The sequence below is a fragment of the Rufibacter sp. DG15C genome, assembly GCF_001577755.1.
In the GTDB taxonomy this organism is placed as follows: Bacteria; Bacteroidota; Bacteroidia; order Cytophagales; family Hymenobacteraceae; genus Nibribacter.
In genome coordinates this window covers 1,326,444-1,382,451 of sequence record NZ_CP010776.1, presented here as the reverse complement: position 1 = coordinate 1,382,451, position 56,008 = coordinate 1,326,444, and the positions used below count along the sequence as shown (strand labels likewise).

Annotated in this window: 57 protein-coding genes and 1 tRNA gene (2 of these 58 only partly in view); 27 read left to right on the top strand and 31 right to left on the bottom strand. The window is 50.1% G+C overall.

What is annotated here, in order from left to right; genetic code table 11:
• Positions 1–358, top strand: partial view of a BlaI/MecI/CopY family transcriptional regulator gene (locus TH61_RS05795; RefSeq protein WP_066507114.1) — the 3' portion only. Its footprint begins 47 nt before the window's first position; the window shows 358 of its 405 coding nt (coding positions 48–405); its start codon lies beyond the left edge, outside the window; its stop codon occupies positions 356–358.
• Positions 333–2,426, top strand: coding sequence for a M56 family metallopeptidase (locus tag TH61_RS05790; protein WP_066507111.1), 2,094 nt, complete (start codon positions 333–335; stop codon positions 2,424–2,426). The genes TH61_RS05795 and TH61_RS05790 overlap by 26 nt, the downstream gene beginning before the upstream one ends.
• Positions 2,427–2,664: 238 nt before the next feature.
• On the opposite strand, the gene TH61_RS05785 is transcribed toward TH61_RS05790, so the two are convergent.
• The 3 genes from TH61_RS05785 to TH61_RS05775 form a co-directional block, all read right to left on the bottom strand.
• On the bottom strand, positions 2,665–3,042 hold the full coding sequence (locus tag TH61_RS05785) for an iron chaperone (protein WP_066507108.1): 378 nt from the start codon (positions 3,040–3,042) through the stop codon (positions 2,665–2,667).
• 43 nt (positions 3,043–3,085) lie between these two features.
• Complete coding sequence (locus TH61_RS05780) at positions 3,086–3,721, bottom strand: trans-aconitate 2-methyltransferase (protein WP_066507102.1); 636 nt, start codon at positions 3,719–3,721, stop codon at positions 3,086–3,088.
• A gap of 84 nt (positions 3,722–3,805) precedes the next feature.
• Positions 3,806–4,681: an alpha/beta hydrolase gene (locus TH61_RS05775; protein WP_066507100.1), complete on the bottom strand. Its 876-nt coding sequence runs from the start codon at positions 4,679–4,681 to the stop codon at positions 3,806–3,808.
• A 171-nt stretch (positions 4,682–4,852) separates the two neighbouring features.
• On the opposite strand from TH61_RS05775, the gene TH61_RS05770 reads away from it, so the two are divergent.
• Positions 4,853–5,095, top strand: a complete 243-nt coding sequence (locus tag TH61_RS05770; RefSeq protein WP_066507097.1) for a hypothetical protein — start codon at positions 4,853–4,855, stop codon at positions 5,093–5,095.
• A gap of 27 nt (positions 5,096–5,122) precedes the next feature.
• On the opposite strand, the gene TH61_RS05765 is transcribed toward TH61_RS05770, so the two are convergent.
• From TH61_RS05765 to TH61_RS05755, 3 genes are all read right to left on the bottom strand, one after another.
• Entirely contained in the window at positions 5,123–5,740 is a 618-nt protein-coding gene (locus TH61_RS05765; RefSeq protein ID WP_066507095.1) for a hypothetical protein, read from the bottom strand.
• A 120-nt stretch (positions 5,741–5,860) separates the two neighbouring features.
• Entirely contained in the window at positions 5,861–6,853 is a 993-nt protein-coding gene (locus tag TH61_RS05760; RefSeq protein WP_066507091.1) for a glycosyltransferase family 2 protein, read from the bottom strand.
• A complete protein-coding gene (locus TH61_RS05755; protein WP_157600583.1) occupies positions 6,840–8,336 on the bottom strand; it encodes a glycosyltransferase family 39 protein in 1,497 nt (498 codons plus the stop codon). Before TH61_RS05755 ends, TH61_RS05760 begins: the two co-directional genes overlap by 14 nt.
• A 187-nt stretch (positions 8,337–8,523) precedes the next feature.
• Here TH61_RS05755 and TH61_RS05750 point away from each other — a divergent pair, with 187 nt between their 5' ends.
• The 3 genes from TH61_RS05750 to TH61_RS05740 all read left to right on the top strand — a co-directional run bounded on the left by TH61_RS05750 (position 8,524) and on the right by TH61_RS05740 (position 11,041).
• Positions 8,524–9,039, top strand: a complete 516-nt coding sequence (locus TH61_RS05750) for a hypothetical protein (RefSeq protein ID WP_066507087.1) — start codon at positions 8,524–8,526, stop codon at positions 9,037–9,039.
• Between the two features lie 146 nt (positions 9,040–9,185).
• Entirely contained in the window at positions 9,186–10,229 is a 1,044-nt protein-coding gene (locus TH61_RS05745; protein ID WP_066507085.1) for a DUF3667 domain-containing protein, read from the top strand.
• 92 nt (positions 10,230–10,321) lie between these two features.
• Positions 10,322–11,041: a head GIN domain-containing protein gene (locus TH61_RS05740; RefSeq protein ID WP_082780307.1), complete on the top strand. Its 720-nt coding sequence runs from the start codon at positions 10,322–10,324 to the stop codon at positions 11,039–11,041.
• Between the two features lie 718 nt (positions 11,042–11,759).
• Here the strand turns inward: TH61_RS05740 and TH61_RS05735 are convergent.
• The 4 genes from TH61_RS05735 to TH61_RS05720 form a co-directional block, all read right to left on the bottom strand.
• A complete protein-coding gene (locus TH61_RS05735) occupies positions 11,760–12,179 on the bottom strand; it encodes a septal ring lytic transglycosylase RlpA family protein (protein WP_066507074.1) in 420 nt (139 codons plus the stop codon).
• A complete protein-coding gene (locus TH61_RS05730; RefSeq protein ID WP_066507072.1) occupies positions 12,172–12,864 on the bottom strand; it encodes an alpha/beta fold hydrolase in 693 nt (230 codons plus the stop codon). Before TH61_RS05730 ends, TH61_RS05735 begins: the two co-directional genes overlap by 8 nt.
• 88 nt (positions 12,865–12,952) lie before the next feature.
• Positions 12,953–13,384, bottom strand: a complete 432-nt coding sequence (locus tag TH61_RS05725) for a GNAT family N-acetyltransferase (protein ID WP_082780306.1) — start codon at positions 13,382–13,384, stop codon at positions 12,953–12,955.
• Positions 13,385–13,570: 186 nt separating this feature from the next.
• Complete coding sequence (locus tag TH61_RS05720; protein WP_066507069.1) at positions 13,571–14,326, bottom strand: hypothetical protein; 756 nt, start codon at positions 14,324–14,326, stop codon at positions 13,571–13,573.
• A 161-nt stretch (positions 14,327–14,487) separates the two neighbouring features.
• Here TH61_RS05720 and TH61_RS18105 point away from each other — a divergent pair, with 161 nt between their 5' ends.
• Positions 14,488–14,688: a hypothetical protein gene (locus TH61_RS18105; RefSeq protein ID WP_157600580.1), complete on the top strand. Its 201-nt coding sequence runs from the start codon at positions 14,488–14,490 to the stop codon at positions 14,686–14,688.
• Between the two features lie 115 nt (positions 14,689–14,803).
• On the opposite strand, the gene TH61_RS05715 is transcribed toward TH61_RS18105, so the two are convergent.
• The 3 genes from TH61_RS05715 to TH61_RS05705 all read right to left on the bottom strand — a co-directional run bounded on the left by TH61_RS05715 (position 14,804) and on the right by TH61_RS05705 (position 16,480).
• Positions 14,804–15,358: an Hsp20/alpha crystallin family protein gene (locus TH61_RS05715; RefSeq protein WP_071887793.1), complete on the bottom strand. Its 555-nt coding sequence runs from the start codon at positions 15,356–15,358 to the stop codon at positions 14,804–14,806.
• Between the two features lie 164 nt (positions 15,359–15,522).
• A complete protein-coding gene (locus TH61_RS05710) occupies positions 15,523–15,903 on the bottom strand; it encodes an Hsp20/alpha crystallin family protein (RefSeq protein WP_066507066.1) in 381 nt (126 codons plus the stop codon).
• A 163-nt stretch (positions 15,904–16,066) separates the two neighbouring features.
• Positions 16,067–16,480: a hypothetical protein gene (locus TH61_RS05705; protein ID WP_066507064.1), complete on the bottom strand. Its 414-nt coding sequence runs from the start codon at positions 16,478–16,480 to the stop codon at positions 16,067–16,069.
• 615 nt (positions 16,481–17,095) lie between these two features.
• Here TH61_RS05705 and TH61_RS05700 point away from each other — a divergent pair.
• From TH61_RS05700 to TH61_RS05690, 3 genes are all read left to right on the top strand, one after another.
• Positions 17,096–17,515, top strand: coding sequence for a hypothetical protein (locus tag TH61_RS05700; protein ID WP_157600578.1), 420 nt, complete (start codon positions 17,096–17,098; stop codon positions 17,513–17,515).
• 191 nt (positions 17,516–17,706) lie between these two features.
• Positions 17,707–18,513 carry a hypothetical protein gene (locus TH61_RS05695; RefSeq protein ID WP_157600576.1) on the top strand — a complete coding sequence of 269 codons (807 nt, stop codon included), beginning with the start codon at positions 17,707–17,709 and terminating at the stop codon, positions 18,511–18,513.
• 258 nt (positions 18,514–18,771) lie between these two features.
• The gene (locus TH61_RS05690) at positions 18,772–19,551 is read left to right on the top strand and encodes a hypothetical protein (RefSeq protein ID WP_066507061.1); all 780 of its coding nucleotides are present in this window, start codon (positions 18,772–18,774) and stop codon (positions 19,549–19,551) included.
• A gap of 171 nt (positions 19,552–19,722) precedes the next feature.
• On the opposite strand, the gene TH61_RS05685 is transcribed toward TH61_RS05690, so the two are convergent.
• The 3 genes from TH61_RS05685 to TH61_RS05675 form a co-directional block, all read right to left on the bottom strand.
• Positions 19,723–22,122, bottom strand: a complete 2,400-nt coding sequence (locus TH61_RS05685; RefSeq protein ID WP_066507051.1) for a T9SS type A sorting domain-containing protein — start codon at positions 22,120–22,122, stop codon at positions 19,723–19,725.
• Between the two features lie 291 nt (positions 22,123–22,413).
• Positions 22,414–22,872, bottom strand: a complete 459-nt coding sequence (locus TH61_RS05680; RefSeq protein ID WP_066507049.1) for a hypothetical protein — start codon at positions 22,870–22,872, stop codon at positions 22,414–22,416.
• 336 nt (positions 22,873–23,208) lie between these two features.
• Positions 23,209–24,051, bottom strand: coding sequence for a DUF3298 and DUF4163 domain-containing protein (locus tag TH61_RS05675; RefSeq protein WP_066507047.1), 843 nt, complete (start codon positions 24,049–24,051; stop codon positions 23,209–23,211).
• Positions 24,052–24,561: 510 nt separating this feature from the next.
• Here TH61_RS05675 and TH61_RS05670 point away from each other — a divergent pair.
• Positions 24,562–25,362 (top strand): hypothetical protein, encoded by an 801-nt coding sequence (locus TH61_RS05670; RefSeq protein ID WP_066507045.1) that lies wholly within the window; start codon positions 24,562–24,564, stop codon positions 25,360–25,362.
• 112 nt (positions 25,363–25,474) lie between these two features.
• On the opposite strand, the gene TH61_RS05665 is transcribed toward TH61_RS05670, so the two are convergent.
• Both TH61_RS05665 and TH61_RS05660 read right to left on the bottom strand, forming a co-directional pair.
• The gene (locus TH61_RS05665) at positions 25,475–27,856 is read right to left on the bottom strand and encodes a ribonucleoside-diphosphate reductase subunit alpha (protein WP_066507043.1); all 2,382 of its coding nucleotides are present in this window, start codon (positions 27,854–27,856) and stop codon (positions 25,475–25,477) included.
• Positions 27,857–28,340: 484 nt separating this feature from the next.
• Positions 28,341–29,300, bottom strand: a complete 960-nt coding sequence (locus TH61_RS05660; protein ID WP_066507041.1) for a ribonucleoside-diphosphate reductase small subunit — start codon at positions 29,298–29,300, stop codon at positions 28,341–28,343.
• A gap of 715 nt (positions 29,301–30,015) precedes the next feature.
• Between TH61_RS05660 and rplU the strand changes: the two genes are divergently transcribed.
• Both rplU and rpmA read left to right on the top strand, forming a co-directional pair.
• The gene (gene rplU / locus TH61_RS05655; protein ID WP_066507039.1) at positions 30,016–30,324 is read left to right on the top strand and encodes a 50S ribosomal protein L21; all 309 of its coding nucleotides are present in this window, start codon (positions 30,016–30,018) and stop codon (positions 30,322–30,324) included.
• A gap of 70 nt (positions 30,325–30,394) precedes the next feature.
• The gene (rpmA, locus tag TH61_RS05650; RefSeq protein WP_066507037.1) at positions 30,395–30,700 is read left to right on the top strand and encodes a 50S ribosomal protein L27; all 306 of its coding nucleotides are present in this window, start codon (positions 30,395–30,397) and stop codon (positions 30,698–30,700) included.
• Positions 30,701–31,353: 653 nt separating this feature from the next.
• Here the strand turns inward: rpmA and TH61_RS05645 are convergent.
• The 9 genes from TH61_RS05645 to hemW all read right to left on the bottom strand — a co-directional run bounded on the left by TH61_RS05645 (position 31,354) and on the right by hemW (position 40,163).
• Complete coding sequence (locus tag TH61_RS05645; RefSeq protein ID WP_066507034.1) at positions 31,354–32,157, bottom strand: cyclase family protein; 804 nt, start codon at positions 32,155–32,157, stop codon at positions 31,354–31,356.
• Positions 32,158–32,212: 55 nt separating this feature from the next.
• Positions 32,213–32,908, bottom strand: coding sequence for a 2'-5' RNA ligase family protein (locus TH61_RS05640; RefSeq protein WP_066507031.1), 696 nt, complete (start codon positions 32,906–32,908; stop codon positions 32,213–32,215).
• A 128-nt stretch (positions 32,909–33,036) separates the two neighbouring features.
• A complete protein-coding gene (locus TH61_RS05635; RefSeq protein ID WP_066507028.1) occupies positions 33,037–34,335 on the bottom strand; it encodes a hypothetical protein in 1,299 nt (432 codons plus the stop codon).
• Between the two features lie 131 nt (positions 34,336–34,466).
• The gene (locus TH61_RS05630; RefSeq protein ID WP_066507018.1) at positions 34,467–35,372 is read right to left on the bottom strand and encodes a LytTR family DNA-binding domain-containing protein; all 906 of its coding nucleotides are present in this window, start codon (positions 35,370–35,372) and stop codon (positions 34,467–34,469) included.
• 181 nt (positions 35,373–35,553) lie between these two features.
• Positions 35,554–36,129: a pentapeptide repeat-containing protein gene (locus TH61_RS05625; protein WP_066507016.1), complete on the bottom strand. Its 576-nt coding sequence runs from the start codon at positions 36,127–36,129 to the stop codon at positions 35,554–35,556.
• A 194-nt stretch (positions 36,130–36,323) separates the two neighbouring features.
• Complete coding sequence (locus tag TH61_RS05620) at positions 36,324–36,638, bottom strand: hypothetical protein (protein WP_157600574.1); 315 nt, start codon at positions 36,636–36,638, stop codon at positions 36,324–36,326.
• A gap of 61 nt (positions 36,639–36,699) precedes the next feature.
• On the bottom strand, positions 36,700–37,611 hold the full coding sequence (locus tag TH61_RS05615) for a bestrophin family protein (RefSeq protein ID WP_066507013.1): 912 nt from the start codon (positions 37,609–37,611) through the stop codon (positions 36,700–36,702).
• A 145-nt stretch (positions 37,612–37,756) separates the two neighbouring features.
• Positions 37,757–38,881, bottom strand: a complete 1,125-nt coding sequence (locus tag TH61_RS05610; RefSeq protein WP_066507010.1) for an MBL fold metallo-hydrolase — start codon at positions 38,879–38,881, stop codon at positions 37,757–37,759.
• Positions 38,882–39,020: 139 nt separating this feature from the next.
• Positions 39,021–40,163 (bottom strand): radical SAM family heme chaperone HemW, encoded by a 1,143-nt coding sequence (gene hemW, locus TH61_RS05605; protein WP_066507009.1) that lies wholly within the window; start codon positions 40,161–40,163, stop codon positions 39,021–39,023.
• Positions 40,164–40,250: 87 nt separating this feature from the next.
• Here hemW and TH61_RS05600 point away from each other — a divergent pair, with 87 nt between their 5' ends.
• Together TH61_RS05600 and TH61_RS05595 are read left to right on the top strand one after the other, a co-directional pair.
• On the top strand, positions 40,251–42,035 hold the full coding sequence (locus TH61_RS05600) for an outer membrane protein assembly factor (RefSeq protein WP_197464104.1): 1,785 nt from the start codon (positions 40,251–40,253) through the stop codon (positions 42,033–42,035).
• A 73-nt stretch (positions 42,036–42,108) separates the two neighbouring features.
• Positions 42,109–42,185 (top strand) — tRNA-Met (locus TH61_RS05595).
• Here the strand turns inward: TH61_RS05595 and TH61_RS18485 are convergent.
• From TH61_RS18485 to TH61_RS05565, 4 genes are all read right to left on the bottom strand, one after another.
• Positions 42,141–43,748, bottom strand: coding sequence for a recombinase family protein (locus tag TH61_RS18485; protein WP_071887914.1), 1,608 nt, complete (start codon positions 43,746–43,748; stop codon positions 42,141–42,143). The genes TH61_RS05595 and TH61_RS18485 overlap by 45 nt on opposite strands.
• 352 nt (positions 43,749–44,100) lie before the next feature.
• Complete coding sequence (locus tag TH61_RS05580; protein WP_157600570.1) at positions 44,101–44,928, bottom strand: hypothetical protein; 828 nt, start codon at positions 44,926–44,928, stop codon at positions 44,101–44,103.
• A gap of 138 nt (positions 44,929–45,066) precedes the next feature.
• The gene (locus tag TH61_RS05570) at positions 45,067–45,552 is read right to left on the bottom strand and encodes a hypothetical protein (RefSeq protein WP_066506975.1); all 486 of its coding nucleotides are present in this window, start codon (positions 45,550–45,552) and stop codon (positions 45,067–45,069) included.
• Positions 45,553–45,618: 66 nt separating this feature from the next.
• A complete protein-coding gene (locus tag TH61_RS05565) occupies positions 45,619–46,140 on the bottom strand; it encodes a helix-turn-helix transcriptional regulator (protein WP_066506968.1) in 522 nt (173 codons plus the stop codon).
• 359 nt (positions 46,141–46,499) lie between these two features.
• On the opposite strand from TH61_RS05565, the gene TH61_RS05560 reads away from it, so the two are divergent.
• The 12 genes from TH61_RS05560 to TH61_RS05505 all read left to right on the top strand — a co-directional run.
• Positions 46,500–47,414: an exonuclease domain-containing protein gene (locus TH61_RS05560; RefSeq protein ID WP_066506958.1), complete on the top strand. Its 915-nt coding sequence runs from the start codon at positions 46,500–46,502 to the stop codon at positions 47,412–47,414.
• A gap of 610 nt (positions 47,415–48,024) precedes the next feature.
• Complete coding sequence (locus TH61_RS05555; RefSeq protein WP_066506956.1) at positions 48,025–48,438, top strand: hypothetical protein; 414 nt, start codon at positions 48,025–48,027, stop codon at positions 48,436–48,438.
• Positions 48,439–49,544: 1,106 nt separating this feature from the next.
• Positions 49,545–49,919: a metalloregulator ArsR/SmtB family transcription factor gene (locus tag TH61_RS05545; protein ID WP_066506953.1), complete on the top strand. Its 375-nt coding sequence runs from the start codon at positions 49,545–49,547 to the stop codon at positions 49,917–49,919.
• Positions 49,916–50,527, top strand: a complete 612-nt coding sequence (gene merTP / locus TH61_RS05540) for a mercuric transport protein MerTP (RefSeq protein ID WP_066506946.1) — start codon at positions 49,916–49,918, stop codon at positions 50,525–50,527. The genes TH61_RS05545 and merTP overlap by 4 nt, the downstream gene beginning before the upstream one ends.
• Positions 50,528–50,547: 20 nt before the next feature.
• On the top strand, positions 50,548–50,745 hold the full coding sequence (locus tag TH61_RS18095; RefSeq protein ID WP_157600568.1) for a hypothetical protein: 198 nt from the start codon (positions 50,548–50,550) through the stop codon (positions 50,743–50,745).
• Positions 50,746–50,750: 5 nt separating this feature from the next.
• Positions 50,751–51,308: a hypothetical protein gene (locus TH61_RS05535; RefSeq protein ID WP_157600566.1), complete on the top strand. Its 558-nt coding sequence runs from the start codon at positions 50,751–50,753 to the stop codon at positions 51,306–51,308.
• Positions 51,309–51,315: 7 nt separating this feature from the next.
• Positions 51,316–51,531, top strand: coding sequence for a GDCCVxC domain-containing (seleno)protein (locus TH61_RS05530; protein WP_066506942.1), 216 nt, complete (start codon positions 51,316–51,318; stop codon positions 51,529–51,531).
• A gap of 12 nt (positions 51,532–51,543) precedes the next feature.
• A complete protein-coding gene (locus TH61_RS05525) occupies positions 51,544–51,957 on the top strand; it encodes a VOC family protein (RefSeq protein WP_066506939.1) in 414 nt (137 codons plus the stop codon).
• A 217-nt stretch (positions 51,958–52,174) separates the two neighbouring features.
• The gene (locus TH61_RS05520) at positions 52,175–52,972 is read left to right on the top strand and encodes a histidine phosphatase family protein (RefSeq protein WP_066512553.1); all 798 of its coding nucleotides are present in this window, start codon (positions 52,175–52,177) and stop codon (positions 52,970–52,972) included.
• Positions 52,973–53,260: 288 nt separating this feature from the next.
• Positions 53,261–54,133, top strand: a complete 873-nt coding sequence (locus TH61_RS05515; protein WP_066506930.1) for a phosphatase PAP2 family protein — start codon at positions 53,261–53,263, stop codon at positions 54,131–54,133.
• Positions 54,134–54,447: 314 nt separating this feature from the next.
• Positions 54,448–55,131 (top strand): DUF2911 domain-containing protein, encoded by a 684-nt coding sequence (locus TH61_RS05510; protein ID WP_066506927.1) that lies wholly within the window; start codon positions 54,448–54,450, stop codon positions 55,129–55,131.
• A 140-nt stretch (positions 55,132–55,271) separates the two neighbouring features.
• Positions 55,272–56,008: the beginning of a TonB-dependent receptor gene (locus TH61_RS05505; RefSeq protein WP_066506925.1), read on the top strand. It continues 1,675 nt past the right edge of the window; only the first 737 of its 2,412 coding nucleotides appear in the window; the start codon lies at positions 55,272–55,274; its stop codon lies beyond the right edge, outside the window.

Below are 56,008 nucleotides of genomic sequence, written 5' to 3'. Positions count from 1 at the left end.
GATTCTGCAGATTCTCTGGCAGAACGGTCCCAGCACGGTGCGTTTTGTCAATGAGGCCCAGAATAAAGTGAAAGAGACCGGCTACACCACCACGCTCAAGCTGCTCCAGATCATGCATGAGAAAAACCTGGTGTCACGGGATGAGGAAAGCCGTTCCCATTTGTACCAGGCCGCCGTCACCGAAGAAGACACCCAGAAGCATTTGCTGGACCGTTTTCTGGACACCGCCTTTAGGGGCTCAGCCATGAAGCTTGTGATGCAGGCTTTGGGCAACCGGTCCACTACCCCAGATGAGTTAAATCAAATCAAGAACCTCTTAAAACGCCTGGAAGATGACTCCCACAAACCTACTCCATGAGGTACTGCCACAGGCTAGCCTCAATGCCCTGGGCTGGACCCTGCTACATTCTGTCTGGCAGGGCGCGCTGCTGGCCATTATCCTAGCCGTGTTGTTGCGGTTAATGCACCGTCATTCGGCGGCCACCCGCTACCGCGTAGCCTGGGCCGGGTTAATGGCCTTGGTCCTGATGGCGGGCATCACTTACTACAAACTCTATGAACCCCCTTTGCCACAAGCTGCTGTTAGCGCCGGGTCTGCCATCACCAGCACTACTCTAGTTATAGCAGGGGCAGAGACCGCTACATCACAAGGGTTCTGGGAAAAAGTAACAGCACAGGGTCAGGCTTATTTTGATCAGCACCTGCCCGCCATCGTGCTTTTGTGGCTGCTAGGCATGGTCTTGATGGGCATGCGCTTGTTAGGAGGCTGGGTGTACGTGCAGCGCCTGCGCTCTTACCGGGTACAAGCCGTGCCGGAGGCCTGGCAGCAGAAAGCGATGGAGGTGGGCCAGCAATTGGGCCTTACGCACGCCGTGTCCATAGCCGAGTCTGCTTTGATCAAAGTGCCTATGGTCATCGGGCACCTAAAACCGCTCATCCTATTGCCGCTGGGTACGCTGGCCGGGCTGTCTACGGCCCAGATAGAGGCCATCCTGGCCCATGAACTGGCCCACGTGCACCGCAAAGACTATCTGCTCAACCTGCTACAGAGCTTGGTAGAGACGCTCTTTTTCTTTCATCCGGCGGTGTGGTGGATCTCTGACTGCATTAGAACCGAACGGGAACACGCCTGTGACGACCTGGCCATTTCTGTCTGCAGCGACTCCCTTACTTACGCCTATGCCCTAACCCATTTAGAAGAACTACTCATGAAAAACCCAACCACCACCCCTCGCCTTTCCATGGCCTTCTCGGGCCGTCGCCGCTCTTTGTTGAGCCGCATTACCAGACTGGTGCAACAACCGGCGCTTAGACCGTCCTTCTCTGAGGGCTTCCTGGCCGCCTGCGCCGTGACCGCCGGCCTGCTGGTCTTCTCTGCCACCGCCTGGGCCAATTACCAACAAAACCCAGAGGCGCCGCAACCCCAAGAACCGTTGACTATACAGGAGCCGGCGCCTGCCAAGCCTTATGTGGCCGCCGCCGTGCCGGTTAACTCGCCAGAGCCCGAAGAGGAACTGGAGGAAGCTTTGACTATGGTGCAGTTAGACGATGACCTGGTGATTGTGCAGAACAAGAAAGGCAAAGTGGTGGAGGTGTACGTGAACGGAAAGCGCGTGCCTAAGAACGAGCTAAGCAAATACCAGGACCGTATTGAACGCCAGCTAAAAGCCGCCAAAAACGCCAAAACCATGTCCTCTGAGGAAACAGAGCGCGCCATGGCTGTAGCAAATGGCACCTTGGATGAAGTAGAAAGAGTAAGCGTGCATGCCCCAAGACCGCCTATGGCCCCAAGGGAATACATATCCCAGGGAAGAGGCACTAGCGTGGGTGGCCGCGGAGTAGGCATGGTGGCCCCGGTTCCTCCCGTTCCGCCGGTGGCACCGGTGGCTCCATTGTCAGGAGATGAGGAGGGCCAGAAGCGCTACAAGAAAGACTTAAAAGAGTATGAGCGCCAAATGCAGGAATTCCACTCCCGGATGGATGAGTTTCATTCTCGCCAGGAAACCTATGTAGCCGCCGCTCAAGGTGACCACAAAGCCCGCCAAGCAGACAATGCCAAGCGTCAGGAAGAGCATAAGAAACGCATGGAAGAACACGGCGTGCGTATGAAAGAGCACGAGAAGCGTATGGCCGACCACGCCGTACGCATGAAGGAGCACGATGAGCGCATGAAAAAGCATGACGCCATGATGAAAGAGCTCAAAGCCGCCTTGCTCTCTGACGGGTTGATCAAATCCAGTGAAGCAGATTACACCTTCAAGCTGGACAAGACCGGGCTGTATGTAGATGAGAAAAAACAGTCAGACGCGTTCTACCAGAAGTACAAGAAGATTATCTCTACCGCCACCGGTGAAGATGTAGACATGATGCTCAAGAAAGACGGCTCTAACTTTACCATCAACACCAACAAAAGCAGCAAAAAGTAGGCAATTGGTATAGCATTAGGCTATGCCTTGTAATGAAAATCCCTGAGCAGCGTTTTTGGCCTCCTTTCCAGGAAACAGGCCAAAAACGCTGCTCAGGGATTTTTATATTTCTATGGCGGGCCTTAAAGCAAAAACTTTTTGCACACCATACTCCGTTCTGCGCCTGTAGACCTCAGGATCGTAGATGCCTTTTTACATCTAGTAATTGGCTTTCAGAAAACCGGCAGTTAGCGTAGGATTAGGTAGTTTCTAGAATACTCACCGCCGCCAGGTTCTCCTGTACCCGATACTTGACAATCTTGGTGATCAGCTCAGTAGGCAGGGGTTGGTGTAACGGGAACTGTACAGACCCATTGCCCACCTTGTAGTCTTGCAAGTCTGCTGTAAATTCTTCTTGCAAGGTTGGCACAGAGTAAAAGCCTATATGATGCACAAAAGCCGCGAAGTGAACCAGATTGCCGTGCAGGTCAAAGGTGGGCATGCCGTATTTTATGCATTCTGTGGCCTCTGGAGCATTCTCTTGGATAAGGCTCCTTATCTGTTGTAGAAGGCCTTGAACCTCTTTTGGGAACCCTGCAATGTAGCTGTCAATGTCTTTGGGCGCGGTAGTGATCATAGTTCAAAGAGTTATAGGTTTAGAAAATAAAAGGCTTCTGAAATCAATTTCTTCGGGCTATAAGAATGGTGTGCGTGGCCGGTTCCTCTTTGCCAGCAGGATAGCATTTCTGGAAACGCTCTGCCAGCTCAAAACCGTTGGCTTCAAGAACGTCTAAAAGGTAAGGGGTTTGGTAGTAATGAATGTACAAAGAGTGCTCTCCGTTGTTACTGGTTTCATAGCCAGATTTCTGAGGATCGTCTTCTATAAAACTGAGGTAGAGGACTCCGCCAGAGGTAAGCAGTAAGGCGCTGTCTTGTATGAGTTTCAGGCAGTCGGCTGGCGAGAGGTACGGCAGGCAGAAGCCACACACAACGGCGTCATAGCTTGGCATGAGCTGGGATAGGTTTCGGCAGTCCAAGACAGAGCATTGCGCATCTGGGTTGTTGGCTTGCGCCAGGTGGACCATGTTGGGCGCTGCGTCTGTGGCCTCTAGCTCAAAGTCAGGTCGCTTAGCAAGCAGGTAGCGGGTAATGTTGCCGGGGCCACAGCCTAGTTCCAGCACCCGCGCGTTGGGCTTGCCCACTAACTGGCAGAACCGGTCATAGGTGTCGTCATACAAACCCACGTCCATGAACTTCTCCTGATAAAGAGAAGCCAGCTTGTTCCAGGTATGGATAGTGGTTTGGTAAGGCTCCATGGTAAACGAAATATGGAATAAACCTAAAGCGCAAATACTTGTTGGAAGATACTCTTTCTCACCACAAATGAGAAGACACCCCTGTTATTTTTTTGCTGGCAGCGGATATAACAACCTGAAGGCGTTGAAGACGGCCTGGTGTGTGATGGTGGCGTGGTCTTCTTGTGGCAGGTAGTCAAAATAGACCGTGAGTTGGTTGTTCTTGGCGCCGCGCAGTTTTTCATAGAGCAGGTTGGCGTCTACTTCCATGACGCGCGGCGTGTCACTGGGCGTCAAGCCTTCCTTGCCCACTCCAATATACACCTCGGTCTTCTGGTTAAAACTTTCCTGCAAAGCGACCGAAGTCTGCGCCAGCAGGGAGCCGTTGTCCCACCAGATACTTGGACTGATGATAATGTACTTATTGAACAGGGTGGGTTTCATGAACAGGACCTCGGTGACTAACAAACCGCCCAAGGACTGGCCAATCACAGTTTTTGACTTGGTGGTTTTGTAGTGACGATCTATGAACGGTTGCAATTCGGTCTCCAGGAACGATATGAATTTGGCAGACTGGCCAGCCGTCTTGTACCGGCCTTGGTCTGCGGCCACGGTGGTGGGATAGGTGAAATCCCTTCTCCTATCTATGTTGGCAATGCCCACCACAATAGACTTAGGCAGTTGGTTGATCCAAGGGAACGTATTGAATTGCACCAAGCCCACCACGTGCAGAAAGTCCTCATCCGCGGAGCCGTCTAGCAGGTAGATGACCGGGTAGGTGACTGTGTCTTTGGCGTTATAACCTTCCGGCAAATAGATGTTCAGTGTCCTGTTCTCTCCTAACTGCTTGGATGGTATCTCTTCAATCACGCCAATTACGTACGGCTTAACTGCTGAGGATTTGCCGCCTTTTTTGGTTTGAGAAAGGCAAGGAACAACTAAGGAGGTAGTGAATAGTGCGAACAGTAAGATGGCTCTCATGGGACCTTTGGGTAATGGACAAAAGCAGGTACTAAGAGCCAATATACACAAGTTTGCAGACCACTTGCGCTAGGTAGAAGGCACTTTTCAAAACAAGTGCCACGCATGTCTGTTTTTAGAAACATGAAGTGAAAGCGCACTGCTGCACCCCCACCTTAAACGTTCGTGTAGATGTCTATTTTGCAATTAAAGCCAACTATCTTAGTAGAAACCCCTTTGGGAACCGGACAAGCCATTTTTATCATTGACTACGGCATGCACCAGAATACCTGCTGGGTAGTAGCCTTACAGAAGGACGGCGTCATCAAGCACTTTGACTGCAATGACGTCATCCTCTCCACCAATTACACCTACGGCATGAACCTGCGCAAGAATCATTTCCCGCACCAAGACGACAAGCCAGAAAAGTCCTAGAAAAGGCACTGCATTGGAAAACCATCCTTACTTCCCAATAAGCATATGGTAGGCTGCTGGAATGGCCACCCCCCTGAAGCCATTGGTTAAGCTATAAAAAATCACCACCGTCAGTAACAACCCAGCAGCTAAGATGAGCCGTGATTGTCTGTTGGGTGAAAGGCCCAGGAAGGCGTGGGTCATCTTCTTCTGGTGCACCGCCGCCACATGCCCAAAGAATGCCAGCATGGCCAGCCCGTAGTATGGGAAAAAGAACAGGTTAAAAGGAAAGGAGTTAAGGCCCGCCACCCCAAAATAAAAGTTAGTGTCCAGGTTGAGCAGCAACCTACCCGTGAGCACAGCCCCTACGTGGATCAATAAGAACGCCGCCAGATACAGCCCCGTCCAGAGGTGAAGCTTGTCAAAACCAGCCATTGCCCGTTTTCTATTAGCCGCAACCAGCTTACTACCAGACACTATCTGCACCAGCACTGCTCCCAGTATAATAGACTCTACTACTCTGTTCCTATACACCAGCCGGAGCGTGTGCATCATCTCAATATGCGCCTGCGCCCCAAAGAGGGCCCAAACATGATTGAACAAGTGCATCCCTATAAACACGGTGAGGGCCAGTCCAGAGAAGTAATGCACGCTTCTAGTTGTCATAAATTGCGGTACACTTTTAATGGCGAGTTCCTGAGAAAGCCGCGGTAAATGTAAGCCTTAACGTAACATCTGGAAAGTCATTTTTGGCCTCTTTCCCAGGAACCAAGCCAAAAACGACTGCTAGGATTGTGCCGCTGTGACCTGGGTTCTGCCGTTCACCGTTGCCGCCTTTTGGTTTAGGTTGGAGCCTTGTACAATGTAGAGCGGCCGGTTCAAGACGTTGCGGTTGATGCGACTCACGTATTCGCCAATGATGCCCACCGAGATGAGCTGCACGCCCCCAATAAACATGGAGCTGATGATGAGCGAGGTCCATCCCGTAATGGTGCGGTGCAGGACAAAGTGGCTGTAGACGGCATACAGGATAATCAAGAAGGACAAGGCCGAGATGGTAAAGCCCAGGCGCGTGACAAATTGGAGCGGCGCATCTGAGAAACCCGTGATGCCATCCATGGCAAAGCGCAGCATCTTGCCTAAAGAATACCCAGACGTACCATGCTTTCGGCTGTCCCGGTCAAAGAGCACGTGCGTCTGCCTAAAGCCCAGCCAGGCAATCTGACCCCGTAAAAACTTATTCTGCTCCGGCATCTGCTTTAAATAATCAATCACTTTGCGGTCTATGAGCCGGAAGTCGCCGGTATCTAACGGGATGTCTGTGGCCGTGGAAGCACGCAGGAGCCTGTAAAAAAGCTTGGCGGTGGCTTTCTTGAAGAAGCTATCGCCGTTTCTGGTGGCACGCTTGGCGTAGACCACCTCATGGCCCTCCTGGTGCTTTTGGTACAATTCAGAAATGAGTTCTGGCGGGTCTTGCAGGTCACCGTCTATAATGACGGCACAGGCACCGCGGCAAGCATCCAAGCCCGCCATCACGGCAATCTGGTGCCCAAAGTTCCGGCTGAAGTTGACGTAGAACACAGAGTTGTCCTCCTGGCTCAAGCGGAGAAGGTGCAAAAGCGAGTTGTCCTTGCTGCCATCGTTCACAAAAATCAATTCATACGGTAGGTCTAAACTAATCAGGGTGTCTTGTAGGCGGCGGTACAGTTCAGGAAGGTTCTTCTCCTCATTATAAATAGGCACAATGACAGAAATAGCCACATTATTATTTCCTTCCATGAATCCTGAATTTGGTGATGGTGCCTATCTCTTCTACAACTTCATGGTCATAATGCTCGCGTACGTACTGCTTGATGTGCTCTTGTGGCACAATGACCCGTTCGCCGGGTGTAAGGTTGGTCCAATCCTGGAAGTCTAGCCGCGTGCCCTTGTCCCGGAGCGCGTACAAATAGAACAGGTTGTGCGTGTTGAAACCCTCATACAGCAGCGAGTGGCCCGTAATGTCTTGTTTTCCTTTTAAAGCGTCTTTCAAGAAATACCCGATGTCAAAAAACACCTTGTCGCCGGGGTTTTCTTCGGGGGTGTAGGTTCTATCTAAGGTCTTGCGGTAAGGATTGATGGCCAGCACAAACAGAAACACAAAGGGCCAGATGTTGTAGCGCATGGTATGGTTGGCCCACTCCAAGTGCCGTAGCCAGTCAAAAACGGTAAAAACCAGCATAGCAATGAGCATGGCCAGAAACGGATATAGTGGAATGTCATACCAGTGCAGCTTGGTCTTGGAAATGGAGATTACCAGAAAAAAACAAACTGTCACCAGCGCACAAAACAAGGCTAAACGGTTCATACGGTCATTTTTCAAGAGCATACCTACTGCAAAGCCACACGGCACCAGCAGGTACCAGGCCGTGAGTTTCAGTTCTGAAAAGCCATAGTAGTAGAACCAGAAGTCGCCGGTGTGGTTCTCGTTGACTTGCAGATAGCGTCCGCCCAGTTCATTGTTCCAAATGGCCTGTAAGTAGCCCGGGCTTGACGCCTCTCTTAGTAGATAATACCCGGCAATGACGCCAAAACAACCTAGCAGGCCAAAATAGAAATGCTTGTTCTTAAGCAAGGAGAGTACCTGACCTCTAAGAATGCCATAAAGACCCAGGGCTGGCACAAACAGAACCCCAGCCACGCTTTTAGTCAACACTGCTAAAGCAGTAGCTGCAAACACCCAGTAGAGATATCTAGTGCGCTTGGTTTCACAGTAGGCAAAAAAGGCCAGGGCACTCAGGGTGGTGAACAAGGTCAATAGCGCATCATAATCGCCGGTGCGGGTACCATGTTCGGTGACGTAGCCCTCTGCCGTGATTAAAACCAGGACGGCGATGAATCCAAACCAAAAGCTTTTCAGGTAACGGAGCGAGAAAAAGAACAGCAGTGCACATGTTAGTAAACCCGCCACGGCAGAGGGTAATCTAACCGCCCATTCGTTCACGCCTAGCAGGTGCATGAGGCCTGCTTGCAGCCAGATCAACAATGGCGGTTTGGTGTTCCACAGGTCTGGGCTGTACTCAAACGTGGTGACCAGCAGATGCCCCGTATCATACATCTCAAAGGCGTTGTTGGCCAACCTGGACTCATCCCACATCCTAATAGGCAAGGTGCCAAGATATCCAAACAACGGAACCACTACCAGCACCGCCAACACCACGTATTTGAAGTACTTGCCTACCCACGCGTGTTTCTCCCGGAGGGTTGGATAGGTTTCTGCCATGTCAGGTTCTAAAAGGCTGCTAGTCTGGTTCAAGAGGGAAAGTGCTGGTTCTATCTGCTAATATATTGTATTTGTTGATAGTTGGCAGATTCCGTTTTTAGCCTCTTTCCCAGAAAACAGCCCGAAAACGCCTTTACCGCAAATGTCTGGATTGTTGTACCTTTGGGGCAGACCTGTGAGGCTAACTATGAGCGAGCAAAACTTCCCTGAATGGCAGCAACTGCTGGAACTTCCCTTGACCAAAACCACCCGGCTGGGGCATGTGCAATACTTCCACTTCGGGCGGGCGCACGTGACCAACAGCAGCGGATTGATTTTGGACGTGGGTGCCTGGACGCTGGAGGTGAGTTGCTTCTGGCAGGTAGAGGAAGGCGGCAAAATCACCGTTGACCACCAAGAAGCCCAGATTCCCAGAGACACGCAGGCCTTGGCAGATCCCAACTTTGACCCAATGGTGCCCGGCGCCAACCTGCGCGACCGCAAGCTGCAGGACCTGGTGCGCAGACCAATAGAGGAGTTGAAAGTGTGGCAGGTGCAGGCCTCCCCAGAGGGCGAGGTGCGCATTGCTTTAAGCCGCGGGGTGGTGCTCCATATTCAACCCAAGCAAGGCGTGCTGGGCGAAGAACTGTTCTGGCGCCTTTTCTCCAACGTCACTCCCGGGCAGAGCGTGGGCGTAGGCCCCAACGGCATCATCCGGACGTAACCAAACCGCATCGTTATGGCAAGGGGCCTTCGGTTTTGGGCTGTTTTCTGGAAAATAGGCCGAAAACGCCATGAGGGTTCAGTTTGTGACGCGCAAAAAGTATATATTGCTCTAGTTATATATTCTTCTGGCAAGTCTCTCTTTCCATGGCCAAACATCGGCGCAAATACCCGGTCTGTACCAATTGCAATTACGCCTTTCAAGAAGGCGAACCAGATAACTTCTGCCCCAAATGTGGGCAGGAGAACCACGACCTCAACGTCCCCTTCAAGCATGTGGCCTTAGAGGTGCTGGAAGGCACCATCCACTACGACACCAAGTTCTGGACCACCATCAAATACCTGCTGTTTTACCCGGGCAAGCTCACCAATGAGTTCCACAGGGGCCGCCGGATGGACTACGTGCCTCCCATCAGACTGTATGTGTTCATCAACTTCGTGTTTTTCTTTCTGCTGTCTATGCGCGTGGGCCATGTGTCTAGCGAGAAAGCCAACCGGAGCATTGCTCAGCAGGTGAGCAGCACAGACATGAGTTTTATGGAGGATTTGAGTCTCTCAAAGCTGCAGCGTGATAGTATTTTAGCCGAAGTAAGGGAAGTGCAGCGGGCAGATTCTCTGGCTAAGCTTAACAAAAAGGCCACGGTAAAGGTAAAGAAATCAGACTCCTTTGATTTGGAGAGAATGGGAGCCGTCTCAGATTTCGCGCCCCAAGCCTCCATTGATTCTTTAATTAGAGATGCCGGGTTGTCTCCTAACTGGTACACACGGTCTGCCATGCGCAAGGCCGTCCAGATCGTTAAGCTGCCTCAGGAACAATTGATTACTAAGCTGCTCAAGTACTGGTCTGTGCTCATGTTCGTGCTCATGCCCATCTTTGCGTTGCTTACCAAGTTGGTTTTCCTGAAAGCACGGAGGTACTACATGGAGCACCTCATGTTCAGTATTCACCTGCACTGCTTTGTGTTTCTGCTGTTCATTATCTACATGATCATTGAAAACCTGCACTTCGCCTATGATTTACTGCCCTGGTTTAACCTGTTGGTAGCAGTGTATCTTTTCCTTGGCCTTAAGCGCGTGTTCCATAGAAGCTACCTGCGCACCTTCTTCAATATGTTTGTGCTGGTATTTTTGTACTGCATAGTAGGCCTGTTCACTGGTTTGCTGGGGCTGGGCGTAAGCGCCATGTTCTAGTGGGAATAAATTTCTGGGAAGCCGTGCAACCATTGGGTAAAACCTGCATCTATACAGGAAAGAACCTCACAGAATTTTACTCTTAAGATACCATGAAAAAGACGACTACTTTTCTAATGATTCTGATGTCCTTTATTGGCATCGCTTCCTGCGCTCAGGCACAAGACCACAACACCGTAGAGGGCAACGGAACCATTAAATCAGAAACCAGAGCCGTGCAGGGTTTTACAGGCCTCCACATCAGCGGCGGCTATGAGGTCTTCCTTACCCAAGGTGGCCAGGAAAGCCTGAAAATAGAAGGAGACGCTAACATTCTGCCTTTGATAGAGACCAAGGTAACCGATGGCGTTCTGTACGTTGCCTCCAAGAACAATGTCAACATCAGAAAGGCGAAGGGCTTGAAATTGTACGTGACGGTCAAAGACCTGAAGACCCTGGACCTGAACGGCGGCATTAAGCTTTCTACCACCAACCCGCTAAAAGGCACTGCCCTCAAGCTGGATGCCAGCGGCGGTATGCATTTAGACATGGACCTAGACCTAAAAGATCTGAAAGTTGACTTGTCTGGCGGTTCTGACATCACCCTACGCGGTACGGCAGACAACGTGACGCTAGAGGTGTCTGGCGCCACCAACCTTAAAGCCACCGAGCTGAAGACCCAATACCTTGCCCTAGATGCCTCTGGCGCCGGCAACGCCGAAGTGTTTGCTTCTAAAGAACTGAAAGTAGACGCCTCTGGCATCATGAGCGTGGGCTACAAAGGCTCACCTAAAGTGCAGCACACGGGCATGGGCAAAGTAAAGCCCCTCTAACTCAACCTTTCCTTTAGCATCCTTGACAGGTGAAGAGGCCCTGAGTAGCGCACGCTGCCAGGGCTTTTTCTTTGATGGAATTGCTGGTTGTTAATTGTCAATTGCTGGTTGATTTCAGGTTCAGATGCGTTTTTGGGCTATTTTCCAGAAAACAAGCCAAAAACGGGCAAATTGTTGATTGCTGGTTGTTGATTGTTAGTTGATTTATCTTTTGATGTAGACACCCCTCTACAGAGCTACCGCTCGCTGCCTCAAACTCTCGTTTGGGCAATCCTCAAGGGGAGAATCTGCGTTTGGCAAAGGTCTTTGCTACTAGCACCTGATCCAGTCTTTCCGGCGAGTCGCCTAAGCAGGTTGCCGCCTCTGGCAGGACAGCGGTCACTACAAAGCGATACCGCTCAGCTAATACAAGGGAGCATCTATGAAAAGTAGGCAAGCTGGTACAGCGCGAGGCGGGAAGACGGGGCCTCGCGGCCGTGAGCGCTTGGCGGTGAAAATGAAACATGGCAGCATAAGGGCACCGGATAAAACGGGCTTTCTCAGGAACAGCCAAAGCCGTGCACAATGACAAATTGATAGGCAGGTTTAGTTATTGGTGAGAACACCAACAATGGCAAGAATTCAATGATGAAACCACCTTCACCAGCGAAAGAATAAAACCGTTTTCTGCCTGAATCCCAGAAAACAAGCTAAAAACAAAACCGCTGCTTGGCAAACCTTACTTCTTCTTAGCAGGCTTCACCACCTCCATCTCCACCTTCGCCACACCAGACTTCTCCAAATCCAACTGGCGGGCGGCTTTCATAGAAAGATCCAGGATACGACCGGGTGTAAAAGGTCCTCTATCCGTGATGCGTACTTTCACCGACTTACCGTTGGCTGGGTTAGTAACGCGCACCTTGGTCCCGAAGGGTAGTTTCTTGTGCGCTGCCGTCTTTTTGCCGGGACTGTAGCGCTGGCCGTTGGCCATCTTCTTACCGCTGAGTTTGTTGCTGTAGTAACTGGCCTTGCCTTTCTCAGTGTAGCCTTTCTCGCCTAGGGCCGGGCCAGTAGAGGTACAGCTGCCCAGCCACAGAAGCGCCAGAAAACTCAAAGACAATACAACTCTTCTCAGCAACAAGGGGGAAAGACTAGGCATAGGTGAAGAAGTGGGTAAGCGCCTGCGCCAATAGCGGCCAGTGTAGTTGTTCTAACGGATGCTTGGTGTTAGGCAGTATCTGCAATTGGGCATTGCTAAAGTGACGGTACGCATGGATGGTTTCCTCCAGGGTCACCATCTGGTCACGGTCTCCCACGGCTACGCGCACAGGCACCATGATCTGGCCAAGAGTCTCTGCGGTAAGGAGCGGCTGCGCTCCCAACTGGTGCATCATCTGGGCGGTTTGGCGCATCAGTTCCTGCCAGTCCTGCGGGGCGTGGCGCTGCCGAAGGGCCTCGGCAAAGGCTGGTACTTTCTCTTGGATGACCTCGGGCTGTAGCTTGGCGGTTTCATGCTGGGCGCTTTCTGGGGACCAAGCAAACTTAGTGGCCAGTGTAAAAATCTGCGCAAAGTGCTGAGGCTGCTGCCTTGCCGCCTCCAGAGCCACGTAACCGCCCATGCTGTAGCCAAAGACGTTGACTTGTCCCAACTTCTTTTCTTCTAGCCACTGCAGAAGCTGCTCCACAAAGGAGGACATGGTGAAGGGAGCCTCTGCGAACGGTGCACCGCCGTGGCCTGCTAAATTGAAGGAGTAGACCGGTACCTGTTCTGGCAACAAGGTGAGAAGCGGTTCAAACTGGTTTTCGGCGCCCAGCGCACCGTGTAATAGCAACAGAGGTTTCATAGATGTAAATTACAGAACCTGCGCAGAAAAAGAAAACCTCGTTTTCAGGCTGGTTTCTGGAAAAGAGGCCAAAAACGAAAAAAGACAGTTAGAGCTTCTTCAAGAAGTGGAAACCCTTGATCTGGAAGCCTTCGCGCAGGTAGAACTTATGGGCCGGGGCATTAACCACGTAGGCGTCCAGCATGGCGGTTTCGCAGGCTTGGGCTTTGGCCAGAACCAAGAGCCAGTCCAACAGCAGCTTGCCCACGCCTTGGGAGCGGTACGGTTCGTCTACCACAAAATTGTCAATCTCCAGGTACTTGCCGCTGTAGAGTTTGGTGGCAATCCAGTAGCCAGAAAGCCCCACGCAGACATCGTCCTTAAAACAACCCACCATCTTGTAAGGACTGGGGTGCATCTGGTCAATAAGCTGGGTGTAGCGCTCCTGCGTCATGTGCGGATTCAACAGCTGAATGAGCCGGAACTGGTCCAGCATTTCTTGGTAGCTGGTGATGGGACGAATGGTGAAGGGAGTGGGCACTGGTTGCTGGTTAATGTGAACAGAGCTCGTGCCAACACGTGCTCCAGTGCAAATATACAGCAATCATGCAACGAGCAGACATGCTTTTGGCCGCAGGCCGAGCTGACCAAATGGTCCTAGTGCAAAAAAGAATCGGTCACCACTCTTGAGAATGATGACCGATTGTAAAGAGATTGAAAGCCTGGCTTAGTTGACCGGCGTGTAGTTATAGAGTTCAATGGCCTCAGAGAGCTGGTCTTTTTTAACCAATCGTATCACCTGCGGCAGTAAGGTCACACCCAAGCCCACATAAAACAGCGGCGAAATCCTGCTGCTGCCATCTGAGCCGGACTTGAACTGCTGAAGCGCGCCAGCCACCAGCAAGCCGCCGCCCACCACGTACATGCCCAACTGGATGTTCTGGCCGGTTTTGTACTTCTGCAAGCTCTCCATACTACCCGGGTTATCTGACAAGGCCACCCGCAGGTTCTTGTAAGACAGCGGTTCTAAGGGGCCGTTTTCTTTAGAGAAGTAGTACACGCGGCGCTGCGTAGGATAGCCGTACCCATAGCCGCCTCCCATCCCCACGCCTACTCCACCCATGCCTACGCCAACACCGGGCGCATAGCCGCTATAGTCTGTACGGTAGGTAAAATAGGTAGAGATTTTGCCAGAGGTTTCACGCTGGGCAAAGTCACTGTACCGGCGGCCCGTGGTGTTGAGGCGCGCAAAGAAACCGTCCTGGTTCTGGTAGTAGCGCACGCGCTCTGGGGTGTACTGCAGAGAATCATCCAGCAGAAAGTAGTTCTGCTTGAACAAGGGGCTTTTGAACTGAATGCGTCTTGCGTAAATACGCTCACCGGTCATCAGTTCTATAAAATAAGGTTTGCTCATGTCCTGCGCCCACGCACTCTCTGTGGTGGCCCAAGCTAGTAGTAGCAAGAAAAACAGTTTCTTCATCATAGCTTTATACAAACGAAAAAAGACAACAGCCTATTGGATTAAAGGTACATAAAAAACGGAAACGGGGTAGAAATGGATGATGTGCCATGACTTTTGGCAACGGTGCCTGCCCAAGTGAGTAAAAGAGAAGGAGTGTATGTGTGTCATCTAATGCAAGCCCTATGTTCATAGCACTGGTAATCCTTTTGCTCATTGCGGTGTTCATCACCGTGTACTATTATTACCAAGCCAACCACGCAAGCCCAGTAGAATCCGAAGGTTTGTCTAATGGGAAGGATCGCGGTAGTTCAATGCGTCCACCAACTTCAAGAGATGGATACACTACGGCAGGTAAGGTGTCCAGCGGATCAAAGCCTGAGTAAGTAGTTATTACCAGTCCTCAAGTTGTAGCAAGAACGCTGTAGCTTGATAAGTATAAAAGCAGAAGAGGCACCCCTGAACGACCAGGGTGCCTCTTCTGCTTAGACAAGCACCGGCTTAGTGGTGATTGCTTTTCTGTTTTTTAGAAGCGGTTTCCTTGATAGGGGCATTCGCTTCCTCAAATTGGTTCGCGTTTTTGTTTTCTAGCCGCATGTTAGAAGCCTTGCCTTTGCCTTCCCGCACCTCAATGCGCTGGCGTGAGGTTTTGCGCTCATCTTTTGGCACGGTCACATGCAATACGCCGTTTTCAAAGACAGCTTCAATGTTGTTAGCGTCTACAATGTCTGGCAACTGGAAGGAACGTGAGAAAGAGCCGTACTGGCTTTCCACCATGTGGTAGCGTTTCTCTTTCTTCTCTTGGTTGAACTGGCGCTCTCCAGAGATGGTGAGTCTGCCTTGTTGGAAATCAAGGGAGATGTCCTCTTTTTTGAGGCCAGGCAGGGAAACTTCAATCTCAAACCCTTTCTCAGTCTCGCAGGTGTCTACCTGTGGGCTAAAGCGGTTCATCCGATCGCGGTTGCTTACAGAGTCTTGGAAAAAACGGTCCAGCATAGTGCTGAAGCTTTGTGGCATCATGTCATCAAAGCCGCCGTTATAACGTTGAATGGCCATAATATCCTCCTTTTCTTTTGACTAGGTTACACAAAAAATAAGTAGATTGACTGGATGGTACGCAAGGGCCGTTTTTGGCCTGGTTCCAGGAAAAGAGCCCAAAACAATGTGTCCTGAACAGGTTTACGCGTTTGGGTACTTTCCTTTATACGTATTCTATGAGTTTACAATTGCTCAATGTCCAACAATCTGGGTCCCGATGGCAGGTACGGCAGGTGTACCCGCAACTCATGTCCTTTGTGCACTACCCGCATCTGGGCGTAGTCCACATTGGCCGGTAACACAAACTCTTGATGAAACAAAGGTGCCTGCAGGACGGGGTAGTCCTCGTTGCGGTGCAGCGCCATGACCGTTAGTTGGTTTTTATCCAGAAGGACCTGGCACTGTTCTACCTGCACGCTGGGCAGCAATACTTGTAGTACCGCCTCTTTCTTGCCTTTCTGTAACCGAACCTGCGGCTGCACCACGCCGCCGCCAATGGTATTGGTCACGTCTATGTAATGGGCAATGTTCTGTAAGAACTTTTTATCTTTTATCAACTTCATGGTATCTCTCCTAATGCTCTATTTCAGACACAGGAGACATAGCAAAGCATATACCAAGCCACTAAAAAGACTTTTGAGAGCATTAATAAGACAAAATGACAAAGCAGGCCATCAGGGTAAATGGCATTATGGCAGGAAAATAAGAAATAGGAGGATGAGCGGCTTATTGCTCAGATAGCCAGTGTTGGGCGTCTTCTATAGAGTCAAACAGCTGTAGCGTGACCATGTTGTTGATTTGAGGCTCCAAGGCCTCCATGGACATCTGCCCGAAGATACCCGGCGCCAGCACGTGGGCCACATAGCGCATGCCGGCGTCTACGGCCAGGGGCGTCCATACGTCTGCCAGCCACTCATTGGCCGTGTTCCAGCCGCCAACAATGTTGGTGTTGTCACTTAGGTATTTGCTAGCGCCTGTCTGCTGAATCCACTCCAAAAGGGTGTTCATGCCTTTCTGAATGGAATTCAAGGAATGTACGCCAATCCAGTCACCATAAATCCAGCCGTTCTTGGCATCATACACCAAGCGCAGAGACGCCTGGCCAAATTGTAGTACGGTAGATTGTTCCTGTGCAAGCATAAGGGGAAAGCAAAAAGTAAACACTCTCTACATATGCAGAGAAAGTAAATCTATGAAATTATGCGCTGATTTTCTGCAGTATCCTTCACTTTTACATGAACAAACGCCTATAAGCCACTGAAAAATAGCCGCATATCTCATTTTTTATACCTCGTTTTGGCAAAATGCAATTTCATGAGCGGGGCTTGTCTAACGACATTCTCTAAAACCAGCTTCGCCAAAGTATGGCTAGTGGCAGTCATCTGTAGGGATTGAGTAGTCATAATGTGCTTTTGACTACTCAAATAAAAATCTTTTTGAATTTAACCTTCTATGTCCATTAACCTCTAAGCAGCTGGCTGTATAAAGATTTGAAAAGCCGAAATCAAACTAAAAGTGTTATTTGCAAACAATTCTGTCTGGTGCGACTTATACCGGTGGGCAGTTGCTTGCCGCTGTTTCTGCCGCTAAAGGAAAAAGTCCTTCGCCCCCGAAACCATAGAGGAAATCCCCCGTCCTTTATTCAAAAATGATAAAAAAGGCCTGCCGCAGCTGCGTGCTTGTCTCTTTGAACAAATGCCCTTTCTGGGGTGAACACTAAGGTTTGCATAACGCTAGCCGATTTTAAACTAAAGAATGATGTTACTTACCCTTCCTAAAGTCTACTATGAGAGCTATGCCGTCACCATCAGGTATGATGAGGAGCAGTCCTTGGGTATGGCAGTCTGGCAAGGAAAACTGAGAAGCGAAGAGATCCGCGAAGCCATCTTGCTCTGCGGATACGTGGTAGAACGCTACGGGCTTACCCGTTGGCTGGCAGATAACCGCAAGATGCGCGCCTTCTCACCAGAAGACCAGCTCTGGATTCTGCAAAACGCCGTGCCCCAGATCTTGACGGGCTCCTTGCGGCGCATGGCCACCGTCGTCTCTGAAGACGTACAACACACAGAATCCATCGCCCAGATAGTGGAGCGCACCGGTGATACCGCCAATTTAGTTCTCTGTGATTTTAGTGAGCAGGAAGCCGCCGTGGAGTGGCTGTTGCAAGAATTCTAAGAAAGCTCCTCGTTCCGTTTTTAGCTTATTTTCTAGGAAACAGGCCAAAAACGAGGCGCACATGCATTGTTCAGGAAGAGGGGTCGCTTCCAGAGCGGTCTTAGTTTGGGAGGCATGCAACCTTTGCGCCTGGTTCAGGCTCTTTCTAGTGGTAATCTGTTTGCCGCTTCCCCCCATACCTGACCTATTCTATGACCTCAATTTTACGCTTTTTAGCAACTGCCTTGCTGGTGCCGGTCCTCTTGACCGGCTGTGACCTGGAAGAGCCCACGCCTGTAGACCCTGCACAAAGCCCGGTATACCTGAACAAAGTGAGCACCAGCCAGGGAGACGAGCGCCAGTTTGTGTACAACAGCCAAGGGTGGCTCACCCAGATCATAGGCAAAGGCCGCTACAGCCTTAATGACAACCAGGCGTCTACCAGCAATGTGTTGTTTGACAACTGGCGCCGGATTGCCTACGTGATCACAGACGGGTCTGGCAAAGACTCAGAGAACGTCTACCATTACACCTCTGAGCACATGCTCTATAAGCTGGAGGAGTTAGTGGACGGCACCGTTGAGCGCTACCATACGTTTGAATATGACGCCAACCGCCTTTTAAAGACGCGCTACAGCTTCTACAAAGACGCCTCAGTCACAGATGCGCCAAGAGCCACCAATAAGCTGGTGTATACCTATGACGCCAGCAGCAACGTCACAGAGATAGCTTCTTACCACAAACCCGGCCTCACCTCTGATTGGCAACTAACCCAGACCCAGAAGTTCACTGACTATGACAGCAAGACCGGCGTGCAGCACATGACCGACTCTCTGTTTACGCCCACCATTGTCTTGCAGCGCAACAACCCCGGCAAAGTGACCACGCTGCTGGCCAGTGGTGAGCAGCGCGTTACCGTCTACACCTACCAGTACAATGAGCGTAACCTGCCCGTGAAGAGAATTGCCTCTCCCAGCCAAGGCAATGTAGAAGAAACCACTTTCACGTATCAGTTTTAGGCTAGACACTCATATTCTTAATAAGAAGCCGCCTGTCATTTTTGGTCTGTTTTACAGGAAACATGCCAAAAACGACAGGCGGCTTCTGGTTTTTATACACCTTGCAATTGGAGACTTCCCCATATTTTAGGACAGTTCCTGCGTGATAAATGCTATACCTACTTGTAGGTAAAAATGGTGATTAGTATTTACTAAGTAAGAATAATTTGTACTTTGATGTAAGTAGATTTATTTCCACCTAAAACTAATCACCACTTTATGAAGTCATTATTTACGAACAAAGTTTGGGCGTTGCTAGCCCTATGTTGCCTGACTCTAGCCTCCTGCGGAGATGATGAGGACGAAGAAGTTTCTATCCAGAGTTGCGTGCTGGACCAGGTAGAATTCTTTGAGAACAACATTTCAGATGGTTCTACCTTGAAGGTAGAATACAACTCGCAAGGCTACGTGACCAAAGCCACAGAAAGAGAAGGAACCGCCGTGGTGGGCACGCGCACGTTTGAATACAACAGCCAGAACCAACTGGTGAAAGAGGTTTTCTCTGAAGACGGAGGCGACTACGAAGGCTATACCACCTATGAATACAGCTCTGCCGGTACGTTGAGCAAAATGACCAGGTACTTAGACGGCGTCCTAGAGTCTACAGAAACATTCACCTATGACGGCAGCAAGCGCTTGACAGAATCCCGTGAAACCTACATGGGTGACGTCTATAGAACCACGTATTCTTACGTTGGTTCAAGCCAGAACATTGCCATGGAAATGTATTATGACAGCCAGGGAGATGCAGCCGGAATGACGACCTATGAGGACTACGATGACAAATTAAATCCTTACCTGAGCATAAAAGGAGTAGTATCTCCCGGCGAGAGCAGAAACAACCCGCGCAAGGCCACTTATACGTATGGCAGCTCTTCAGAAGTAAATAACTACGCTTACAAATACAACGCCAGCGGCTTTGTCACAGAAATCGTGTCAAAAACGCCAAACGGACAGACTGAATACAAAACCATGTTCAGCTACGCTGGTTGCCAATAAACAGTACCATTTGTCCTAAGATAGAATCCTGTCATTTTTGGCCTGTTTCCAAGGAATTAGATCAAAAGCGAGAGGATTCTTAGTATCTGTCAAGGGATGTAATCAGAGTACATGCAAAAGGGCCAGCTTGTGTATACAGGCTGGCCCTTCGTCAAAACAGGTTATGATAAGTTACTGGATCAACACTCGTTGCTGGCCCACTTTCTTTTGGTCTATCACATGCAGGATATACATGCCTTTGGGCAAATGGCCTACCTGTAGTTTCTTAGACGCGGTGGGCAGAGGCTGTTCTAAGATCAGTTGTCCGTTCATGTTGTATAATCTCACCAGCGCGTTTCTGGTGGTGCTAGTGCTGGTAATAGAAAACTCTTTGGTGGCCGGGTTTGGATAGACCTGCACGGCATTGGCCAGCTGTTCATCACGTAGACCGGTCAAGCTCCCCGCAAAAGACCCAGAGAACTTGAACAGCTTGTTGAAGCCGCCGCTCCACCCGTTGGTAGGGCTACTGAAGGCCACTTCTAAATGCTGCACTGCTTGGTCAAGCAATGTCCAGGTAAGCCCGCCGTTGGTGGTGTAGGCAGTACCGTTCCAACCTAGACGTGAGCCAGATACCACAAACGTACTGGTAGTGCCGGGCACGTATACCAGCGCGTTGGCAGAGATGCCTCCGGGTGCCTGATACTCGGGCGTGCTCCAGGTGGCGCCTCCGTCTGTGGTACGGGAAATGAGCATGTAGTTGGTCTCATTTTCTACCCCCAAGGCAATGCCGGTACCATTGTCTGCAAAGGCTGTGTTGGTGGTAGAAACGTTAGTGGCAAACGGGGCAGACACCGTCCAGTTAAGCCCGTTGTTGGTGCTTTTAAAGACCCTGCCGCTAGTGGTGCCAAACCAAACCGTGTTACCGTTTCTGGAAAAATTATTGGTGAGGCTATACTCATTGGCCAACACGGCAGGTAGATTATTCTGCGGTACGCGGGTCCAGGTCTGCCCCCCGGTGGTGGTGGTGTACACTTCAAAATAGCCGTCTGCCGGATCACCTAATGCCACGCCGTTGGTGGCGCTGGAGAAGGTAACCGAGTTCACATAGGAAGAAGCGTTTGCAAACGTCGCTGACTGGCGTACCCACGACTGCCCGCCGTTGGTGGTATGGTAAATGCCTCTAATGCCAGCGTCTGCATTGACAGTGGCAAAGGCCTCTAAGGCACTTACTGCAGAAATGTTGCTAAGCGCCGCGTTAGCCGGAAGTCCAGCAAGGGATCCGTTTACCCAGGTGGCGCCGCCATCTGCGGTTCTCACAAACTCAACCATGGGCGTGTTGGGAGTGGTGCTGTTGTAAGGGACGGCCCACACCACGTTGTCATTGAGCACATTCAAAGACCTAACCCCCCTGTTGGTAGTGGTAAAGACATTGGTTTTTTCTGTCCAGTTTAAAGGGTTGCCAGAAACCGTCTGCGCCAAGTTGCCAGAAAACTTAAACATGCCGCCGTCTCCGTTGGCTCTGGTAAAGGCGCCAGACCAGCCTGTGGTAGCGTTTACAAAGTCCACGTCCAGATGGGTTTCCTGGTCAATGAGCGTCCAGCTCACGCCGCCGTCCCTGCTGTAGCTAGACCCTTTAAAAGTAGAAAAGGAGCCCACGGCAACAAACGTACTGATGGTACCGGGGACATAGGCAATGTCATTCGGTGAGACGCCGCCCAAGGTTTGCGCTCTGGCCCCGGTCCAGTCTGTGCCTTTGTTGGTGGTGCGGTTAACCATCAAGTTGTTGTTGGTCCGGTCAACGCCCGCCACAATGCCGCTGCCATTGTCTGCAAAAGCCATTCTAGTTAGGGTCACATTTTCATTGAAGGGCGCAGACACCGTCCAGGTCAAACCATTGTCTGTGCTCCTGAAGAGTCTTCCTTTGGTGGTGCCAAACCAGAGGTTGCTTCCGTTTCTGGTGAAGTTGTCTGTAAGGCCATACTCCTCTGTTAGGGCGGCAGGCATGTTGGCGGTAGGTACCAGCGTCCAGGTTTGGCCACCATTCACCGTTGTGTACACCTCAAAGAAGCCGTTTACAGGGTCTCCGCCGGTAGCGCCTTGGTTGGCATCTAGAAACGAAACCCAGTTAATGTAAGAACTGGACCCGGCATAAAGCGCGGTGGCTTGTTTTGTCCAGGTCACGCCTCCGTCTGTGGTATGGAAGATGCCTTTGTGGGTAGCCGTAGCTCCCCAGAGACCTGCCCAGGCTTCGGTGGCGCTTAAGGCAGAAATGTTGGAGATGACGGCGTTGGGCTCCGTACCGATGGTGCCTTTCACCCAGGTGGTGCCCCCGTTGGTGGTGCGGGTAAACTCATTGAGGCTAGTGGTGCTGCCGGTGGTGCCGTTGTAGGCCACGGCCCAGGCCACGTTTTCATTGACCGCATCCAAGGCCGCTATGCCCCGACTGGCTACTGTAAACCCTGATTTCTGTTCTGTCCAGCTTTCCTGGCCTTGTCCCCAACTCACTTGAATGCCGCTTAGGTACAACAAGAGGAAGAATAGACTGGCTAGCAAGATTTTCTGCTTGTAAGAAGTGTAGTAGAAGTTTGCCATATAGTTGGTTTGATGTGAAACCAAATAAATGGATAAAATGCTATATTACAAATACTTACAAGTAGGTAGTGGAAAGCGGGATGTTGCCCGAAATGATCACCATTTCTGGTAACTAAGCAGAGGGAGTGCAAGGCTCCAAGCCGGCTGCAAATCGTCACAAAATGCCTGCGTATGGAGAGTAATAAACTCCCGGTGGAGGGGGTAAGTGAATAAGGTATCTAAAGCCCTTCGCCGTTTTTGGGCCGCTTTCCAGAAAACAGCCCAAAAACGGCGAAGGCTTTGTACCAATGGTTAGTTTCTGATGAACTTGATGCCAATCTTGCTGTTGGTGTAGCCGGTTAGCGGTGGCACCGATACGCAGTAATCCAGAATAAGCGTGTCTTTGGTGAGGCGCACAATGGTGTACTCCTGACCCGCAATGATCAGCTTGTTTTCTTTGCGCTCATAGGTCTTGTTGACAGTGGCCGGCTCATTGTTATCGCATTTGTTGTTGCCATTGGTGATGAGCAAATCCCGGGTGTTCCTGAAATCATAGACGTCATCATACTGGCAGTTCTCACCGGGGGTGAAGTCCATGTCTGAGGGTTTGGTCTGGTAAGCGCAGGCCTCGCTGCCGCCCAGTTTCACCATCTTGGTGGAATAGACCTTCCATTGGTTGTGCAGGTTGTTGGCTACTTCGTCTTCATCTTTCTCACAAGCGGTAAAAACGCCAACACACAGGCCTAGGGCTAAAAAACGGGTAATTTTCATAACAGGGGGAATTGGTTAGTACTACAAATACTTTTGGTTTTGGTCAGGCAACAAGCGGCCGTTTCCAGAACTGGTAGACTAACGAGCGGGCTTCCGTTTTCTGTAGTTGACAACTAGAAAAGTTATCCCCAGGTGTGTGGGTAATTAGGTAAGGCGTTGATTGTCAATGATAAAAATTGATTTGGTAGTGGGTGAGTATATTTGAAGGAGCAATATCCTATGAGCAGTGCTTATCAATTAAAGGACGTTGTTTCTTTTTAGCGAAAGACTGATTTTAGCCTGTTTTCTGGATTTCGGTCCAAAAACGAAATTATCTATTCCTCCCTGATTGGTTTGTTACTCTTTGGGTAGAAACGCTGGCTTAAGCAATGTCTGTAACTGCGTATAAGGCAATAGCAATTCTGTGGGCCCAAACGCGTAGGCGTTCACCTCATAAGCGTTGTAATACAGTAGCAGACCGTCTACCGTAAGAGCGGCGTTTTGCGGAAACGGCAAGCGGCCTTGCTGGGTGTAGAAGCCCTGTCTTCTGAAATGGGTGGCTGGCAATTTGCGCACCTTCCTGAACTCCTGCTCTACCAGCTTTCTAAGTTGTACCGTGTCTGTCACCAGTTCTGTGATTTTGAGCGCGTGGCCGGTGCTGTCAAAGGTTTGCAGAATGGTCATGGCATAGCCGTGCGCACCGCCGCTGTAGCCTTCGCTCTTAATCTGCAGAGAAACCAGTTGGTCTGTCTGGTGCAGCGGCTTAGAAGAAACGGTCATGTACCAACCCGCCCTGGCGCCCGCGTCTGGGAAATCTTTCCGGAAGTCTGCCTGCTGCTGCACAAACTGCTCGGCCACCACCTTGGCGGCGTCCTCTCTGGGTGCCAGGCTGGCGTCTGGGTTGTGCATGAGTTGCAGGCTCAGCAGGTACCGTTGCATGTACTGGTTCAACGAGTCTCGCAAAGCCGCTGGTTCTCCTTTGGCTACTAGATACTGCAATTCCACCTCGGCACAGCTGTCTTTCGGGCAGGGCTTCTCTGGCCGCTCTACCCGCTGCGAAATAAAAGTCAGCGCCTCGGCTTCTTCAGACTCAACAGTGGCAGAAGTCTCGGGATCGGTCCCAGATTCATTGCTTGGCGTTTGACACGAAAAGGCGATACCAGTTAATAGCATCAACAATGCAGAAAAGTACTTCTTCATGTAAGTGGAACGATGGTACTACTGCGTTTTATACGGAGGAAGCTGGAAATAACTAGGGATGATTGGGAGATGTAGTTCAGCCGGTGCTCACATTGATGATTTATCCACTCAACTATCGTCTATAATTCACCCCCACTATTGTCATCCTGAAAGGACCTTATGAGCAAGCTAGATAGACGGTCACTATCCTGCAAAATCTCAAAAGTCTTTCTGCTTCTAAATTTGGGGAATCTCCAGCCTCGCTCTTAATTGATGTTATTGCAGCTTGCCCACAAGGTCCTTTCAGGATGACAGGGTGGGAAGTTGACTTGGCTAAAGGAAGCAGTGCAGTGGGTGAAGTGAAGCTTCTATTTCGTTTTTGCCCTGGTTTCTCAGAAAGAGCCAAAAAACGGATATTTAAGTCTTCGAAATGTGGAGAATTTCACCAATACCCAATCACAGACTTATATATTGTATAACTTCGGTTCACAATACTTAAATCAAAGATTTATTATCCGTTAATATAATCAAATGAGAAGAAGCCTTCTTAATAACATTATTCTGCTATTTGTAATTTCTGTTTTTTCTGCTTGTGGTGAAGAAGATGAACCCGCTCCAATTATTGGATGCCAAATTTCTGAAATAAAGCAAGATAGAGGTGATGGGCGATTTCAAGTGACAACTTTTGAATATGATGAAAAGAGAAACCTGCTCAAACAAACGAATAAAACGGTTGGGCAAGATTTTCTTTATATCAGTTGGGTGCGGACATATAATTATAATAATACAAACCAGATAGTTAGTATTGATGTCTCTTCTCAACAAGGAACTATCCCAGGGAGTATTACTTATGAGTACAATGTTGATGGTACTTTAAATAAGTCTATAACTTACGAAAGGGGCAATTTGATTTTTACAAAAGTGTATGAGTATGATGATTTGAAGCGAGTGATTAAAGAAACTACTAATTACAGTGCTCCAAGTCCTGAACTTAAGCGTGTGTCAGAAGATATATATGAGTACATAGGTCAGACTAAAAACCTAGAACGTGTAATTACAATATACAAAGGACAGCCAGAGAGTCTGACTGTTTATGAAGACTATGATGATAAACATAATCCTTTTGGTAGCCAACAATCAGCACTTAACGTCCTAGGCTATGTAATTAGTCAGAATCATGCAAGAAAGTCAACTTTCGTTATGAATTCAGATGGGGAGGAACGTGTTAGTTATAGCTCATTTAAATATAATAATCAAGGTTTCTTAATCGAAGCAGCACCTCTCAACTCAAGTGAACATAAATCAGTCTTCTCTTATATCGGTTGTGAGTAGTGACGTATTAGATTGAGATAATATTTAAAAGAAATCTCTTTTACCAAAGTTAGCTAACAAAAAAGGAGGCCGTTTCTGGCCTCCTTTTTCTGTTTCTGAGCAAAAGTAGTTCTTAGCTACCGCAAGCTTCGCAAGCGTCTGGGTTGTCCAGAGAGCAGGCCATGTCGCTTTGGTTCTGTTCCACATTGTTATACATAGGGGCCAGGGTTTCGGCGGCTTGTTTCTCAACGGTGAACTTGATGGCGTCTGCGGCGGCTTTGGTGCGCAGGTAGTACATACCGGTTTTGAGGCCGCGCTTCCAGCTATGGAAGTGCATAGACGTCAGCTTCCCGAAGTTCACGTTAGACACGTGCAGGTTCAGGCTTTGGCTTTGGCAGATGTACGCGCCGCGGTCGGCAGACATGTCAATGATGGTGCGCTGGCTGATCTCCCACACTGTCTTGTACAGGTCTTTGATGTTCTGCGGAATGTTAGGGATGTTCTGCACAGAGCCGTTCGCCGAGATGATGGCGCTCTTCATCTGGTCATTCCAGAGGTTCAAGGCAATCAGGTCATTGAGCAAGTGCTTGTTCACAATCATGAACTCGCCACTCAACACACGGCGCACATAAATGTTAGACGTGTATGGCTCAAACCCTTCATTGTTACCCAAAATCTGCGAGGTAGAAGCCGTAGGCATAGGAGCAACCAATAGTGAGTTACGCACACCATGCTCTACTACTTCCTGGCGCAAGGCCTCCCAGTCCCAACGACCGCTTTCTGGCGTTACGCCCCACATGTCAAACTGGAAGATGCCTCTGCTGATAGGCGAACCTTCAAAGGTCTCATACGGTCCTTCTACTTTGGCCAAATCCTTAGAGGCTGTCATAGCCGCAAAGTAGATGGTCTCAAAGATTTCCTTGTTCAGGCGGGCCGCTTCTTCGCTCTCAAACGGCATTCTCAATAACAAGAACGCATCTGCCAAGCCTTGCACACCTAGACCAATTGGACGATGGCGCATGTTAGACTTCTTGGCCTCTGGCACCGGATAGTAGTTCACGTCAATCACCTTGTTCAGGTTCTTGGTGACGGTGTAGGTAACCTCGTATAGTTTGTCGTGGTCAAATTTCTTAACCCCGTTTTCTTCTTTAATGTAGCGCGGCAAGGCAAGCGAGGCCAGGTTACACACGGCAATCTCATCGGCGTCTGTGTACTCAATAATCTCAGTACATAGGTTAGAGCTCTTGATAGTACCTAGGTTCTGCTGGTTAGACTTGCCGTTGGCGTGGTCTTTAAACAGCATATAAGGGGTACCCGTCTCGGTCTGAGATTCTAGAATAGCGAACCACAGTTCCTGCGCTTTGATGGTCTTGCGGGCCTTGCCTTCCTTCTCGTATTTCTCATAGAGACGCTCAAAGTCCTTACCCCAGGTGTCAGAAAGGCCTGGGCATTCGTTCGGGCACATCAAGCTCCAGTCGCCGTTGGCTTCTACGCGCTTCATGAACAAATCTGGCGTCCAAAGGGCCAGGAACAAGTCACGGGTACGCATCTCTTCTTTACCGTGGTTCTTGCGCAGATCCAAGAAATCAAAGATATCAGCGTGCCACGGCTCCAGGTAGATGGCAAACGCACCTTTACGCTTTCCGCCGCCCTGGTCCACGTAGCGGGCCGTGTCATTGAACACCTTCAGCATTGGTACCAAACCATTGGACGTCCCGTTGGTGCCTTTGATGTATGAACCCGTGGCTCTGATGTTATGCGCCGCCAAACCAATACCACCCGCGCTCTGTGAGATTAAGGCACAGTTCTTAAGTGTGTCATAGATACCCGGAATGCTGTCCTCTTTCATGGTCAACAAGAAGCAAGAAGACAACTGCGGCTTAGGCGTACCAGCGTTGAAAAGGGTTGGCGTCGCGTGCGTGAACCACTTCTCAGACATTAAGTTGTAGGTGATGATGGCCGACTCAATATCTTCTTTGTGGATACCCACCGCCACCCGCATAAGCATGTGCTGTGGGCGCTCAATCACTTTGCCATGCGCGCGCAACAAGTAAGAACGCTCCAGGGTCTTGTACCCGAAGTAGTCATAGTTGTAGTCACGGTCATAGATGATGCTAGAGTCTAGCATGGCCGCGTTTTTCTTGATGATGTCAAACACGTCCTTGGCAATGAGAGAAGCATTCTCACCCGTCTTAGGATCTACATAAGTGTAGAGCTGTTTCATGGTGTTGAAGAACGACTTCTGGGTTACCTTGTGCAGGCTGGAGATGGCAATGCGCGCCGCCAGAATAGCATAGTCTGGGTGCTTGGTGGTCATAGACGCCGAGGTCTCTGCCGCCAGGTTGTCCAACTCCACCGTGGTCACGCCGTCATAAATCCCGTCAATTACCTTTTTGGCAACTTCAATAGGGCTCACAAACGACATGTTCAGGCCGTAGCACAGTTTCTCTATGCGGGCCGTGATCTTATCAAACTTGACCGACTCCCTGCGGCCGTCTCTCTTTACAACTAACATACGCTACACTATATAGGTGAAAGGATGATTGGGGTCATCCCAGATATCTATTGCCTTTCGTTCTTTAAGCGAAAGGCGGCATTTTAATATGGAATCTTCTTTGGATTTAGCCCAGCCATCTGCCAAGCGTTTTTGCCCTACTTTCTGGAAAACAGCCCAAAAACGACTTTGGTTTTGAAAATCGCTTTGGTAAGTCTGTGCTCGGTTGTCCCCCTTTGAAGGGGGTAGGGGGATGATTCACTCTTGCTAAGCTCACATTCCCGAGAATATTTCTTCATTCTAAAAACAAACATTATCGTTTCCAGGCTCGCTTTGTCATCCCCCTGCCCCCTTCAAAGGGGGACGAAGAAGAAAATATTGCTTGGAAATAAATGCTTTGTCTTAAACAGCAACCCAACCAGTCATTGGGCGTTTTTGAACTGTTTCCGCCAAATCAGCCCAAAAACGAAAGCCGGACTGATGAATGGCGAGGTAAGAGGTTGGACTAGAAGTCTTCGTCCAGGGAGAATACGTTAGAGTCACGGTCGCTCATCACGCCAGATTTCTGGTATTCGGCCACGCGTTTCTCAAAGAAGTTGGTTTTGCCTTGCAGGGAGATAAGCTCCATGAAGTCAAATGGATTAGCGGAATTGTAAATCTTGCTACAGCCCAAAGAAACCAGCAGGCGGTCAGCCACAAACTCAATGTATTGGCTCATCAGTTTTGCGTTCATTCCAATCAGGTCTACCGGCAACGCATCTGTCACAAACTCCTGTTCAATGGCCACCGCGTCTCTAATGATGCTATGTACGCGCTCTTCTGGTAGCTTGTTTACTAACATTGAGTATAGCAGGCAGGCAAAATCGCAGTGCAATCCTTCGTCTCTGGAAATCAATTCATTAGAGAAGGTAAGGCCCGGCATCAAGCCGCGCTTCTTCATCCAGAAGATAGAGCAGAAAGAACCAGAGAAGAAAATACCCTCTACCGCCGCAAAGGCAATCAAACGCTCCGTGAAGTTCTCAGAGTTGATCCACTTAAGGGCCCACTCGCCTTTTTTCTTCACGCATGGCACGGTCTCCAGGGCGTTGAACAAACGGTCTTTCTCTTGCGGGTCCTTTATATAAGTGTCTATTAAAAGAGAGTAGGTCTCAGAGTGGATGTTCTCCATCATGATCTGGAACCCGTAGAAGCAACGCGCCTCCGGCATCTGCACCTCTTGCATGAAGTTGATGGCCAGGTTCTCGTTTACTATCCCGTCAGAAGCCGCGAAGAACGCCAACACGTGCGAGATGAAGTGACGCTCGCCGTCGTTGAGTTTCTCCCAGTCCTTGTTGTCCTGGGTCAGGTCAATTTCCTCTGCGGTCCAAAAGCTGGCTTCGGCCTGTTTGTACATCTGCCACACGGCGTCATTCTGGATGGGGAACAGGACAAAGCGGTTAGGGTTCTCTTGTAAAATAGGCTCCATAAGCGGTTACTAAAGTGGTGAATCTGTTGGTTGTGTGGAGGGTGCTGAGGATGCGTTTTCCTGCAGACACCGTGGACTGTAAACCTCTAAAAGAAGGTTGGTCTGCTCCGGCTTGAGATTTCAAATATAGGGACATTTACGTTGACCGCCCCGTCCCGGAGGTCTAAATTATCCATTTCTTATACAGCAGTTATCAACATTACAACTGCTTATAAATCAATAATTTATGAATTTTATCAAAATTAGAAAGCCCTAATATATGGAAAACTTAATAGAATGGAAGTGGTATCTTTTAGTAAAGTGAGGCAGAGTTGCATCTTCCAAAAATGGGTAAACGAAGGCCTGTGTAGCTACGGGAAAAAAGAAAGAAAAAATAGCACTGTGCGCTTGACATTCTCTTTCTTTTCGCTTACGTTTAGTCAGCCTTGTCATGCTGCGCTTTTCACTGCCATCTGTGACATTTAGGCTCCCTTCTTACCCGGCTGTTCAGTGCGGGCAGATTTTCTTTTGACTTGTCCACGCGTAAGTACCTGAGCATCAATACTAATTTAGTTTATCCACAGGAGTTACCCACAGGGGTGGGAAAACTTGCAAGGTGCTTAGAACCAAGAAACTAACCTGATTTGCTTCAATTAAAAATAAAGGCCCAGTAGTTGCATATATTAGAAGACGGGCTTACCTTTGCGGTTCAATTTTTTAAAATAAACGTAAGCTGATGTACGCAATTGTTGAAATCGCTGGGGTCCAGACGAAAGTAGAGAGCGGTAAGTTCTTCTACACTAACAAGCTTTCCGGCAATGAGGGTGACGCCGTAGAGTTCGCCAATGTTCTTTTGACTGATAATGACGGTACTTTAACCTTAGGCGCTCCGTTCTTGGACGGCGTGAAAGTGACTGGAACCATCCAGGGCCACTCTAAGGCTGACAAAGTGATCATCTTCAAGAAGAAAAGAAGAAAAGGCTACAAAAAGAAAAACGGTCACCGCCAACAGTTCACCAAAGTGTTGATCAACGCGATTGGTTAATTTTTGAGGTAAGGAAAATTATTGTAGAACCTATTCCCGGTGTATTTGCCGGGGTTAACATAGACTAGAAATGGCTCACAAAAAAGGTGTCGGTAGTTCTAACAACGGCCGCGAATCTCATTCCAAACGCCTAGGCGTTAAAATCTTCGGTGGCCAAGCCATCATTGCAGGCAACATTATCGTGCGTCAGCGCGGTACTGCCCATCACCCAGGCGCTAACGTAGGTATTGGCAAAGACCATACCTTGTTCGCTTTGACAGATGGCGTGGTTGCTTTCAGAAAAGGTGCTAAGAACCGTTCTTACGTATCTGTTCTTCCAAGAGAAGTAGAAGCTGCTAAAGTATCTACTACTCCTTCAGAAGAAGTAACTGCCTAAGCATACCCTCGCCGCAAGGCTAGTATAGATTTCAAGAAAGCCAATCCCCAGGGATTGGCTTTCTTTGTCTAAAGTATTTCGTTTTTGGCTTGTTTTCTGGGAATCAGGGCAAAAAAGGCTGTTGGCACAGACGCTCTCAGGTCTTCCCAGACGCTACGAGGTCTTTTTAGAGTCACCGCAGATGGTTTGGCTGCCAAAGCAATGCGCAGGAGACAAGGCGGTGCCGTTGTCTCTACATGAACCTCAGAAACTCATGTGCGTTAGCGAGGGAAGGCATTCCAACGTCTCCCATAGCAACCCGCCTGCCCTTGACTGAGGGAAAAGAGACTGGTCAATTTAAGTCTCTTTTCACGAGGGAGAAAGTAGTAGTCTGTCACTTGGCAGTGGCGTAAGGCAGCTATGAAACGAATCACTTCTCATGGTGCACCTCTCAGAGCCCCTGCCTTGTCTGAGCGGTCAGCGAGTTCGGGGGCTCTTGATTCTTTTGGTTAGGTTGAGCATCAAGGAGAAAAGTGACAGACGCCCGAACGGAGAGGAAGGAGTTGAAAGCTGGGAAGTAAGAGTTGGGAGGCAAAGGCCTAAATGAATAATCAGATAAAGTACGTCATCCCCCTACCCCCTTCAAAGGGGGACAGAAGAAGCTCCTTAAATCATTAATGCAAGCTTGGAAGCGCACCTTCACTACTAGCCGCTTGGGTTAATGCATACAAGACCGGCTTGCTAGGGCTAGCATCCAACACCAAACTGGTCACCTGCAAATTCAACAGGTACAAACCATCCGCCACCGCGTCCGGCACAAAAATCAACTCCGTAATAGTAGATGCCAACCGCGTAGCACTTGGATATTGCCAGAAGGCATGATGCGCCAACAACTCCCCGCCATCTTCTTCTCTATCTACAGACGGTAAATCCAACAGCAAATGCTCTACGCCATTGTCTGCCAGAAAGTGAGCCAAGGCTGGTTCTATATAAGTAGGATTGGTGCCCGAGTACTGCGCAGTTCGTTTCGCGTCTGTATTGGGGAAAGTGCGTAAGATGAGTGCCTCTGGTAAGTTCTCCAAAGACAGTTGTGCAATCACATCAGAAGCCACTACTACTGAATCGCCGTTCTCCTGTTGTTGCGGCATGGCAGAAACCACCTGCGCTACAAACAGAAACCGTGATAGGCATTTGTCTAAGGTAGCGGCGGGATCTGGGGAGATGTGGCCATAGCACTCGGTGTGGGTGCCGTTGCCGTGCGGTGTGAGGTGCACGCGCTGATAGTTGGTGGACCCTCCTAGCGCTACACTGCCTACAAAACTGCCGACTACGATGGTGTCTACTTGCACCGGCTCGGCCCAAAAGCAATTCACATTCTCTGGCCCAGCCTGCAACGGCAAAGAAATATCCAGGGGCTGCAAGGGGTTGAACTGGTAGGCTTGGCCTTGATACGATATGGTGGCGGTAGAAGAAAGCATGGCAGGCGTTTTTGGGCTATTTCCGCTAAAATAAGCCAAAAACGACAAATCTGCATCACAACTGGAAAGTAGCCAACGTCTGCGTGTTGCTGGCCCGCTGGTACCAATCATTGTACACCAGTTCTACTTGTTCAATTGTAAAACTGCCAAAATCGGTCGCCCTAAATTGCTCTAACAGACTCAGGAAAGCTGCTGGGTTTTTTAACGGTGCCTGAAACCTAAGCACCGTGCTATGGGCGGTGTGAATTTCGTAGCGTTGGTCAATGGTGTGAGGCAGGTCAGAATTCTTAAAGGCCGTGCGCACTTGCTCCCGCAGCTGTTGCAAACCCTCGCCATCCGGAAAGCCTTGCACCATGATACACGAGGGAGAAGCCGTTATGCCTTTGTAATAAATGATAAAAGGCTGGATACCATGTAATGCTTCTTGTAACAACCGGCAATAGTCACCTGCCTGAATAGACCTTGAATCAAAGTCAGGTAAGCAAGAGATGATGGAAAGAAGGGTCAAGTGTAGGTCCTGGGCGGGGTAGTAATACTGCGAAGGCTCAACAACTTTCAAACGTTGCAACATCTCTTGGATACGCGTCTGCACTTCAGGGTTTGGTCGGGCGAGTAGCGTGATGCCTCTTCTGGTGTCTGGAGTTTTGCTGGCTAAGAATGGGTCTAGTTCAAAACTTCCTTGGGAGAACTGATGATGCGCCTGTCGCCAGAGCGTGTCATACTGGTCAGAAAGAGATTGGGGTTTGGTCATCTGGGAAAGACAGCGAAGAAAAGAAAGACGTTTTTGGCCTGTTTTCGCTAAAGTAGCCCAAAAATGGAAAATCAGAAGCAAGGCGTCTCAAGTCCCTGCTTCTGATTTCTATTTACTGCGCTAGCGGCTTAGAGTTGTTTCACCTCCACCGGAGTAGTGGCCCGGGAGTTGCGCACCAGGCAGATGTATTGGAAGACATCGGCAAGGCCCGTGTTCTCCTGCTTGAACGCGATGCTCTGGTTGGGCATCAAGACTTTAAAGCTAGCCAGACGGGCTGAATTTTTGTAAGGTGTGCCGGGCGCATCGGTCTTGAACAGCGTTATGGAATTTTCCTTGGTCACAGCGCGCAGGTCCTTGATGCCGTTCACAAACACCAGCGGCCCGTCATTGTTGGTCATGGTGGAGTTCACGAAGCGCTGTCCCTTAGACACAAAAGACGGCATAGAGGCGGTGGGCATCATGCTTTCGCTGTCCAGGGTATACACACCAATGGACACGGCCTTGTTCTTGAACGGCGAGTTGGCGTGCTGCAACAGATAGGCGAACGGCGTGCCACGCTCCACTTCTACCGGAATGGCGTGGAACATGCCCCACATGCCGTAAAATTTCTCCTTTTGCAGGCCTTTGCTCTGGACTAGCGTGTTCAGGTTCAGGTACATCACGCTGTCGCGCTTGGTTCTGTCTGTGTAATAAACGGCATTCTGCAAAGTATGGCGCAATTCAAAAGTGAGGTTGGTGCTGTCTTTGGTGATGAGTCCTTTGGCCATTCTAGCAAGAGCGTCAGTGTCTAGGCTGTCGGTCATGGTAAGCATGCGCAGGCTGTCTTGTAGAGGGCTTTGGTTAGCCGGAAGCGTAACCACTAATTGCTTTAAATGGCGGTGCAGGGTTTCTGGGTCCTGAACGCGGTCTACGCCCACAATGGAGATGCGCTGGGCCTCAGGTAAAGTCTGGTTGTAGGCGCGTATCTTCTTAATCTTGTTCATGAAATCCTGATTACCCCATTGCGCGTTTAGGCGGGCCCAGAACTGAAACACCACGTCCAGGTTCTTCTCATCGCCGGTCAATAAGTACTGGTTCAGGAAATGGGCTTGGCTGTAGTCTACTTCAGCTAGGTAGTGGCGCATGTTCACTTTTTGGTTAAGGTGTTTTACCAGCGCGAAGTCCAGTTCCTGCGGCTTGGCGGTGCCGTGCGCTTCGCCTAAAAAGAAGACTTGGTTTTTGTAGAATGCGCTGTCAAAAATGGAAAAGGCGGGGTCTTTCGCTGGCGTGATTTCTTCCTTGTATTTGGCTAGGTACGCTTGGTGTAGCGTGCTCTCTCCGCCTACGGCTACCAGTCTATAGGTAAAGTAACCAACGGCGGCCAAGGCTACCAGAACAATAGGCGTAAGGAGGACAAACAGGGCGATTCTTTTCAGTACTTTTTTCATGACGAGGTTTGGTTAATCGTTTCGTCAAAAGTACGGGGCGATAAAATGCGCCGCTGGGCAATGGGGCGAAAGGTGCCGTTTTTGGGGCCACAGGCACGTTTTGGGACGAATGGCAAGGTCCCCTGGGGCGATTAGCTGGCCACGAAGAACAATTTCACTACACTACTAGACGCCCTGGCCACCGGCACCGTCTGCTCGGTCTGCGTAAAGTGCAGCTTATACCCCTGCGCGTTCCCCGATACGTTCTGCACCCGGTCCAGATTCACCAGATAGGACCTATGACAGCGCACCACTTCGGGGTGGGTGATTTGGTTCTCTAGCCGGCTGAGGCTACTGCGCAACAAGTGTTTTTGCAGGATGTTGTTCTGGTGGTAAAAGACCGTGCAATAATTGTCACTCGCTTCAATGTACAGAAGGTTGGTGGCTTCTAAGGTGAGCGTGTCTTTTTCGTTCTCCGCAACGAACGTGATATGCGTATTGGCTGGTTCAGGTTCTATAAGTGTTGGGCTAGAGGGATCAGGGCTGTCCAACACCAACGGCGCGGCAACCGGCTCTTCTTTTCTCACCAGCTCAATGGGACGGTATTTCTGCAGGAGGTACACATACATGATGAGCACAATGAGGATGGCCGGCACCAAACCCATCATGAAGGCCACCAGAATCATGTAGCTGATTTGCGCTATAGAGAACGGCATAATGCCCATGGCTGCGCCATACACCGTGCTCAGGAAACCGCCTGTCACAAAATGCACCAGGTTCCAGAGAATCTCCTTGCCCACGTTCCAACGGCTCTCATGAAAGAAACCGGGAGCCATTCTTCTGAAGCCATAGAAGTTGAGAAACACCGAGAAAGCCGCCACCAGCCCGTACCCCGACAAGACCAGATTCTTGGTAGGCGAGTGCCAGTTATAGGACCCGAACGGCTGAAACACCACCAGGCAGAACGCAATCATGGCCCCAAACAGCAGGGAAAGCCCCAGCGTCTTGGACAGGTTCAGTTCACTTACCGGAAAAGGCTGTTTGAAAAACGAAAGCATGGGGCACACCACTAAAGTCTAAGGCAATCTTGCGCAAAGGAAAGATACACAGATTTTGCCCAGCCGGGCAACACACGTTGTCACGAAGCCCAGATTTAGTGGGACAATAGTTTGAGAGCCTCACTGCCAGTGGAAGCCATTTTTGGCCTTATTCCCAGAAAACAGGCCAAAAACAGAATTACTACTGCTTAATGCTGATGTTGTATTTGGCCAGTAGGCCCAAGGCGCCCTGCGTAGAGAATTTGGCTTTCTTGATGCGGTTCACTTCGGGGTCTAAGGTATAATTGTAAGCTGTGTAGAAGTCTGCCTTCTCCAGATTGGTGTTCTGGAAAACCGTTCTGAGCAGGTCGCAGTCAGCAAACTTGGCTTCGGTGAGGTCCGTGTCCGTGAAGTTGGCTTCTTTGATGCTGCAGCCGGTGAACTTGGTCTTCTTGAAATTCTTCCGGCCAAAGAACGCGTAGTCCAGGGAGCAATTGGTGAATTCCACACTCAGCAGAAAGTCATGGCACCCGCTAAAGTCCACGCCCATGATTTTGCAGTGCGTGAATGCGACGTCCTGTAGTTTGGCGCTGTTCAGTTTGATGTTGCTCAGGTTGCAGTGCTCAAACTGGCACTCCAAGAAGCTGTTGTTAGAAAGGTCTGTGTTGGAGAAATCGCAGTTCTTGAAGGTGCACCCGTCAAACTCCCTGCCCGAAATGGCCTGGTTGGTATAGTCAATGCCTTCAAACGTCTTGTTCTGGTGCAGAATGTCTTTCATAGTGTAAACTTCTGCAGAAGTTAGGAGAACATGAAGTTGTTTTTGGCCAATTTATTTGTTGATGGGTGGGCGCTTCTCCCAAATAAAAGCAAGTGCTCGTGCCCGGCCCAAATCGCTTAAGATATATGAGCCAGACACGAGCACTCACCAAAAAGAATGGCACGCTAATGCTCCGGAGAATCCTGTACACTAGCTTACCTCTGACGGACGCGCACTTTGGGAAAGGAGTCAGAGGCAGGAGCTATCAAAGGCGCGAACATGGCATGGCCAGCCAGATTATCCAGACGCGGGAAGGGAGAGATAGTACTGGTATCTGGGTTTGCTGAAGGAATAGCCGTGCTTTCTACCGTTGAACTAACATGCACGGCGGGTTGGAGGGTAGAGATGAAATACAAACCACCCAAGAGAAGAAGGGCCAGACAGGCCAAGCCGGCTAACAAAACAGAACTGGCTTTTCTTGGGCTACGGGGAGCGGAAGCAAGCGAATGAGCGTTGGTTGCAGTTTCCATAAGTAGAAAAGGTTAGTTTCTCTTAGGATGCAACGGCCACCCCTTTTCCACACGCAGCCGGCTACATCAAGAAATAACCGTCGGGTTGGGCCGGTTCTGGTACGTTGGGCTCGCCTAGCATCTGTTTAATGTTAATCTCAATGGTACGGGCAATAGCGGTGACCGGCGTGTCTGTGGGTTTGTCCATGAACGGGTCCTGGATGTGGCGGGCGGTCTTCTCTACCAAGAAGAACGTAGAGGCCACCGCCGTGAGCACCGGTATTTCATACACGCCAATGGCCTCTACCAGCGTGAACGACAGAATAACCAAGAAGAGGTAGATGAAGAAATGGATGAACATGCTGTAGGTGGCCGGAAACACCGTGGTGTTAATGCGCTCTGCCCTGCCCATGGAGTCCACCAGCCGGGTAACGGTGCCCGAAACCTGCGTTTGCTGCATTTGGTTGAGCGCTTGTTCCTGGTACAGCCGGTTTACGTCTTGCATGTGCAACTCCAGCAAGGCCAGCGGTTTGTTCATCTTGTCTTGTAGGTGCGCCAGTTCTTGGGCCGGAATGAATTCTTCTAAATGCTCCAACGGATTTTGCTTGCGCAGACTCTGTCCCAGGCTGTAGCACCAGGCAATCTGCCGAAGTCCCATACCCCGCACCACAGCCTGAATGTGTGGTTTCTGGGCGTCTGCCGAGGAGATGAACGCTTTCAGTTCCAGCATGAGCGCGCGGGAATCGTTCACGATGGCGCCCCAGATGATGCGTGCCTCCCACCACCGTTCATAGGACTGGTTCAGGTTGAATGCCAATAGCAAGGAGATGCCCGTACCCAGCACAGACGCCAACCCAGAGGGCACCGGTGGCAGGGCATCAGTTAGGACCAACTTTAGAATATGAAACGAGATGGAGAACAGCAGCACGCGCAACACATCTACCCGTATTTTCCGGAAGATGTACCTGAAGGGAATATTATGGGACAGCAGCATAGTTCTATGAACATTAGAAAACGACTTAGTGGCGTAACCACCAAATAGCCGTCTTGTTCATACGCACGTGTCTTTCTCTGGATATGGTAATGCCGTTTTTGACCTGATTTCTCTAAAACAGGCCAAAAACGGCATTCATTATTTCTTACTTAACACCCTTCCACCATTGCTCCTGCGGCAAGGTACCCGTAGGTTCCCAGCGTTGGCCAATAATAGGCGTAGCCATCTGGATGTTGAGTTGTCTGGCGGCTTTGCTCAGGCGCTTAATAGGCTCTTGCCAGGTGTGCAGGGCCAGGGAGAAAGCACCCCAATGCGTAGGCATCAAGACTTTGCCTTTCAAGTCTACGTGGGCTTGGGCGGTTTCTTCGGGCATCATGTGAATGTATTTCCAGGCCTTGTTGTACTGGCCGCACTCCAGCATGGTCACATCAAACGGGCCGTACTTCTCGCCAATCTCTTTAAAGTGCTTGTCATAGCCAGAGTCTCCCCCAAAGTACACTGAGTTGCTGGCCGACTTCAACACCCAGGAGCACCAGAGCGTTTTGTCGCGGTCATTTAAGCCTCGGCCAGAGAAATGGCGGGCTGGGGTGGCGGCCAAGGTGAGGCCCTCATAGGTGGCGGTTTCCCACCAGTCCAGTTCCGTGATTTTCTCCGGCGCTACGCCCCATTTTACCAGGTGCGCGGCCACGCCCAGCGGCACGAAGAAGTGTTTGGCTTTCCCCTTCAGTTTCTCAATGGTGCCGTGGTCCAAGTGGTCATAATGGTCATGCGACAGCAACACGATGTCTAAGGCCGGCAGGTCTTCAATCTTGATGGGTAAGTCTTTATTAAACCGCTTAGAACCGATGAACGAGACCGGCGAGGCGCGCTGTCCCAGCATAGGGTCCGCGAAGATGCGCTTGCCCCCAATTTCTATCATCACCGCCGAATGTCCGAACCACGTAATCACGGGCGTCTGGCTGGGCGTTGCCTGAAAGTCACCTGGCTTCAAGTTGACCATGGGCAAAGGGCCTTCGGGCGAGGAACCGTCTACGCCGGTAAAGAACTTATAGAAGATTTTGACCTTGTCCAGTAACGGCGACTCGTCCATCATGGGCGTGTGCGATGCGTTCTGAAACTTGCCGTTTTTAAAGTTGGGGGACTTCTGGATTCTGTCCAGGCTCTGGCCCTGGGCCGTGGCCCCAAACGTAGGCGCAAACGACACGAACAGGCCGCCGCCCAAGGCAATGGCCCCAATAATGGAAAGCAAAATGAGCATAAATTTCTTCATGGGATAGAGTCTCAAAGGTATAACCCCTGAGCGCATAAAATGATTAGTGGTATATTGTTAGATACCAAGGTGAAAGTGGATGTTCGTTTTTGGCCTGTTTTCTGAGAAGTAGGCCAAAAACGAATGACGGCTACTCGGTTTATTCAGTCTCTTCCGGTAGCAGGAACAAGTCCAGTGCAATTTCATCAGCCAGGAGTTTGCCGGCCTCGGTGAGAAGGAGGGTTTGGCTTTCTATGCGTAACAGGCCCTGGGATTGAATTTTAGCTAAGTAGGCTGCGTGTAAGGTTAGCAAGTCCATGCCCCATTTCTGTTGCACGTAAGCGGTGTCACAGCCCCAACTGGTGCGCAGGGTGGTCATGACATACTCGTTCACGCGGTCCTCTATAGACAGCTCCTCAACGGTGCAAGGCAGTTGACCTAGTTTCAAGGCTTCTACATACTGCGGGTTGTGCGCTTTGTTGAACTGCCGGCTCACGCCGTTGAAGGAGTGCGCGCTAGGGCCTATGCCCAAATACGGGACCTGCCGCCAGTAACTGCTGTTGTGTTTGCTCTCAAAGCCGGGCTGGCAGAAGTTAGAGATTTCATAGTGCAGGAAACCGTGGTCTTTGGCCTCGGTCATGAGCAGCTCAAACTGCTGGGCCACGCGTTCTTCCTCGGCGGGCGTGAATTTTCCTTTCTTCAGCCGGTGGCCTAGCACGGTGTTCGGTTCAATGGTCAAGGCGTAACAAGATAAATGTTGCACGTTCAAGGCGAAAGCTTTGGCCAGGTCCTGTTCCCACAGCGCTTCGTCCTCGGCGGGGATGCCGTAGATTAAATCTAGGGATATGTTGTCAAAGCCGAGGCTCTTCGCCAGCGTGATGCATTCCACGGCTTCTTGCGCAGAGTGCGGTCGGTTCATGAGCTGCAGGTGCGGGTCATGGAACGACTGCACCCCAATGCTCAGCCGGTTGATGGGCGTTTGCCGTAAGGCCAGTAGTTTCTCGGGTGTCAGGTCGTCTGGGTTGGCCTCTAGGGTAATCTCGGCGTCTGGCGTGACGGTGTGCAACTGGTAAATGGCGTCCAGCAGTCCCTGAATCTCGGGCACCGACAAGATGGACGGCGTACCGCCTCCGAAGTAGATGGTCTGGATAGTTTCGCCGCGCAGGTAGTCTTTCTGCAGAAGCAGTTCCTGATGCATGGCCTGCAAGACCGCTTCTTTCAAGCCCAGCGAGGTGCTAAAATGGAAGTCGCAGTAATGGCAGGCTTGTTTACAAAAAGGGATGTGAAGATAAATTCCGGCCAAAGTGCGTTATAGGTAAAAGATGAAGGATAAAGTACTGCATTTGCACGGTTGCCCCGGCAAGCAGTACCTTGGTAAACAATGAAATGGATGGCAAGTTCCCACAGGGTAAGCAACCTACGCAGGCAAAGTTATAGAATTATAGCGGTGCTGGCTCTGTGTTGGGGATTCTCTGGTACTTTGCTGGCCCAAAACCGCCTGAAACTAAAGGTGGTGGCCCCTTCGCCCGAAGCCGCCAACGTCTGGGAACGCCGACAGCCCAAACTGCAGGAACAGGATTCCCTGGCCCTCAGGCAGGAACTCAAGGCATGGCTCACCCAAGTGCAGGAAGAAGGCTACCTTACCGCCTCCATAGATTCTTTCCACCTGAAGAAAGACTCTTTAACGGTGCACGTTTTTACGGGCGGGCAATACCAATGGGCGTCCTTGAAGAATGGCAACGTGGGCGAAGGCCTGCTGGAGAAAGTGGGCTTTAGAGAAAAGCTCTACCGCGGCACGCCCTTACGGCCCGAGGAATTCGCCCGTCTTCAGAACGCGCTTATCCGTGAAGCGGAGAACATTGGGCATCCGTTTGCGCAGGTCAGGTTGGATTCTTTGGAGGTGGAGGATGATAAGATTCAGGCTACGTTGCGCGTGGTGCGAGGACCTTTGATGCTCATAGACTCGGTGCAGATTGTGGGCAATGCCAGAATTCAGCAGAACGCCTTGTATAGATTCACCCAGCTGGCTCCCGGCCAGCCGTTTTCGCAACAACGCATAGATGAGGCGCTGCGGGCCTTGCGGCAATTGCCCTTTGTGCGGGTGGTGGGTCCGCCGCAGGTATTGTTTGCCAAGAACCAGGCGCGCGTGTATTTCTTTCTGGAAGAGAAAAAGGCCAACCAGTTTGACGGTATCATCGGCTTCCTGCCCGACCCCAACGCCCAAAGCGCCAAACTCCTCATTACTGGTGAAGTGAACCTACAGGTGCGCAACCTACGCGGCAGCGGTAAGCAGATTGGCCTCCACTGGCGCAAAGTAGACCGGAACTCCCAACTGCTGGACGCCGAATATCGACATCCCAATCTCTTTAACTCACCGTTGGAGGTGGCCGCGCAGTTTCACTTATACAAACAGGATACTTCTTTTCTAAACCTTCGGCCGCGGGTAGAGGTGACCTATCCTTTGTCCGTCACCAACCGGGTGACGTTCTTCACCGAGATTCTGAGCACCCAGATGCTGTCCGCTGAGGTCATCAAGCGCCAGCGCAACGACTCTTCAGCGATTGACGCCAACTTCACCTCCTATGGCCTTTCTTATAGCTGGAACAGCCTGGATGATTTATTCTTTCCGCGTCGGGGCATGCAAGCCTTTTTGCAGGGCGCGGTGGGCACCAAGCGCATCCAGCGCAACGCGCGCGTAGAAGCCAGTTACTATGACACCCTGCAGTTGCGCACCTCGCAGTTCAGCGTGGCTACTAGGTTGGAGCGCTACTGGCCCGTCTCTAAAAACGCGGTCCTACTCACGCGCCTAAAAGGCGAAGCGCTCTTGAATGAACGGCTATATTTGAATGAGCTTTACAGGTTGGGCGGCCTTTCCTCGCTGCGCGGGTTTGATGATTATGCCTTCTATGCTTCTTCCTACGCCATTAGTACTTTAGAGTATAGGCTCTACACCGGGCTGGATTCTTACATGTTCCTGCTCTATGACCAAGGCTACCTGCGGCGGGATTTGCCCCAAGACACCCTGGCACAATGGGCGAGCGGCGTAGGCGGCGGAATTAGTTTCTCTACTGGCGCCGGAATTTTTCAGCTGGTATATTCGGTGGGACGCACTGCCAGTGAGCCATTTACACTGCAGCGCTCTAAAATTCACTTCGGGATTACGGGCCGTTTTTAGCCTGTTTTCACAAAAACTTGCCAAAAACGTTTGGAGGATATGGCAAAACCTCCTACATTTGTATTACAAACAGTGCGGGATGGAGCAGTTGGTAGCTCGTTGGGCTCATAACCCAAAGGTCACAGGTTCGAGTCCTGTTCCCGCTACCCAATAGGACAAATCAGTTTTATTACTGGTTTGTCCTTTTTCTTTTATCCCCATTTTGGCTGACAATGAGGCGATTAGGAAGAAAATCGCATTCACCCGATAGGTTCGATAACCGTCCATTTTCTTGTCATAGAGCACTCCTTCCGGAAACACTAGCTTCTGCAGCTTTTGGCGTTGGTGGTAACTACCAGAAACCCACATAGAGCCTATCTCAGAGCACATTTTCACCGCAAACCTGAGGTATTTTTGCAGGTTCGATAATTTTATTTGCTCTGCCGGGAGCCTTCCCTCCAATTGCTTCTTCTCCAGTCTCAACTTTTGGGTGAACTTCTCATACTGGTCCTTGGTAATCTCCTCCAAAAGAACGAAGCGCTCCTCCAGTTTCTCCAACTGTTGGTCGATGGTTTTGAGGTGCGCTTTGGTGTGCTTCAGCTCGTCCTCCTTTTGCTGGTTCATCTCTTGGAAGACGTCCAGTATCCGCTGGGTCATGGGCTCATGCAGGTCGCTTTCCAGCTGGAAGCCGTTAAGCACTTCTTCGTATCTGGCGTGCATCTGCCGGGCACCTCTGTTTACCTTACACCCGATCTTGTTGCACTTGTAGTAGAAGATGCCTTTTTTCTTTACCTCATAGCCGGTCATGTGGGTGCCGCAGGACGCGCAACGGATAAAGTTTCTCAACGGCAGGCGGTTGTCATATTTCTTAGTGGTATAGCCGCTGTTGTTCTCTGCTTGGATCTGATTGATCTGAAAAAAGACTTTCTGGCTGATCAGCTTCTCATGCTTTCCCTCCACCACTTCGCCTTCCAATAGATTATGAGAGAGGATGCCGCAGTAGAAGGGGTTCCGGAAGATCTCTGTTAGCCGTTGCTTTGAGAGGGTGAACCCCATGGACTCCAGCTTCTCAATGATTTCTACATTAGAAAGACGCTGCTCCGCCTTCCATTGGAATGCTTTGCGAAGTAGCTTGCCTTTCTCATTCACTACAATTTGCTGCTGGCCTTTATTGGTTAACTGATCGTATCCAATAGGAACTCTAGTGGGCCATTCTCCTCGTTTCAGCTTCTCCAGCATGCCGGCCATGCACTTCTCACGGCGCTGGGTGTTATCGAACTCGCTGAAGAGGAACTGGATGTTCTGCTGGAACTTGCCAGAGGCGGTGGCCGTGTTGGTCTCCTGCATCACCGAGCGGATGGAGATGTTGTTCTGCTGGAGCTCCTTGGCGATGTGGATGGCGTTGGCGCCAGACCTAGAGAAGCGGTCAGGGCTGTAGATGATGATACTCGCGATCTGCTCCTTGGATTTTTTCACAAAGGCAAGCATGCGGTTAAACTCCTTCCGCTCGTCGGTCTTGGCGCTCTCGTAGGTGCCCCCGAAGTACTCTACCACCTCCAGCCCGTTCTTGAGGGCGAAGGCGTCGCAGTACTTCCGCTGGGTGGCAAGGCTCTGGTTGTTGTCGGCCTGCTCCTTGGTGGATACGCGGGTGTAGACCACCACCTTGTTGCTGTGCCTGCGGCTCTGGCTCTTCCCAGCTTTGGCAAAGGCCTTAAATGAATCTAGATTAGCCATGTCGTTTTAATCTGAATTTGATATACCTAAGGTGTTCTTTTTTATGTTTTGTCATCGACCTGGTTCTCTGTGTACAGCTCATAGCAGAGCTGGGCGAGGAGCGACAGGCTTTCAAATATTTCCTCTGCCTCCTTGTAGCTTAGCTTTTGCAGGCCAGGGTATGTTTTGAGGGTATGTGGGGTAAGGGGTCTTTGTTTTAAATTAGGGTTAGTAGTTGATGCCTTCACGGAAAATCAGAGGTTTCCGCACGCGTCTGAGGTATTCAGTAAGGATGCCTATTCTTTATATGGGCCTGAGGTATTCAGTGCCGGTTTATTTTTCTTGCTGATTTGGAGCGATTAATGCTTAGGTCTTAGTACCTTTTCCTGCGGGTGTAAGTGTAGGAAGCCTTGCGCTGGCTGGGCAGGCCGGTGAGGCTGACGGTGTCCGCCGTCCCTGCCGTCTGTCCTACCAGGCGGTGTAGCTCCTGGGGCGAGGCCACGCCCGATTCTACGGTGAGCAAGTCCCAGCGGTGGGCGCCGCCCTGCTTTGGCTTGACCACCTGGACCTCTCGGTATGCCGGCTCGTTCACGGCGGCAAGTAGGGCCAACTCAGCCTCGCCGACCAGCGCCTGGAAGCTGCCTTGGAAACTTTGAGTATTATCCCCAGCGAGCTGGTGGGCCATGGCAAGGAGCGGGAAGCTCACGCATCCACCCGCTGGGTGAGAGTGGCTGCTGCCGCGGGAGACCAGTTGGGTCCTGCCGTCCCGGGTGACCTGCAACAGGGCGTTGCCACCGGTCTCCAGCGCCTCCTCCAGGTAGAGGTCCAGCAATGACATCTCGGCGTACAGGAGCCTGCCCCCGCTGCCGGGCAGCTCTATGCCCTCCACCTCCACTTTCGCCGTCAGTAATTTTCCGACGGCGTAGACCACGCGGGAGGGGAAGCCGTAGCGCGCCAGCTCGGCCAGCACCCCCACGCACAGCCCCTCGGCCAGGGTGAGGAGCCCGCCACCGGGGACGCCGATGCCAAGCCCCAGCGCTGTCAGTGCGGCCAGGTCGTCCGCGGACGGCTCCACGCGCCGGGCGGTGAGGGTTCTGGGCAGTTCATGCCGGATGTGGGCGGGCAGGTCCTGTGTCGTTGTTCCCGTCTTCATGCCCATGGCGACTTCCTTTCCTTTCTCCTGTTCTCCAAGATGAGCCACGTCAGGGCCAGGGCCAAGAGAAAGAGGATAGCAATGATATATAATTTGTTTTGGCCTCTTTGCCGGGGCGGGCCGATTGGCAGGGCGCTTAGGTCCGCCGATGGCCATTCCACTAAGGTGTAGGTAGCTGTCATGGTCTTATGATTTGAATTCTCGGATGGTCATCTTCTTCCCCTCCAGGCGGTAGCCCAGACCAAAGACGCAGAAGTACTGGGCGCCGTCTAAGAAGGCGATATTGGTGTTGAAGTTGAAGTCGAAGCCCCTTGCCCTCAACGCGTCCTGGGTCACTGCCTCCCTTTTCTCGTGCGCCTCGGCAAGGACTGCAAAGTTTCTGCGCAGGGTATCGAGCACGCTGCCGGCATCGCCCTCTTGCCAGGCGCTCTGTTTTTCCAGAACGGCTAGCCTCTGGCCTAATGCTCGGTTCTCCCGGAGGGCCAGGTCCAGTTGGGTGGAGACGCTCTCCGAGGCCTGGTGGGCGCCGGCCAGGATGCCCGCCCCGTGCTGGGCCAGGCTGACGCCGAGCGCCGCCGCCTCATCGGACAGCTTTCGCTTAAGCTCGGCCGGCACCCTTAGGGTGATGGGCAGGCCGTAAAGCTCCGCCGCTTCTTTCGTTTGTTCTTGCATGGTAGTTGGGTTTTGGTGGATAAAATATGTTATCGATTTCAATAGGTGATAGCTGAACTGTTCGGCTTATTTCTTCTTTGTAGATGGGTGGAGCCTGCCTAAGATGGCCTGCGCCTTGAAGAGCTCGTGTTCGCGGTAGGGTTCCAGCAGGGCGAAGCCCGCCGTGGTGTTCTCACCGTTGAGCAGGCGCCCGATGCCCGGCAGCTCGAAGAGCCGGTGGCCCGGCTGCGGGTGGCCCTGCGCCTCGTCCTCACGCACCATCTGGGAGAGGAGCTCGAGCAGGAAGAGCTCCGTTTCTCGTTGCATCCTCAGGATTTGCGCCTCGCGCTGCCGGAGTTGTTCTGAGAAAACTGAATTGCGGTCTTCTTTGGTCACCTTCTCCTCCAGCGTCTCGTAGGTGGCCAGCTCCTCTGCGCTCATACCGAAGAACTTTGCCAGGGTATCGATTCTTTCCTGGGAGATGGTCACGTCTCCCTTCTCCATGCGGCTCAGGTTGCCCTTGGTCATACCAAGTGCCTCAGCCACCGCCTCCTGGGTCATGCCGCGCGCCTTGCGCACGGATCTGATCTTGTGGTGTATGTTAGACATGCTGTAAAGGAAATGATTTATTTAGAAATTGTACAACAAATTACTAAAAAATAAATTAAATTTTTTTAAGAGCATGGTAGAGGTGAGAAACTTTGTGGTGATGAGGCTACACATTGTAATGCTACCAATACAAGTTGTGGTTGGGGTGATACATTTTGTAGCGGCTGTGATACAATGAGTTGTGTTAAGCCTTTTGCTATCAATAGATAATTATTATCTCGCTTCTCCATTATATCAAATTCATATTTTTTTTAGAAAAATTTGAACAGAACATTAACCTTCATGTGCAGTGAGACATAAAGTAATAAGAGGGGCAACTCTCATTACTCACAGTAATTTTATCCTAGATAGGAATACACATGGATTTCATCGCCTTAGACTTTGAGACGGCCACCGCTGACAGGGACAGCCCTTGTGAGATTGGCCTCACTTATGTGAAGGAGGGGCAGGTTGTGGACACGGAGTCGTGGCTTATCAAGCCAAGGTCCTTTCCGTACTTTGCGCCTTTCAACGTATCCATCCATGGGATAACCCCTCAGGATGTAGCGGATGAGCCCGAATTTCACGATCTTTGGGAGGTGCTCCGCCCGAGGCTGGAGAACAACCTCATTGTCGCACACAACGCTGGCTTCGACCTCAACGTCCTCAGAGGGACCCTTGCCTCATACAGTATTCCCTTCCCCAGCCTCGACTATGCCTGTAGCTATATCCTGTCCAGGAAGGCCTGGCCCGGGCTCGCTTCATACAACCTCAAGTCGCTCTGCAGCCAGCACAGCATAAGGCCGGGCCACCATCGGGCGGCGGCCGACTCCAGAGCCTGCGCTGAGCTGACGCTGAAGATCCTCGGGCAGACACAGACTTCCTGCGTCAGGGAGTGCTCCTCAAAGCTTAGAACCTCTATCGGGAGACTGTTCGATGGAGGTTACACGCCGTCAGAAACCAAGAGGGACTACAGCGGCAGAGGGTTCAACCCCATCATAGGGGATGCCTCAAAGCACAACCCGGAAAGCATTTTCTTCGGGCGCTCCGTTGTGTTCACCGGCGCCCTTTCCTCCATGAAGAGAGCCGCCGCTCAGCAGGTCATTGCAGACATTGGTGGCGCGAACCATTCCGGGGTGAGGAAGGACACAGACTACCTGGTGGTGGGGCAGCAGGACTTCAGGGTCGTGGGCGAGGACGGGATGAGCGGCAAGCAGGAGAAAGCGGTTTCCCTTATCGCTAGGGGTGCCCCTTTGGAGATCCTATCCGAGAGAGACTTCCTCTGCAATATCTAAACCCGCCGACCGTGATCGCAGAATCTTCCCTGAGCGAAATGGTGGAAGTATCCAATAGTGGAAGTATCCAAAAAGATGGCAGATACTCATTGGCAAGATGATGAGAGCCATCCTCAAGTGGCCTATTGAGTTTTCAAGCTATAGACGCTACTCGGTCAAGTCTCATTCATATCTTGACATCTATCCGCACCTGCGCCCAGTATTTAAAATTGGCTGCTGTTCCAGTTGCCGGTCCTTAGTGGGGAGCCGGGCTTGCCTACTTTATTCCATTGTCTCATTAAGCCATTCTCAAAAATGGGGAACGTGTTTTGATTTGTGAGACGTTAAAAAGAGAAGGATTTGATGCGATTAGAGTAGGAATAGGCAATTCTTGGAGTAGTCCCAGAAAACGGCCGTTTTATGAGACAATACAAATGTAAGATTCTGAATACACCTAGACACAAAGTGACCTGCTATCTAATGCATTGACCAAGAAAAAACGAACCAATATATTATTAGACATGCGAGCTAATAATATATTGGTGTTCACCTGAGGTCTCTGTTATTTGACGCTAGAACTATTCCCTAAATTTGGATTGTATGCCAATTGATATAAATGCAACTTTGGTGTATGATACTCTTCCAGAACCGACTCATTGTCCTTGACTACAGCCCAAGCACGGACGTGCTGTCCGTGGAATGGCCGAGCGTGAGCGCCTATGATCTGCCTGAGGTGGAGCAGTCGCTCAACACGCTTGTGGAGTACATCCGAAACTATGACGTGAAGCGGCTCCTGATTGATAGCACCAAGGCCGCTATCTCCCCTGAGCTGGACATGGTAGAGTACCAGGCGATAGTAACGGAGTTCGCCCATAGGTTGACAAAGACCCGCCTGCAGAAGTCCGCCAGGATTATGCACGCCGACCTAGTGAGAGAGAAAATCTCCCGGGAGATAGGTGATCAGGTCTCTAAGAAGGCTAACTTGAAGTTAGAGAACCGCAACTTTTACAATAGGGTAGAGGCCCTTGCTTGGCTAACTGCCTGACGTTAGCCAAGCTTATACCATCCTGCAATAGCCCCGGCAATAATAATGCAGCTTATGCTTTGTGGAAGGTCAGAGATTGCCTTTTCTACTATTGGTGACATTAGCCGGGCCGGCTTATTAAAGCTGACTTGGCTGCAGCAAAGTGTCCAGATGGCCTGCTTTACTCATCTTCGTTTGCTATGCAAAACCAAGATGAGTTCTCTGGCTTTTGATATAGTGATATCTTAGCAACCATTGGTTAGTTAGGAACTAGAGCACATCAAATTGACGTGCCTTAGTTCTTAACTGCAGTTTATTTGGAGTCCCCAGTTTTATGTTTGTGAGGTTTCAAATCTGGGTGTTTAGGTTGTGTTTCGGGAGTAACACGTCTTCTCTCGTCAGGCGTACCGTCTTGTTTTTTTGGCTTTGGCCCTGGCTTGATTGCTTCTATTGTTTGCATGTTGTAAAGAATTTAGGGTTAAAATATTTATATTAATAAAGATAGGATTCAACTTTTCAAGCAAATGAGTCTGAATCATTTTGCCGTTCAATATAATAATTACTTCAAAGGTATCCTTGCTGAGCTCCAGTATTTTAAGTTGCCAGACTCAATACTGTTTTGTGAGAATGACAATTCGGTAATTACCTCTGAAGTCAGCTATGGTATTCGATACCACTTCAAGGCCAGTCTCCTTTGCAATTGCCTCAAAGCTTCTGTTTATGTTACTGAAGAGGGCGTTGGTGAAATAGTTTAGCACCTTGTCGCCCCGTGTCAGTTGCAGTCCATCGATGGACAGTTTCCTGAATTTAGTGAATACACGGCCTATTATGTCATAGATAGGCGTCAAGGCTGTATACCGTACCCTATTCCACCTACTTGTATTTATCCTCATTATGTCCGGCTTTATTTCATAGACTTCTGTCTCTGCAAGTGGCACGGCTCATATATATGGCTCTGCAGTCATTCCTCTCGGATTCCAGATGCACCAATAATATAGAGCTTATCCCGTAGGCGAATCCATAAAGATACAGACAATCCAGGTTCTCATAAACTCCATCAGTGACATGAATGAGGGTGGGCTATTTTAGAATTTGCTTAAATACTTAACCAAACCTAACTTTGCAGTATGGAAAACATCATATGCATCCGTCAAGCGACAGATGTACCTCAGATAGAACGCTGCAAAGACAGGGTTGGAGCCTTAAGTGATTCTTTTGCCCATGTAGCCAATGGCCTGGAGATGGCAGGGAATCCTGTAAGACTAAAGATCCTGTTCCTTCTTTCAGTTGAAGAAGGGCTTTGTGTATGTGATTTGAGCGACATTCTGGGCATCACGGTTTCGGCTGTGTCACAGCATTTGCGTAAGATGAAAGACCGGAGCCTTGTCAAGGCTACCAAAGAAGGGCAAACCATCTACTATTCCCTATCTCCCGAGTATGGGGAAGTGCTGAGGCCATTCTTACAGATAGTTACTGAATGTGAAGTATTGGAAGCTGTATGAAGACGGAGAATAAACTGGTCGGAACAGGCCTAATAGCGGCCCTTGCGGCTTCCCTGTGCTGTATCACACCCATCCTTGCACTTGTAGCTGGAACAGGCGGACTGGCCTCGTCCCTAGCTTGGATTGGACCGTTTCGGCCTTGGCTTATCGGCGTCACGTTGGCGGTACTGGCATTTGCCTGGTATCAGAAATTTAAGCCACGGCCCCAGACAGATTGTAATTGTGAAACAGATAAACCCAGATTTATGCAAAGCAAAACTTTCCTTACCCTAGTGACCGCGTTCGCGCTGCTGATGCTCACTTTCCCTAACTATGCCAACGTGTTTTCTGGAGAATCCACGATACAGACCAGCCCCGCGAAAGCACAGGGAAAACCAAAGGCCAAAACGGTGGCAGAGTTCACCATCACAGGTATGACTTGTGCCGCATGTGAGGGGCACGTTGCCGGAGAGGTGAACAAACTGCAGGGGATTGAGGGCTTGACGGTTTCCTACGCCAAGTCCAATGCCGTGGTGGAGTTTGACAAAACCAAAACCACGGTTGAAGAGGTGCAGAAAGCCATAAAGGCCACAGGGTACAAAGTCACAGAGGTGAAGATTAAAAAGTAAGGGGCATTAATTCAGAAAAGATGAATACGATAAACCGGAGCATGAAAATAAAGCCCTTCACCACCATAGCAGCACTTTCAGTATTACTGTTGCTTGCAATTCCTATGTATGCCCGTCTGTATTCCCCAGACACCAAGGGGATTTCCTTCTACGGTGCACCTTTGGTGTGCAGTGCGGCCCCTACCATTGGTTGCGGAAGCAAGGCAAAGTTTATTTAGTAGACTTGGAAAAGCACAGTGATGCCATAGATGGGACTTGGCTTAACAGGAAAGGAACGGTAGTGGCTGTTAAGTGGCGTAGTGCTGTCAGTGCAGACAAAAGGGAAGCTGTATTGAAAGCGGTTGGCACTGCCCACAACTCTGAACTGACTGCCCTGACACCAAAAGAAGAGGCAAGCCTTTCCGGCTCATTCCCAGACAAGAAAGCCTGGTTCAGGGGTAGAGAAGTGGACGAATTAAGCAGGGAAGAGGCGCGCATAATAGCCAAGAACACCATGAATGGCTACAGAGAAAAGCAACTGCTGAAACCGTCGTTTGAAAAGCAGTTTGAAGCGGACGTGGAGAAAATCTACGCAGACCTTTTCCTATCCCTTTCCTCATACAAAGACCTTAACACAGAAACCTACAACAGAATTGAGGCGCAGATTCAGGCCGCCGGTGAGAAGTACGTAGGCATAGGCAACATGCCCCATGTTGAACTCTGCATTGCACCGAAACTGGAAGGAACTAAAGGGGAATCATGCTCACAGGCCACCGGCAAATCGTGCTGTGATAAAAACTAACGAAAGAATGGAAGACACAGTGATTTTAGAATCCACCATCACCTGCCCAGAGTGCGGACACGCCAAAGAGGAGGAAATGCCCACCAATGCGTGCCAGTATTTCTACGAGTGCGGGAACTGCCACACCGTTTTAAAGCCCTTGCAGGGTGACTGCTGTGTATTTTGTAGCTACGGCACCGTGAAATGCCCCCCTATTCAACAGGACAAACCGTGTTGCGCCTAGCCCTTTGGAAGCATGAAGATGAAGAAATCCATTCCTGCGCTTCCCGTCAGGGATATTGGGGAGTCAGTTAAATTTTATTCGGAGAGGCTTGGCTTTGAGGCACGCCACCAGGAAGAGGAGTTCGCTATCTTAGTCCGTGACGAGGTGGAACTGCATCTGTGGAAGTCAGGGGATGAAAGTTGGAGACTGAGGGGAGCCTCTATGACTGTAATGCCTATCTGCAGTGGTGCCGAAAGCTTTCTGGCCGGTACTGCCAGTTGCAGAATAGAGGTACAGGGAATAGACGACCTATTCAGGGAATACCAGAGCCAAGGCATTATCTATGACACTGAAACAGTGGTGGTAGACCAGCCTTGGGGGGATAGGGAGTTTCCGGCTTTAGACCACCACAGGAATCTGCTTACCTTTTATGAGGTGATTGCATAGCGTAATTGAATAGTAATTTAAAATTCCTTTTAAGTATTACATTCCTTTGGATATGTTGTCGTTAATGTATCCTGTTAAGTTACAACAGAGCCATACACCTTCAAATTAAAATATTGGTAGTCAGAGCCTGATTCTGTAGCTGTATGCATGTATAACCTCTGGGAAAGGAACTACCCCTATGCCTCAGAGGTTATACATGCATACAGCTACAATGAATATGCGCAGAAAAGCCTTATTTTTCCCCGTCTTGATTTTACTGACCCTATCTTCGGTGAATGTTATAGCCAAGGATATAATGCACCAGACCATCAAAAGCATAGAGGCGAAGTACATGGAAATGGGGTCCAAGTCCGCTTTCGTGACAGCCAAAGGAAAGCCTGTCGCGCAAAATGTCTCCTTCCTAAATGAAAATGACCTGGTACTTCCATCCCGCAGTAAAATCCTTCAGATTGCCCTTATACGCCATGGAGAGCCTGATTTGCGGAAGATTGGTAAGTTCTCATACAAAGAGGCAAGCCGATTTGTCGCGGATTATGATAGCGTGGGGATTGTAGTCCCTGATGCTTCCTTTTTCAACATTCAGAGCCCGGCTCAGATTAAAGTATTCTCCAGCTCTATCAACAGGGCCAAAGCTACCGCAAAATATATCTTTGGGGAAGACAGGGAGATGACCATATCCCCGATCTTTAGGGAATTCGAAACGTCCATGGGGCACCATAGCCCTAATCTGCGGATGCCTATCAATTTCTGGACCTCAGCCGCACGTATAAAATGGGCGTTGAGCATAGACCGGCAAGGCGCAGAAAGCTTTGCCGATGCTCGTCTACGGGCAAGGAAGGCTGCTAGTATTTTAGACGAAGCTACTGAAGAAAAGTCCAATGTGGCCCTTGTGGCGCATGGGTTGTTAAACCGGTATATTCAGGAGAATCTGGAAAAAAAAGGATGGCGTGTAGTGAGAAACGGGGGCAGTGGCTATCTAGGCACCACTATTTTAGTCAAAATTATAAGCGGATGAACTTCTCATAGCGTGGCATATATTGATATATAACCTTAGATTTTAGGGAAATAGTTAGGGTGTAGTTGATCTAATTCAAATTTTAAAAGCCAACAGCCAGTAATCTAATAAATTATAGCCTTTAATAAGCTTGACAGTATAGATGGGCTTGTCTACTAGCTACGTACTTGCTCTCGCCAATATTTCCGACGTAAGATATTGATTGTTGAAGGAGTAAAACTGCCTCTATGCAACCTTTTCATTGTCTGACGGTAAAGCACTTATTCTATCCTTACTGAGTGCATTTTTATGAAAAGAATTCTGCATACCTGGATTATACTCTCTATTTCTTTGGGCGTTTCCAGCTTTGAATTAAAAGCCCAAGAAATCGATTCCCTTAAAGTATTCCAGACCCCAGTCACGGCCCAAGACACGCTTAAAAAGTACCAAGACTCAACGGTTGCACAAGCCGCTAATAAAGCTCCCTTCTTTAAGTCTAAAGCCTTCAAGGCCACTATCATTCCGGCAATCCTGATTGGGTATGGGCTGAGCACAATAAAAGACAACGGCCTGTACAGCAGTTACGATGCTAAGAGGGATATACAGAGGCATTTCCCGAATTTCAAAACCACGATTGACAATCCTCTGCTCATCGCGCCGTATGTGGAGTTGGTTTTGGCCAACCTGCTGAACGTAAAATCAAACAACGACTTTCTGAACACCAGCATGGTGATCCTTAAGGCTGAGGCCATCTACGCCGTATCGGTTTATGGATTGAAGCAGGTCACCGACCAGGAGCGCCCCAATGGGGAGAACCGGGAATCCCTACCCTCGGGCCACGCGGCCCAGGCATTTCTCGCCGCGTCTATCCTTAACGCTGAGCTAAAGCACAGAAGCCCGTGGTACGGCGTCGGGGCTTATACCATTGCAACTAGCGTAGGGGTTTTTCGGATGCTGAACAACAAGCACTGGCAGAGTGATGTGTTTGTGGGTGCCGGTATCGGGATGCTTTCCTCTCACTTGGCTTACCTTTCGCACCGTAACCGCTGGGGCCGCAAACCCTCCATTGTGATGTCTCCTACTCTAATTTATGGGGTACCTGGGTTTGCGTTTTCTTTAAATTTGGATGACTATAAAAATCGGCGGAATAATCCTGATCTGAATAAGATCAGCCTGAATTGAAATTAAATAAGATCTCGTGCCAGAGAATGCAGTTGATAGAAGTTCCCTAAGATAAAATAGGCTTGAGGGAAGTATGGGAATACATCCCACTATTGTTATATGCTTTTGAAACAAGACTAAAATAAGGGGGAGCCTATTTCGATCGTTAGTGTAAAAGAAGGGTTACTCTGCTCTTCACCCTTTTTGACCATGGTTAGTCTTCCTTTGCCAGAGTTTGTGAATCCTCTGTAACTATTCATACTTCCGGCCGAATTCCAAAGATGGATTAGAAGCTGTTTGGAGAGTTGATTATTACTGAGACTAAACTTTAATAGATGGCCACTACCCAGACAGCTCTGATGAAAATGTTCCGCAATAATAGAAGGTATATGAAAGACCTTTTCTGCCGTCTTAGTGTAATTTTATGCCTATTATCGACAAGTTGTGGTGGGAACCCCACTCCTAAAACCCCCGAGTCAAAAACAGAGACTGGCCTGAACCCGGACACGGCAGAAAACCCCTTTGCCATACCGGCCCAGAGTGAGCCTGACACGTTGGAAGAGAGTGTTATGGCGCAGGCAATCGGGCAGGTCGGTGATGCCCAAATTGAAATCGAATACCATTCGCCAGCCGTCAGAGGGCGGGCCATCTGGGGCGGGGTAGTCCCATACAACCAGCTGTGGGTGACGGGCTCCCACTCCGCAACCCGCCTGACAATTGGCGCCCCGCTTCTCTTTGGGGGAAAGGAGTTGCCGGCGGGGAAGTATGCCCTCTTCACTATTCCGGGGAGAAAGGAATGGGAGGTGATCGTAAACAGGGACTGGAATCAGCACCTCACCACCCAATACATAAGAAGTAGGGACGTCTTGCGGTTCACTGTGAAGCCCAGCCTCCAAAAAATCAATCAGGAGCGTTTGCGATATGAAGTCATATCCCTAGGGGCTGATTCAGGTCAAGTGACAATGTGTTGGGAGAAAGTGAAGATAGCCATACCAGTATCGGGGAAAGCCACTCTATGATTTCCAACTATCTAGTGGGCTTGATCTTTATTTAAACATATAACTGGCAAATATTATTAAGAACTAATCTAAATAATATTTGCCTGCCCTTAATCTGTCTTTATATTTGCACCAAATTAGAATTGGTCTAAATAAAAGACATGAAAAACAGAAAATTCTTCCTTCTCTTAAGCTTCTCACTACTTTCGTTTTTTCCTGGCTATGCTCAAACGCTAGGCAGATTGAGCGGCGTTATAAAATCCAGTGACGGTAAGCCCGTCGCTTTTGTGAGTGTGGCCCTTTTTGAGTTGAACAAAGGCACCGTTTCTGCTGAGAACGGCTCATTCTCCATCCAAGGCATTGCCCCTGGTAAGTATACCTTGAGATGCTCATTTGTGGGGCTACAAAGCCAGGAGCTGGCGGTCACTATAGAAGCGGGAAAGAACACCAAAGTGGACCTTACGCTAACAGAAGACGCTGCCCGAATTTCTGAGGTAGTAGTGACGGCCGGCAAGACCGTCAACAAAAAGCCTTTGGCCATTGGCAAGATTGCCATCTCTCCCCTGGACATGCCCCAGAGCATGACCATCATCAACAGTGAGGTGATTGCCAATCAGCAGGCCTCCAAACTAAGTGATGTCATCAAAAACGTCAATGGGGTTTCTTTGGGTACTACCCGAGGCAGTACCTCAGAGACCTTCTTTGCCCGCGGGTACAACCTGGGCGCCAACAATATCTTCAAGAACGGGGCACGCTCCAACTCAGCGGTTCTTCCAGAGGCAAGCACCTTGGAAAGAGTAGAAGTTTTGAAGGGGAGTGCCGCCTTGCTTTTCGGCAATGTGTCAGGTGGCGCGGTCATTAACATGGTGACCAAGCAACCTAAGTTTGAGTATGGCGG

Excerpts from the sequence above, each read along its gene's own strand:
- TH61_RS05790 (WP_066507111.1), top strand. The coding sequence starts at position 333 with ATGACTCCCACAAACCTACTCCATGAGGTACTGCCACAGGCTAGCCTC.
- TH61_RS05785 (WP_066507108.1), bottom strand. The coding sequence starts at position 3,042 with ATGATCACTACCGCGCCCAAAGACATTGACAGCTACATTGCAGGGTTC.
- TH61_RS05780 (WP_066507102.1), bottom strand. The coding sequence starts at position 3,721 with ATGGAGCCTTACCAAACCACTATCCATACCTGGAACAAGCTGGCTTCT.
- TH61_RS05775 (WP_066507100.1), bottom strand. The coding sequence starts at position 4,681 with ATGAGAGCCATCTTACTGTTCGCACTATTCACTACCTCCTTAGTTGTT.
- TH61_RS05770 (WP_066507097.1), top strand. The coding sequence starts at position 4,853 with ATGTCTATTTTGCAATTAAAGCCAACTATCTTAGTAGAAACCCCTTTG.
- TH61_RS05765 (WP_066507095.1), bottom strand. The coding sequence starts at position 5,740 with ATGACAACTAGAAGCGTGCATTACTTCTCTGGACTGGCCCTCACCGTG.
- TH61_RS05760 (WP_066507091.1), bottom strand. The coding sequence starts at position 6,853 with ATGGAAGGAAATAATAATGTGGCTATTTCTGTCATTGTGCCTATTTAT.
- TH61_RS05755 (WP_157600583.1), bottom strand. The coding sequence starts at position 8,336 with ATGGCAGAAACCTATCCAACCCTCCGGGAGAAACACGCGTGGGTAGGC.
- TH61_RS05750 (WP_066507087.1), top strand. The coding sequence starts at position 8,524 with ATGAGCGAGCAAAACTTCCCTGAATGGCAGCAACTGCTGGAACTTCCC.
- TH61_RS05745 (WP_066507085.1), top strand. The coding sequence starts at position 9,186 with ATGGCCAAACATCGGCGCAAATACCCGGTCTGTACCAATTGCAATTAC.
- TH61_RS05740 (WP_082780307.1), top strand. The coding sequence starts at position 10,322 with ATGAAAAAGACGACTACTTTTCTAATGATTCTGATGTCCTTTATTGGC.
- TH61_RS05735 (WP_066507074.1), bottom strand. The coding sequence starts at position 12,179 with ATGCCTAGTCTTTCCCCCTTGTTGCTGAGAAGAGTTGTATTGTCTTTG.
- TH61_RS05730 (WP_066507072.1), bottom strand. The coding sequence starts at position 12,864 with ATGAAACCTCTGTTGCTATTACACGGTGCGCTGGGCGCCGAAAACCAG.
- TH61_RS05720 (WP_066507069.1), bottom strand. The coding sequence starts at position 14,326 with ATGATGAAGAAACTGTTTTTCTTGCTACTACTAGCTTGGGCCACCACA.
- TH61_RS18105 (WP_157600580.1), top strand. The coding sequence starts at position 14,488 with ATGTTCATAGCACTGGTAATCCTTTTGCTCATTGCGGTGTTCATCACC.
- TH61_RS05715 (WP_071887793.1), bottom strand. The coding sequence starts at position 15,358 with ATGGCCATTCAACGTTATAACGGCGGCTTTGATGACATGATGCCACAA.
- TH61_RS05710 (WP_066507066.1), bottom strand. The coding sequence starts at position 15,903 with ATGAAGTTGATAAAAGATAAAAAGTTCTTACAGAACATTGCCCATTAC.
- TH61_RS05705 (WP_066507064.1), bottom strand. The coding sequence starts at position 16,480 with ATGCTTGCACAGGAACAATCTACCGTACTACAATTTGGCCAGGCGTCT.
- TH61_RS05700 (WP_157600578.1), top strand. The coding sequence starts at position 17,096 with ATGATGTTACTTACCCTTCCTAAAGTCTACTATGAGAGCTATGCCGTC.
- TH61_RS05695 (WP_157600576.1), top strand. The coding sequence starts at position 17,707 with ATGACCTCAATTTTACGCTTTTTAGCAACTGCCTTGCTGGTGCCGGTC.
- TH61_RS05690 (WP_066507061.1), top strand. The coding sequence starts at position 18,772 with ATGAAGTCATTATTTACGAACAAAGTTTGGGCGTTGCTAGCCCTATGT.
- TH61_RS05685 (WP_066507051.1), bottom strand. The coding sequence starts at position 22,122 with ATGGCAAACTTCTACTACACTTCTTACAAGCAGAAAATCTTGCTAGCC.
- TH61_RS05680 (WP_066507049.1), bottom strand. The coding sequence starts at position 22,872 with ATGAAAATTACCCGTTTTTTAGCCCTAGGCCTGTGTGTTGGCGTTTTT.
- TH61_RS05675 (WP_066507047.1), bottom strand. The coding sequence starts at position 24,051 with ATGAAGAAGTACTTTTCTGCATTGTTGATGCTATTAACTGGTATCGCC.
- TH61_RS05670 (WP_066507045.1), top strand. The coding sequence starts at position 24,562 with ATGAGAAGAAGCCTTCTTAATAACATTATTCTGCTATTTGTAATTTCT.
- TH61_RS05665 (WP_066507043.1), bottom strand. The coding sequence starts at position 27,856 with ATGTTAGTTGTAAAGAGAGACGGCCGCAGGGAGTCGGTCAAGTTTGAT.
- TH61_RS05660 (WP_066507041.1), bottom strand. The coding sequence starts at position 29,300 with ATGGAGCCTATTTTACAAGAGAACCCTAACCGCTTTGTCCTGTTCCCC.
- rplU (WP_066507039.1), top strand. The coding sequence starts at position 30,016 with ATGTACGCAATTGTTGAAATCGCTGGGGTCCAGACGAAAGTAGAGAGC.
- rpmA (WP_066507037.1), top strand. The coding sequence starts at position 30,395 with ATGGCTCACAAAAAAGGTGTCGGTAGTTCTAACAACGGCCGCGAATCT.
- TH61_RS05645 (WP_066507034.1), bottom strand. The coding sequence starts at position 32,157 with ATGCTTTCTTCTACCGCCACCATATCGTATCAAGGCCAAGCCTACCAG.
- TH61_RS05640 (WP_066507031.1), bottom strand. The coding sequence starts at position 32,908 with ATGACCAAACCCCAATCTCTTTCTGACCAGTATGACACGCTCTGGCGA.
- TH61_RS05635 (WP_066507028.1), bottom strand. The coding sequence starts at position 34,335 with ATGAAAAAAGTACTGAAAAGAATCGCCCTGTTTGTCCTCCTTACGCCT.
- TH61_RS05630 (WP_066507018.1), bottom strand. The coding sequence starts at position 35,372 with ATGCTTTCGTTTTTCAAACAGCCTTTTCCGGTAAGTGAACTGAACCTG.
- TH61_RS05625 (WP_066507016.1), bottom strand. The coding sequence starts at position 36,129 with ATGAAAGACATTCTGCACCAGAACAAGACGTTTGAAGGCATTGACTAT.
- TH61_RS05620 (WP_157600574.1), bottom strand. The coding sequence starts at position 36,638 with ATGGAAACTGCAACCAACGCTCATTCGCTTGCTTCCGCTCCCCGTAGC.
- TH61_RS05615 (WP_066507013.1), bottom strand. The coding sequence starts at position 37,611 with ATGCTGCTGTCCCATAATATTCCCTTCAGGTACATCTTCCGGAAAATA.
- TH61_RS05610 (WP_066507010.1), bottom strand. The coding sequence starts at position 38,881 with ATGAAGAAATTTATGCTCATTTTGCTTTCCATTATTGGGGCCATTGCC.
- TH61_RS05600 (WP_197464104.1), top strand. The coding sequence starts at position 40,251 with ATGGCAAGTTCCCACAGGGTAAGCAACCTACGCAGGCAAAGTTATAGA.
- TH61_RS18485 (WP_071887914.1), bottom strand. The coding sequence starts at position 43,748 with ATGGCTAATCTAGATTCATTTAAGGCCTTTGCCAAAGCTGGGAAGAGC.
- TH61_RS05570 (WP_066506975.1), bottom strand. The coding sequence starts at position 45,552 with ATGCAAGAACAAACGAAAGAAGCGGCGGAGCTTTACGGCCTGCCCATC.
- TH61_RS05565 (WP_066506968.1), bottom strand. The coding sequence starts at position 46,140 with ATGTCTAACATACACCACAAGATCAGATCCGTGCGCAAGGCGCGCGGC.
- TH61_RS05560 (WP_066506958.1), top strand. The coding sequence starts at position 46,500 with ATGGATTTCATCGCCTTAGACTTTGAGACGGCCACCGCTGACAGGGAC.
- TH61_RS05555 (WP_066506956.1), top strand. The coding sequence starts at position 48,025 with ATGATACTCTTCCAGAACCGACTCATTGTCCTTGACTACAGCCCAAGC.
- TH61_RS05545 (WP_066506953.1), top strand. The coding sequence starts at position 49,545 with ATGGAAAACATCATATGCATCCGTCAAGCGACAGATGTACCTCAGATA.
- merTP (WP_066506946.1), top strand. The coding sequence starts at position 49,916 with ATGAAGACGGAGAATAAACTGGTCGGAACAGGCCTAATAGCGGCCCTT.
- TH61_RS18095 (WP_157600568.1), top strand. The coding sequence starts at position 50,548 with ATGAATACGATAAACCGGAGCATGAAAATAAAGCCCTTCACCACCATA.
- TH61_RS05530 (WP_066506942.1), top strand. The coding sequence starts at position 51,316 with ATGGAAGACACAGTGATTTTAGAATCCACCATCACCTGCCCAGAGTGC.
- TH61_RS05525 (WP_066506939.1), top strand. The coding sequence starts at position 51,544 with ATGAAGATGAAGAAATCCATTCCTGCGCTTCCCGTCAGGGATATTGGG.
- TH61_RS05520 (WP_066512553.1), top strand. The coding sequence starts at position 52,175 with ATGCGCAGAAAAGCCTTATTTTTCCCCGTCTTGATTTTACTGACCCTA.
- TH61_RS05515 (WP_066506930.1), top strand. The coding sequence starts at position 53,261 with ATGAAAAGAATTCTGCATACCTGGATTATACTCTCTATTTCTTTGGGC.
- TH61_RS05510 (WP_066506927.1), top strand. The coding sequence starts at position 54,448 with ATGGCCACTACCCAGACAGCTCTGATGAAAATGTTCCGCAATAATAGA.